Source organism: Streptomyces noursei, assembly GCF_001646665.1.
Classification (GTDB): domain Bacteria; phylum Actinomycetota; class Actinomycetes; order Streptomycetales; family Streptomycetaceae; genus Streptomyces; species Streptomyces lavendulocolor.
In genome coordinates this window covers 1-54,865 of sequence record NZ_LWBU01000364.1, presented here as the reverse complement: position 1 = coordinate 54,865, position 54,865 = coordinate 1, and the positions used below count along the sequence as shown (strand labels likewise).

The following is a 54,865-nucleotide window of genomic DNA, read 5'->3' as shown; positions in this document are numbered from 1 at the left end:
TCCATGGTCGAGGACGGCTTCATGGCGCGGCACGCCATCGAGCTGCACCTGGACGACCCGGCCGAGACCATCGACCGCGAGGCCCGGACGGTCACCTCGCGCGCCGGCCGCGTGATCGCGTACGACACCCTCGTGCTGGCGACCGGTTCGTACCCCTTCGTACCGCCGGTCCCGGGCAAGGACGCGACGGGCTGCTTCGTCTACCGGACGATCGAGGACCTGCTCGCCATCGAGGAGTACGCCAAGACGGCGAGGATCGGCGCGGTGGTCGGCGGCGGGCTGCTCGGCCTGGAGGCGGCGGGCGCGCTCAAGGGCCTGGGCCTGGAGACGCACGTGGTGGAGTTCGCCCCGCGGCTGATGCCGGTGCAGGTGGACGAGGGCGGCGGCGCGGCCCTGCTACGCACCATCGAGAACATGGGCCTCGTCGTCCACACCGGTACCGGAACGCAGGAAGTGCTCACCGAGGACGGCTCGGTGACCGGCATGGCCCTGTCGGACGGCACCACCGTCACGACCGACATGGTGGTCTTCTCCGCGGGTGTCCGCCCCCGCGACCAGCTGGCGCGCGACTGCGGCCTGACGGTCGGCGAGCGCGGCGGCATCGCGGTCGACGAGCGGTGCCGCACGTCGGACCCGGCGGTGTACGCGATCGGCGAGTGCGCGATGGCGGTGGACGGCCGGGTGTACGGCCTGGTGGCGCCCGGCTACGAGATGGCGCTCACGGCCGCCGCGACGATCGCCGAGGAGGAGGCCGGCGGGTTCACCGGTGCCGACATGTCGACCAAGCTGAAGCTGCTGGGTGTGGACGTGGCGTCCTTCGGCGACGCACACGGCACCGCCGAGGGCTGCCTGGACGTCGTCTACTCCGACTCCCGCTCCGGCATCTACAAGAAGCTGGTGGTCGACCCGGACGGCGTGCTGCTGGGCGGTGTCCTGGTCGGTGACGCCGAGGCGTACGGCATGCTGCGCCCGATGACCGGGACCAAGCCGCCGGTGGCGCCGGAGCAGCTGGTGCTGCCGGCCGGTGCCGGGGCGCCGGTGTCGCTCGGTCCGCAGTCGCTCCCCGACGACGCCATCATCTGCTCCTGCCACAACGTCACCAAGGGCGCCATCTGTGCCTGCTCCTCGCTGCCCGAGGTGAAGAAGTGCACCAAGGCGGGCACGGGCTGCGGCAGCTGCGTGAAGGTGATCCAGCAGCTCCTGCCGAAGCCGGCCGACAGCGGGATGTGCGGCTGCTTCACCTACACCCGCAGCGAGCTGTACGAGATCGTCCGCACGATGCGCTTCACCTCGTACGCGGAGCTGCTGGACTCGCACGGGCGGGAGGAGGCGCGCGGCGGCGAGGGCTGCGAGATCTGCAAGCCCGCCGTGGCGTCGATCCTGGCGAGCCTGACGAACGAGTACATCCTCGACGGCGAGCGGGCGGCCCTCCAGGACACCAACGACCACTTCCTCGCCAACATGCAGCGCAACGGCTCGTACTCGATCGTGCCGCGCATCCCGGGCGGGGAGATCACGCCGGAGAAGCTCATCGTGATCGGCGAGGTGGCCCGGGACTTCGGGCTCTACACCAAGATCACCGGCGGTCAGCGGATCGACCTCTTCGGCGCGCGGGTGGACCAGCTGCCGCAGATCTGGACGCGGCTGGTGGACGCCGGCTTCGAGTCGGGGCACGCGTACGGCAAGTCGCTGCGGACCGTGAAGTCCTGCGTGGGCCAGACCTGGTGCCGCTACGGCGTGCAGGACTCGGTGAAGATGGCGATCGACCTGGAGCTGCGCTACCGGGGCCTGCGCGCCCCGCACAAGCTCAAGTCGGCGGTCTCGGGCTGCGCCCGGGAGTGCGCGGAGGCCCAGTCGAAGGACTTCGGCGTGATCGCCACGGCCAACGGCTGGAACCTGTACGTCGGCGGCAACGGCGGCGCGACACCGCGCCACGCGGACCTGCTGGCGCAGGACCTGTCGGACGCGGAGCTGATCCGGCTGATCGACCGGTTCCTGATGTTCTACATCCGCACCGCCGACCGGCTGGAGCGTACGGCGGCCTGGCTGGAGCGGCTGGAAGGCGGCCTCGACCACCTCCGTGACGTGGTCGTGCACGACAAGCTCGGGCTGTGCGACGAGCTGGAGGCGCTGATGGCCGCGCACGTGGCGAGCTACCACGACGAGTGGGCCGAGACGCTGAACGACCCCGAGCGGCTGCGCCGGTTCGTCTCCTTCGTGAACGCCCCCGACGCGCCGGACCCGTCGGTGAAGTTCGTGCCGGAGCGCGGCCAGATCAAGCCGGACCTGACGATCCTCACGCTGGAACCCCTGGAAGGAGCTTCCGCCCGATGATGCTCGAACTCTCCTACCTCGACGAGTGGTTGCCGATCTGTGACGACTCCGTGCTCACGCCGGGTCGCGGCATGGCGGCCCTGCTGCCCGACGGGCGGCAGGTGGCGCTCTTCCGGGACCGGGCCGGACGGTGGTACGCGATCGACAACCGGGACCCGTTCACGGGCGCCCAGGTCCTGTCGCGTGGCCTGATCGGGTCGGCGGGCGGGCGGCCGTTCGTGGCGTCCCCGCTGCTCAAGCAGCGCTTCGACCTGGAGAGCGGCCGGTGCCTGGACGACGAGGAGACGTCGGTGGCGGTCTACGGGATCCGGGTGCGGGAACTCGCCGCCGTCTCCTGACGGACCACCCCGTGCGCGGGGCTCCTGCCGGGCCCCGCGCACGGGGACGGACGGCCGGGCCGGGGGGCGGGGGGAGCTCCGGCCCGGCCCGGCGCGCCCGGGGCCGGGGGCCCGGCGCGCGGCGGGGGGCGCCGGGGGCGGGGTCCCGGCGGGGACACCCGCCGGCGGGGGCGCCGCGGCGCGACGCGCGGGGGGGGCGCGTCAGCCCTGCACGGCCGAGGGGTCCATCCAGATGACCTCCCAGAGGTGGTGGTCCGGGTCCTGGAACGAGCGGCCGTACATGGTGCCGTAGTCCAGGGGGTCGTTGGCGGCCGAGCCACCGGACGCCAGAGCCGCGTCGCACAGCTGGTCGACCCGCTCCCGGCTGTCGGCGCTCAGCGCGAAGATCGCCTCGGTGGAGCGCGCCGCGTCCGCGATCTCCTTCTTGGTGAAGTCCTTGAAGCGCGGCTCGGTGAGCAGCATCACGAAGATCGTGTCGCTGATGACCAGGCACGCGGTCCGGTCGTCGCTGAACTGCTCGTTGAAGGAGTAGCCCAGCTTGCTCCAGAACGTCTTCGACGTGGCGAGGTCCTTCACCGGCAGGTTCACGAAGATCATCTGGGGCATGTCGTCATCTCTTCTCTCGTCGGTGTGGCGCTTTCGGAGGGGTAGACGGGAGGAGCCGGCGGAACTCATCGCTCCCGGCCGAACCTCCCGAAAAGAATTTCGCCCCATCGCGCCCCGCGCGCCACCGCAGCCTCCTCCGCCGCCACGGATCGCCCCCGGCCCCGTCGGCCCTGTCGGGCCCTGCCGGACCTCTCGGGCCCCCTCCCACCCCCCGCCCCGTCCGCCCCGCCGGGGACACGGGCCCTCCCTGGTCGCACGGCTCCCGCACGCGGGCGCGCGGGAGGCGTACAAGGTGTCCTGCAAGGAGCGCCGCACCGAACTCGAGGAGCTGCTGGAGGGGTGACCGGCACGGACCGGCACAGGACGCTTCCCCTTCACTGCTTGTTGATGCACCGTCAATCCAGGGCTTCTAGGTTCCCGAAGCGCTCGACCCCGCCGCCCCGCCCGGGGCGGCCGGTCCGGTCACGAACCTCCTGGAGTGACAAGTGGAACGTCGCAGTTTCCTGCGTGGAGCGGTCATCGGCGGTACCGCCGCCGCCTTCGGCGGCACCCTCATGCGTGGCGCGGCCTACGCGGCCCCCGCGCAGCCGGGTCCCGGTCCGTACGGGGCGCTCGGCGCGGCGGACGCCAACGGCATCCAGTTGCCCAGCGGCTTCACGAGCCGGGTGATCGCCCGGTCCGGGCAGAAGGTCGGCTCCACCACGTACACCTGGCACAACGCCCCGGACGGCGGCGCCTGCTTCGTGAACGGCACGGGGTGGATCTACGTCTCGAACTCGGAGATCAATCCCGGGGGCGGCGCGAGCGCCGTCACGTTCTCCTCGACGGGCGCGATCACCGGCGCGTACCGCATCCTGTCGAACACCCGCACCAACTGCGCGGGCGGCAAGACCCCGTGGAACACCTGGCTGTCCTGCGAGGAGGTCAGCCTGGGGTACGTCTACGAGACCGACCCGTACGGGGTGAACCCCGCCGTGCGGCGGGACGCCATGGGGCGCTTCAAGCACGAGGCCGCCGCCGCCGACCCGGTGCGCAAGGTGGTCTACCTGACCGAGGACGAGTCCAACGGCTGCCTGTACCGCTTCGTCCCCACCACCTGGGGCGACCTGTCCTCCGGCACCCTCCAGGTGCTGAGGGCCGGCACCGCCACCTCCGGCAGCTTCACCTGGGCGACCGTGCCGGACCCGGACGGCTCGCCCACCTACACCCGTGACCAGGTCTCGGGCGCCAAGCGGTTCAACGGCGGCGAGGGCTGCCACTACGCCAACGACACCGTCTGGTTCACCACCAAGGGCGACAACCGCCTGTGGCAGCTGAACCTGGCGAGCAACACCTACGAGCTGGCCTACGACGACTCCCTGGTGACCGGCGGCACCGCCCCGCTGACCGGGGTGGACAACGTCACCGGCTCGTCCTCCGGGGACCTGTTCGTCGCGGAGGACGGCGGCAACATGGAGATCTGCGTCATCACGCCGGACGACGTCGTGGCCCCCTTCCTGCGGATCAACGGCCAGTCCGGTTCCGAGATCTGCGGCCCGGCCTTCTCGCCGGACGGCAGGCGGCTGTACTTCTCCAGCCAGCGCGGCACCACCGGCAGTTCGTCGGGCGGCATCACCTACGAGGTGACGGGGCCGTTCCGCGCGTAGCGCCGCCGCTGCGGCTGCTGCCGCCCGGGCTGGGCGCCGCCCCCGTGGAGGAGGGCGGCGCCCAGTGGCGTCAGGGTGTGGAGCACGGAACTGCCCTGGCGGAGGGTGACCACGAGGCCCGCGTCCCGCAGCACGCCCGCGTGCTGGCTGGCGGAGGCGAGGGAGACGCCCGCGCGGCGGGCCAGCTCGCTGGTCGTCCCGCCCTGGCCGATGGCCCGCAGGACCGCGCAGCGGGTGTGCCCGACGAGCCGGCCCAGCGGGGACGCCCCAGGTTCGGCCGGCCCCGACACGGGCGCGTCGGTGTGGGTGACGGGGTAGACGAGGACGGGCGGCAGGTCCGGGTCGCGCAGCACCACCGGGTTGCCCCGGCAGAAGTAGGAGGGCTGGAGCAGCAGGCCGCGCCCGTTCAGCCGCAGGTCGCGGTCGACCGGGTAGTCGGCCTCCAGCACCGGCGCGCGCCAGCGCAGCACCGGCGGCAGGGAGGCGAGCAGTTCGTCGGCGCCGCCGTCCAGCAGGGCGCGGCCGCGTACCGCCCGGTCGGCCTCCACGCGGGCCTCGATGTGCGACCAGTACGGCTCGATGGCGGCCCGGTGGTAGCCGCGGAGCGCCCCGACGAGCCGCCCGAACGGCTCCTGGCGGCCCTCCGCGAGGTCGCGCGCCCAACCGGGCAGCGGGGCGCCGCCGGGCCGTGAGGCGGCCAGCAGGGCCAGCTCCGTGTGGACCCGGGCGGGTGGGGTGGCCCGCACCGCCTGGAGGCCCGTGTCGAGGCCGTCCAGGCCCTGCGGCGGGGTCAGGAAATCCGGGAAATAGCCCCGCGTCGGCACGAGCGCGCCGAGCAGTCGCGTTTCACCGTTCAACCGCGCCCGCGATTCCGAACGCCATGCGCCGTAGACGAGCGCGCCGCGCCGGTCCCGCAACCGGTGAAAGCTGAGAATCGTTTCCCACAACGCATCCGGCCGGGCCGCCATCCGGACCCCGGCAAGGTCGTCCCCGGTGAAATGAATACGCAGCACTGAACCCACCCCTGTTGCATCCGCAATCACCCCCCGCCAATGAGTATGCATGCCATCACACGCCGTCACCATGGCATTTCAGCCACACTTGAAACGCATCGCGGAGACCGGGGGTGAACCGAAAAGCTGTACGGCGTCGGGCAGGAAACCTTCAGGACCGAGGTGACGTGGTGAAGACCGTGGGGGGCTTCGCGCGTCCGGCGGCGGACCTGAAAGGTTGCGGCTCTCCAGCCCGGCAGGGGTAATGGGGCGCGGTCGGCGGGTGGGGATCCGGTGGCCGCGCTCCGCCCGTTCTTTGCGGGATGAATCACCTGATTCGACCGGACATTGGCCGGTACATTGACCTGACATAAAGGTCCGGTGTTCAACAGCCCGGAATTCAACCGGCCGCAATGCAACAGGAACCCCCAATTCCTCTCCCGGTGGCCCGAGCGCCGCGCCCCGGGCAGCCCCGCACCCGCCCGCGCCCCGGCGCTCCCGGCGCCCTCTCCTGGGCCGGCACCCCGTGCCGGAACCCGCGCCCGGCGCCCGGCGCAGCCCCTCCCGCCCCGGCCCAGGGCCCCGGCCCGGGGCTCCGGCACCCCTCCTCGGCCCCGCCCCCCGCCCCGCACGCGTACGGCCCCCGGAGCGGGGCTCCGGGGGCCGTACGGGGCGACGACGGGGCGGACACCTCCGCACAAGGTGTCCGCCCCGTCTCTCTTGGTGACCGGAGCCGCCGCCGATCGGTGAGGGTCGGGGACCAACGGCGGCTCCGGTGTCTCGGTGCCGGACCGTCCGGGCGACGGACGGTCCGGCCACGGTTCAGCGGCTGTCGCTCCCGCTCGACTGCGCGGCCGCGCGGCCCGCCTCCAGGCGCGCGACCGGGATCCGGAACGGCGAGCAGGAGACGTAGTCCAGGCCCACCTCGTGGAAGAAGTGCACCGACTCGGGGTCACCGCCGTGCTCGCCGCACACGCCGAGCTTGATGTCCGGGCGGGTGGCACGGCCGGCCTCGACCGCGCTGCGCACCAGCGCGCCGACGCCGTCCTTGTCGATCGTCTCGAACGGGCTGACGCCGAAGATGCCCTTCTCCAGGTACGCGGTGAAGAAGCTGGCCTCCACGTCGTCCCGGGAGAAGCCCCACACCGTCTGGGTGAGGTCGTTGGTGCCGAAGGAGAAGAACTCGGCGCACTCGGCGATCTGACCGGCGGTCACCGCGGCGCGCGGCAGCTCGATCATCGTGCCGAGCGCCAGCTTCAGCTCGACGCCGGTCTCCGCCTGGACCTCGGCGATGACCTGCTCGGCCTCGTCGCGGACCAGCTCCAGCTCCTGGACGGTGCCCACCAGCGGGATCATGATCTCGGCGCGCGGGTCGCCCTTCGCCTCGATGCGCTGGGCGGCGGCCTCGGCGATGGCGCGGACCTGCATGGTGAACAGGCCGGGGATGACCAGGCCGAGGCGTACGCCGCGCAGGCCCAGCATCGGGTTCTGCTCGTGCAGCCGGTGGACGGCCTGGAGGAGGCGCAGCTCGTTCTCGTGCGGCTCCTTGCGGGCCTCGGCGAGGGCGACGCGCACCGACAGCTCGGTGATGTCGGGCAGGAACTCGTGCAGCGGCGGGTCCAGCAGGCGGACCGTGACCGGCAGGCCGTCCATCGCCTCGAACAGCTCGACGAAGTCGTCCTTCTGGAGCGGCAGCAGCGCCTTGAGGGCCTCGTCGCGCTCCGCGTCCGTGTCGGCGAGGATCAGCCGCTCGACGTACTGGCGGCGGTCGCCGAGGAACATGTGCTCGGTGCGGCACAGGCCGATGCCCTGGGCGCCGAAGCGCCGCGCCCGCGAGGCGTCCTCGGCGTTGTCGGCGTTGGCCCGTACGCGCAGCCGGCGTACCCGGTCCGCGTACGCCATGATCCGGTGCACGGCCTGGACCAGCTCGTCGGCGTCGTCGGCGCCGGCGTGCATGCGGCCCTCGAAGTACTCGACGACCGGCGACGGCACGACGGGGACCTCGCCGAGGTACACCTTGCCGGTGGAGCCGTCGATGGAGACGACGTCGCCCTCCTCGACGACGTGCCCGCCGGGCACGGTCATCCGGCGGCGCTTGGTGTCGACCTCCAGCTCCTCGGCGCCGCAGACACAGGTCTTGCCCATGCCGCGCGCGACGACGGCCGCGTGGGAGGTCTTGCCGCCGCGCGAGGTGAGGATGCCCTCGGCGGCGATCATGCCGTCCAGGTCGTCCGGGTTGGTCTCGCGGCGGATCAGGATGACCTTCTCGCCGGACCGGGACCACTTGACGGCGGTGTACGAGTCGAAGACGGCCTTGCCGACGGCGGCGCCCGGCGAGGCGGCGATGCCGCGCCCGACCTGCTCGACCGCGGCCTTCTCGTCGAAGCGCGGGAACATCAGCTGGGCGAGCTGGGCGCCGTTGACGCGCTGGAGGGCCTCGGCCTCGTCGATCAGGCCCTGGTCGACGAGCTGGGTGGCGATCCGGAAGGCGGCACCGGCGGTGCGCTTGCCGACGCGGGTCTGGAGCATCCACAGCTGGCCGCGCTCGATGGTGAACTCGATGTCGCAGAGATCCTTGTAGTGGTTCTCCAGCGTCTCCATGATCTGCATCAGCTGGTCGTACGACTTCTTGTCGATCGACTCGAGGTCGGCCAGCGGCACGGTGTTGCGGATACCGGCGACGACGTCCTCGCCCTGCGCGTTCTGAAGGTAGTCGCCGTACACGCCCTGGTGGCCGGAGGCGGGGTCGCGGGTGAAGGCGACGCCGGTGCCGGAGTCGGGGCCGAGGTTGCCGAAGACCATGGAGCAGACGTTGACGGCCGTGCCGAGGTCGTGCGGGATGCGCTCCTGGCGGCGGTACAGCTTGGCGCGCTCGCCGTTCCAGGAGTCGAAGACGGCCTTGATGGCCAGGTCCATCTGCTCGCGCGGGTCCTGCGGGAAGTCGCGGCCCGCCTCGGCCTTGACGATCTTCTTGAAGTGCTTGACGAGCTTCTTCAGGTCGCCGGCGTCGAGGTCGGTGTCGACGGTGACCTTCTTGGCGGCCTTCGCCTCTTCGAGGGCCTCCTCGAAGAGCTCGCCGTCGACGCCGAGGACGGTCTTGCCGAACATCTGGATGAGGCGGCGGTACGAGTCCCAGGCGAACCGCTCGTCCCCGGCCTGCTGGGCCAGGCCCTCGACGGACTTGTCGGAGAGTCCGATGTTGAGGACGGTGTCCATCATGCCGGGCATGGAGAACTTGGCGCCGGAACGGACGGAGACCAGAAGCGGGTTGTCGGCCTGACCGAGCTTCTTGCCCATCTTCTTCTCGAGGGCGTCGAGGTGCGCGGTGACCTCGTCGCGCAGCTCGACGGGCTCGTCACCGCTGTCGAGGTAGACCTTGCAGGCCTCGGTGGTGATGGTGAAGCCGGGAGGCACCGGGAGACCCAGGTTGGTCATCTCGGCGAGGTTGGCACCTTTACCGCCGAGCAGGTCCTTCAGGTCCTTGTTGCCCTCGGTGAAGTCGTACACGAACTTCTGATCTTTGTTTTCCGACACGGGTCTCGACTCCTCGAGGACTCGGTGGCTGCCCTGACGGCGAGGAACATACCCAGATCGAAGGCTTCTGGGTACGTACGCCTACCCGTCATACGGCCTTAACCACCCGTCCGCCAGCAGATCGAAAGTGACTCAGCGGTAGATCGTCGGGCCCGACTCCTTCAGCCTCCGAATGACCTTTGACCCAAAGCTGGGGATACTCGCTCACTTGAGCGCCACACGAGCCACGTGAGTTCAAGTCTTGAACACAAAAAGGGTGGCACTCAGTGCCACCCTTTGAGAAGTGCATCCGCTCAGTTCGCGCTCATCTGAGCGCAACCCCTATCAGGGGTGGCGAGAATCACGCCCCGCCGGAGCCTCGGATTCCACGATCCGGACGCTCCCCGCACCGTGTGCGGACACCTCCGACACGCCTGGCGGACACCCGCCCGCGTCACCCGCCCGAGGTGTCCAGTTCCGCGTCGGCGCTGACGGCGGCGCAGTCGTAGGGGTCCTTCAGCCATCCGTCCGGCAGCACGACCCGGTTGTTCCCGGACGTCCGGCCGCGCGGCCCGTCGGCCCCGGCCGGCCACGCCTGGTCCAGATCGAGCTCGCTCAGCTGAGCGCGCAGCTCGTCCAGGGACGAGGTGACCGCCAGCCTCTTGCGCATCTCCGAACCGACCGCGAACCCCTTCAGGTACCACGCCACGTGCTTACGGAAGTCGATGACGCCCCGGGTCTCGTCACCGATCCACTCCCCCAGCAGCCGCGCGTGCCGGACCATCACGTCGGCGACCTCGCGCAGGCTCGGCGCCGCCGCCCCGCCGGTGCCCTCGAAGGCGGCCACCAGGTCCCCGAACAGCCACGGCCGCCCCAGGCAGCCGCGCCCGACGACCACCCCGTCGCAGCCGGTCTCGCGCATCATGCGCAGCGCGTCGTCCGCCGACCAGATGTCGCCGTTGCCGAGCACCGGGATCTCCGGGACGTGCTCCTTCAGGCGTGCGATGGCGTCCCAGTCCGCCGTGCCGCCGTAGTGCTGGGCGGCCGTCCGGCCGTGCAGGGCGATGGCCGTCACGCCCTCCTCGACCGCGATGCGCCCGGCGTCCAGGAAGGTGATGTGGTCGTCGTCGATGCCCTTGCGCATCTTCATGGTGACCGGCAGGTCCCCGGCGTTGGAGACCGCCTCGTTCAGGATCGCCCGCAGCAGCGGCCGCTTGTAGGGCAGCGCGGAGCCGCCGCCCTTGCGGGTCACCTTGGGGACCGGGCAGCCGAAGTTCAGGTCGATGTGGTCGGCGAGGTCCTCGTCGACGATCATCCGGACCGCCTTGCCGACCGTCACGGGGTCCACCCCGTACAGCTGGATCGACCGCGGCGTCTCCGTCTCGTCGAAATGGATCAGCTGCATCGTCTTCTCGTTGCGCTCGACCAGCGCCCGTGTCGTGATCATCTCGCTCACGAACAGCCCCTTCCCGCCGCTGAACTCGCGGCAGAGGGTGCGGAACGGGGCGTTGGTGATGCCGGCCATCGGCGCGAGCACCACCGGCGGCTGCACGGTGTGCGGCCCGATGGCAAGGGGACTGAACGCGGTCATGCCCCCCATTGTCACCCACGTCCCGAGGGGATCGTTAGTTAGGCGTACTTTGAATACATGCCGGAGCTCACCCCCCGCCGACAGCGGCTGGTCCTGGCGATCTGCTGCATGAGCCTGCTGATCGTCAGCCTGGACAACACGGTCCTCAACGTCGCCCTGCCCTCCATGCGCCGGGAGCTGGGAGCGGACGTCGCGGGGATGCAGTGGACCATCGACGCGTACACGCTCGTCCTGGCGTCCCTGCTGATGCTCGCCGGCTCCACCGCCGACCGGATCGGCCGGCGCAAGGTGTTCATGGCGGGGCTGGTCCTCTTCACGCTCGGCTCGGCGCTCTGCTCCCTCGCTCCGAACCTGCCCTCCCTCGTCGCCTTCCGCATGGTCCAGGCGGTGGGCGGTTCGATGCTCAACCCCGTGGCGATGTCGATCATCACCAACACCTTCACCGAGCCACGCGCGCGTGCCCGCGCCATCGGCGTCTGGGGCGGGGTCGTGGGCATCTCCATGGCGGCCGGGCCGCTGGTCGGCGGGGTGCTGACCGACACCGTCGGCTGGCGCTCCATCTTCTGGATCAACCTGCCGGTCGGACTGCTGGCCCTCCTGCTCACCTTCCGGTACGTCCCCGAGTCCCGCGCCCCCCGGCCGCGCCGGGCGGACCCGGTCGGCCAGCTGCTGGTCATGGCGCTCCTGGGCTGCCTGACGTACGCCATCATCGAGGCGCCCGCCGCCGGGTGGACCTCCCCGCTGATCCTGGGCTTCGCGTCGGCCGCCGCGCTCGCCCTGGCCGCGCTGCTGGTGTACGAGCCCCGGCGCGCGGAGCCGCTGATCGATCTGCGCTTCTTCCGCAGCGCCCCGTTCAGCGGGGCGACGGTGGTCGCCGTGTGCGCCTTCGCGGCCCTGGGCGGTTTCCTCTTCCTCAACACGCTGTACCTCCAGGACGTGCGGGGGCTCACCGCGCTGCACGCCGGGCTGTACATGCTGCCGATGGCGGCGCTCACCCTCGTCTGCGCGCCGCTGTCCGGGCGGCTGGTCGGCAGCCGGGGCCCGCGTCTGCCGCTGCTGGTGGCGGGGGTGACGATGACCGCGAGCGGGGTGCTGTTCGCCGCGTTCGAGGCGGAGACGTCCACGCCGCTGCTGTTCACCGGGTACGTCCTGTTCGGCCTCGGCTTCGGCATGGTGAACGCCCCCATCACCGACACGGCCGTCTCCGGGATGCCCCGCGCCCAAGCGGGCGTCGCCGCGGCGGTCGCCTCCACGAGCCGGCAGATCGGCCAGACGCTGGGCGTCGCGGTGATCGGCGCCGTCCTGGCCGCCGGCCTCGCGCCCGGCGCCCACACCGACGGCTTCGTCGCCGCCAGCCGCCCGGCCTGGTGGGTCGTCACCGGCTGCGGCCTGCTCGTCCTCCTGGTCGGCGCGGCCACCAGCGGCCCCTGGGCCCGCGCCACCGCCGCCCGGACGGCCCGGCGCCTGGAGGAGCCGGAGCCCGTCCCCGCCCGGGGCTGAGGAGCGGCGAGCACGAGGGCCGCTCCCCCACGGCCCGCAGCCGGGCCACCGGACACGAGGGCCGCGCAGGGTCGCCCCGCAGGGGCCGGCGGCGCGGTCACGGCACCCCTCACGACCGGCACCCGCCCACGCACCCGACCCGCACCCGACCATCCCCGGCGATGCAGAAGCACCCATGCAAAAGCCCGGGCCACCCGTCGAAGGGTGACCCGGGCCCTGCTTCGCGCCGTGCGACATATCGCCGTGCGCGGTCCGGGGGGAGGCGACCGCCGGCGGTCAGCTCTCCTGCGGCTCGCCGCCCACGGGCTGCTCGTCGCCCACAGGCTGCTCGTCGCCGAGGGCGCGCTCGCGCATCTTGCGCAGCAGCTCCTGCTTCTGGTCGGCGGCGGCCCTGCGGTCGGCGGCGCGGGCGGGGGCGGAGCCCTGCTGGTCGGCGCGGGACAGCTTCTTCCGCTGTCCGCCTACGCCGAGAAGGTTGTTACGGCTCTTGGCCACGGATTCTCCATCGTGGTGAGAAGTGATTCGACAGGCGCGTGGGGGGCGGGGGGTCTGGCCCGCCGCACTCTCACTCGTAGATCGGAAGGAATGGCATGCCGTGACGGTACCCCGCCCGGGAGGGCGCGGCATCCACTTTTTCGATGGAGTAACGAGTGACAGATATTGAAATCTGTCACTCGTCATGTCACGGTGGAGGGGTCACCCCACCGCCCACCCCGCTCCCGAGGAGCCCCCATGACCTCCGCGACCACGCTCCCCACCCGCACCCTGGGAACCACCGGCCCCCGGGTCTCCGCCCTGGGCCTGGGCTGCATGGGCATGTCCGCGCTGTACGGCGCCGCCGACCGCGCCGAGTCGATCGCCACCATCCACGCCGCCCTGGACGCGGGCGTCACGCTGCTCGACACCGGCGACTTCTACGGCATGGGCCACAACGAGCTGCTCATCGCCGAGGCCCTCCGCACCGCGCCCGCCGCCGTCCGGGAACAGGCCCTCCTCAGCGTCAAGTTCGGCGCCCTGCGCACCGTCGAAGGCCGCTTCACCGGCTACGACGGCCGCCCGGAGGCGGTGAAGAACTTCGCCGCGTACTCGCTCCAGCGCCTCAGCACCGACCACATCGACGTGTACCGGATCGCCCGCCTCGACCCGGACGTGCCGATCGAGGAGACCGTCGGGGCGATCGCCGAGCTGGTGGAGGCCGGCCACGTACGCCACATCGGCCTGTCCGAGGTCGGCGCCGAGACCCTGCGCCGGGCTGCCGCCGTCGCGCCGATCGCCGACCTCCAGATCGAGTACTCGCTGCTCTCGCGCGGGATGGAGGACGAGATCCTGCCCACCGCACGCGCCCTGGGCATCGGCATCACGGCGTACGGGGTGCTGTCCCGCGGCCTGATCAGCGGCCACTTCCCCCGCGACCGCGCCCTCGCGCCCGGAGACTTCCGGAGCAACAGCCCGCGCTTCCAGGGCGACAATCTGCGCCACAACCTCGACCTGGCCGACCGGCTGGGCAAGGTCGCCGAGCAGAAGGGCGTCACGGTCGCACAGACGGCCATCGCCTGGGTGCTCGCCCAGGGCGAGGACATCGTCCCCCTCGTCGGAGCCCGCCGCCGCGACCGGCTCGCCGAGGCACTCGGCGCCCTCGACGTCACGCTCGACGCGGGCGACCTCGCCGCCGTCGAGGCGGCCGTCCCGGCGGGCGCGGCCGCCGGGGAGCGGTACTCGCCGGCGGCCATGGCGGACCTGGACAGCGAGCGCTGACCCTCCCGCCCGGCCGGGTACCTTCGGTTCCATGAGCACCGAAGCGCTGACACCCGACCGCATCCTCGAAGCCACCGAGGAAGTGCTGCGCCGCTACGGTCCCGGCAAGGCGACGGTGGTGGACGTGGCCCGCGCCCTCGGCGTCAGCCACGGCAGCGTCTACCGCCACTTCCGCACCAAGGCGGCGCTCCGTGAGGCCGTCACCGAGCGCTGGCTGGAGCAGGCGGTGACCGAGCTCGCCCCGCTCGCCGAGGGGCCGGGCCCCGCCGCCGAGCGGCTCACGACCTGGCTCTCCGCCCTCTTCGCGGCCAAGCGCCGCAAGGCGGGCGGCGACCCGGAGCTGTTCGCGACGTACGAGGTGCTGATCGGCGAGAGCAGCGCTGTGGTGGCCGAGCACGTTGACCACCTGGTGGGGCAGCTCGCCCGGATCATCGAGGACGGGCACCGGCAGGGCGAGTTCGCCGCACCGGAGAGCGGCTTCACCATGACCGCCCGCGCGGTGTTCGACGCCACCGACCGCTTCCACGACCCGGTGCACGCCGCCGAGTGGAGCGCCCCGGACATCGACGACGCCTTCGCGGCGGTCCTCGCCCTGGTGCTGCGCGGCCTGCGGGCCTAGGGCGTGTTTCGAAAGTAGCGTCGTTCGCCCGGAGGGCGGGGCTGGGGGCGCCTGGTGCGTGCAATCGCCAGGCGGAGGGTGGGGGCACCTCCCGCGCCGCCAGGCGCAGGGGGCGAGAGCGCAGCGGGCTGCGCCGACGACCGACAACGCAGCGAGTGTGCGTGCCAGGTGTTCCCAGCCAGACGGGACTTTCGAAACACGCCCTAAGGGCGGCCCCGCACGCCGAAGCCCCCGGCTCCCACAGGGAACCGGGGGCTTCGCGCGTCCGCGGAAGGCGTCAGCAGCCGAGCAGGCGGCTGCCCAGGTAGCCCTGGATCTGGTCCAGGGAGACGCGCTCCTGCTTCATGGTGTCGCGCTCGCGCACGGTCACCGCGTTGTCGTCGAGCGTGTCGAAGTCGACCGTGACGCAGAACGGCGTGCCGATCTCGTCCTGGCGGCGGTAGCGGCGGCCGATGGCGCCGGCGTCGTCGAACTCGATGTTCCAGTTCTTGCGCAGGTCGGCCGCCAGGCCCTTGGCCTTCGGCGACAGCTGCGGGTTGCGGGACAGCGGCAGCACCGCGACCTTGACCGGCGCGAGGCGCGGGTCGAGGCGCATCACGGTGCGCTTCTCCATGACGCCCTTGGCGTTCGGGGCCTCGTCCTCGTTGTACGCGTCGAGGAGGAACGCCAGCATCGCGCGGCCGACACCGGCGGCGGGCTCGATGACGTACGGCGTCCAGCGCTCGCCCGCCTCCTGGTCGAAGAACGACAGGTCGGTGCCCGACGCCTTGGAGTGGGCCGACAGGTCGTAGTCGGTGCGGTTGGCGACGCCCTCCAGCTCGCCCCACTCGCTGCCGCCGAACTGGAAGCGGTACTCGATGTCGGCGGTGCGCTTGGAGTAGTGGGAGAGCTTCTCCTGCGGGTGCTCGTACCAACGCATGTTCTCCTCACGGAGACCGAGGTCGCGGTACCAGTTCCAGCGCTGCTCCATCCAGTATTCCTGCCACTGCTCGTCCTCGCCCGGCTTGACGAAGAACTCCATCTCCATCTGCTCGAACTCGCGGGTGCGGAAGATGAAGTTGCCCGGAGTGATCTCGTTCCGGAAGGACTTGCCCATCTGCGCGATGCCGAACGGCGGCTTCTTGCGCGAAGTCTGCTGCACCTGGGCGAAGTTGGTGAAGATGCCCTGGGCGGTCTCGGGGCGCAGGTAGGCGACCGAGCCGGAGTCCTGGGTCGGGCCGAGGTGCGTGGAGAGCAGGCCGGAGAACTGCTTGGGCTCGGTGAAGGTGCCCTTGTTGCCGCAGTTGGGGCAGCCGAGGTCCTTCAGGCCGTTCTCGGGCAGGCGGCCGTGCTTCTCCTCGTACGCCTCCTCCAGGTGGTCCGCGCGGAAGCGCTTGTGGCAGGAGGTGCACTCGGTGAGCGGGTCGGTGAACGTGGCGACGTGGCCGGAGGCCTCCCAGACCTCGGGGGCCAGGATCACCGACGAGTCGATACCGACGACGTCCTCGCGCGAGGTGACCATGTAGCGCCACCACTGGCGCTTGAGGTTCTCCTTGAGCTCGACACCCAGCGGTCCGTAGTCCCAGGCGGCCCGCTGACCGCCGTAGATCTCGCTGCACGGGTAGACGAAGCCACGGCGCTTGCTCAGGTTGACGATCGAATCGATCTTGTCGGCGGCCACTGTGCTCTCTTCATAACGACGATGGCGAACGGCGAATGCCTCAGGTTACCGGCGCGCGCACCCCTGGGATCAAATCGGTGGGTGGCCTGGGCCACGTACCCCCTTTGTTGACAATCGTTTCCAACATTGTTGAAAATGAATCCCATGAACGTACGACGTCTGATACCCACCACCGCCCTCGCCGGAGCCGTGACCCTCGGCCTGGTCACGCTCTCCGCCTGCGGCGGTACCTCCGCCTCGGGGAACGAGGACGGCAAGCTGGACGTCGTGGCGTCGTTCTACCCGATGCAGTACCTGGCCGAGGAGATCGGCGGCGACCACGTCTCCGTCACCACCCTCACCAAGCCGGGCGTCGAGCCGCACGACCTGGAGCTGAAGCCGAGGCAGATCGGCGAGCTCGGCGAGGCCGACTACATCCTCTACCTCAAGGGCATCCAGCCCGCCGTCGACGACGCCGTGAAGCAGGCCGGCGTGAAGAGCACCGTGGACGCCGGCACGCTCACCGAGCTGGAGAAGCACGGCACGGCGACCGGGGGCCACTCCCACGAGGGCGAGTCCCCCGAGGAGCACGAGGCACACGGCGCCGAGGAAGCCCACGACGCCCACGGCGAGGAGGAGGCGGGCGCCGACCCGCACATCTGGCTGGACCCGGTGAAGTACGCCGAGGTCGCCAAGGGCGTCGGCGCCTCGCTGGAGAAGGCCGACCCGGACAACGCGGCGGCGTACCAGAAGAACACCGACGCGCTGGTGAAGAAGCTCGAGGCCCTCGACGCGAAGTTCGGCCAGGGCCTGAGGAACACCAGCACCAAGACCTTCATCACCACCCACTCCGCCTTCGGCTACCTCGCCGAGCGGTACGGCCTGGACCAGGAAGGCATCTCCGGCGTGGACCCCGAGTCCGAGCCGAGCCCCGCGCGGATCAAGCAGCTGCAGGACACCGCGAAGAAGGACGACGTCACCACCGTCTTCTTCGAGACCCTGGCCAGCGACAGGACCGCCAAGACCCTCGCCCGGGACACCGGCCTCAAGACCGACGTCCTGGACCCGCTGGAGGGAATCACCGAGCGGTCCAGGGGCACTGACTACATCGAGGTCATGGAAGCCAACCTCACCGCCCTCCAGAAGGCCCTCGGCGCCAAGTGACACGCATGGGAGGCAGCACCGTGAGCAGCGAACCCGCCAGGACCGAGCCCGTCATATCCGTCCGCTCGGCCACCGCCTCGCTCGGCTCGCGCCCCGTGCTGCGCGGCGTCGACCTCACCGTCCACCGCGGTGAGGTCGTCGCCCTGCTCGGCGCCAACGGCTCGGGCAAGTCCACCGCCGTGCGCTCCGTGATCGGCCAGGTCCCGCTCACCGGCGGGTCCATCGGCCTGTTCGGCACGGAGCTGAGGCGGTTCCGCGACTGGGCGCGCGTCGGGTACGTGCCGCAGCGCACCACCGCCGCCAGCGGCGTCCCGGCGACGATCCGCGAGGTCGTCTCGTCCGGGCGCCTGTCGCGCACGAAGCTGAGGTGGCCCTCCAGGGCGGACAGGGCGGCCGTGGAGCGGGCCATCGAGCTCGTGGGGCTCGCCGACCGCGCCAAGGACTCGGTGAGCGCCCTGTCCGGCGGCCAGCACCAGCGGGTGCTGATCGCCCGGGCCCTCGCCGCCGAACCCGAACTGCTGATCATGGACGAGCCGATGGCGGGCGTCGACCTGGCCAGCCAGGAGATCCTCGCCTCGACGCTGCGCGAGCAGGTGGCGGGCGGGGCGACCGTCCTGCTGGTGCTGCACGAGCTGGGCCCGCTGGAGCCGCTGATCGACCGCGCGGTGGTGCTGCGCGACGGCTGCGTCGTCCACGACGGGCCGCCGCCCAGAGCCGTCGGCCAGCACGCGCTGCCCGGCCACGACCACGTACATCCGCACGCGGCGGACGAGCCGCTCCGCACGGGACTGCTGACCTGACATGGAAATCCTCCAGCTCGCCTTCATGCAGCGGGCGCTGCTCGCGGCCGTCCTGGTCGGCATCACCGCCCCGGCCGTCGGGATCTACCTGGTGCAGCGCCGGCAGGCCCTGATGGGCGACGGCATCGGCCATGTCGCCATGACCGGCGTCGGCCTCGGCTTCCTGCTCTCCACCAACCCGGTGTGGATGGCCGCGGCCGTCTCCATCGCCGGCGCGATCACCATGGAGCTGATCCGGGCGTACGGACGCACCCGCGGCGACATCGCCCTGGCGCTGCTGTTCTACGGCGGCATGGCCGGCGGCGTGATGCTGATCAACCTCTCGCCGACCGGCTCGAACGCCAACCTGAACTCGTACCTCTTCGGCTCGCTGTCCACGGTGTCCGAGGAGGACGTCACCGCCATCTGCGTGCTGGCGGCGTTCGTGATCCTCGTCACGGTGGGGCTGCGCCGGCAGCTGTTCGCCGTCAGCCAGGACGAGGAGTTCGCGCGGGTCACCGGCCTGCCCGTGCGGGCGCTGAACCTGCTGATCGCCGTGACCGCCGCGGTGACCGTCACGGTCGCCATGCGGGTGGTGGGGCTGCTGCTGGTCAGCGCCCTGATGGTGGTGCCGGTGGCGGCGGCGCAGCAGCTGACGCGCAGTTTCCGGACGACGTTCACGCTGGCGGTGCTGATCGGTACGGGAGTGACGCTGGCGGGTACGGCGACCTCCTACTACCAGGACGTGCCGCCCGGCGCGACGATCGTCCTGCTGGCCATCGCGGTCTTCGTCGTGCTGACCGCCCTGGCCGCGCCCCTGGCCAGGCGCCGTGCCCGGGCCGCCGAACCGGCCGCGGCGGAGGCGTGCGACGTGGCGGTCACCGGTACCCCCGGCCCGGCGGACGACGACGTCACGGTCGGGAAGGTCTGACGCGCGACTGCCGGACCCCTCCGCGGGGCCTGGCAGAATGGCCCGACGTACCTGTGAGCGGGCCGAGTGTTGAGGAGGCACCTGTGGCGATGGCTGGAACCCCCGGCGTGCGCGGCCGGTCGACCCGGCAGCGAGCTGCCGTGTCGGCGGCGCTGAACGAGGTGGACGAGTTCCGCAGCGCTCAGGAGCTGCACGACATGCTCAAGCACCGCGGCGACTCGGTGGGCCTGACGACGGTCTACCGCACCCTGCAGTCCCTCGCCGACGCCGGCGAGGTCGACGTGCTGCGCACCAGTGACGGCGAGGCGGTCTACCGCCGCTGCTCGACGGGCGAGCACCACCACCACCTGGTGTGCCGCATGTGCGGCAAGGCGGTCGAGGTGGAGGGCCCGGCGGTGGAGCAGTGGGCCGAGACGATCGCGGCGGAGCACGCGTTCGTGAACGTGGCGCACACCGTGGAGATCTTCGGTACGTGCGCGGAGTGCGCCGCCAAGTGACACGTGCGTGAGGGGCCCGCACCGGCAGTGTCCGGTGCGGGCCCCTCACGCGTGCCGCGGCGGTGTCACAGGCGGGTGATGTGCTGGTCCAGGAGAGCCCGCAGCCGGTCGGCGTCCGCCGGGTCGGCCAGGCCCCGCTTGGGCAGGATGGCGATGCCCACGCCGTGCTTGTCGCCGGAGAGCAGCACGAACAGCTCGTCGGTCTCGGTGTACCGGGGCAGCATCGGCCAGCGGAACGTCATGCCCCAGTCGCGGGAGGACTGCCGCAGCCCGTCGGCGTCGACGACCGCCCGGAACTCGCCCTGCGTGGCGAACATCCGGTGCACCTGCTGTCCCTGGAGACCGGGCACCAGGAAGTACACGCCGGCGGTCAGCACCAGGGCCGCGACGCAGAACGCCGTCCCGCCGGCGCTGACCCCCTTGGCGCTGGTGAGGTTCAGGGCGAGTGCGCCGACCATGAGCAGGGCGCACGCCAGCAGCACCCCGTTCTGCAGCCGCCCCGAGGGGGTGGCCTTCGCGCGGGCGCGGATCGCGCCCACCGCGTCGGCGAGAACGGGCACGTAGGTCAGTTCCACGGCGTCCCGCGCCGTCTCGGGTACTGCTTCGGTCACGACCCCTCCTTGTCATGGACAAGCCGTGATCGTAGCGTCCGGGTCAGACGGCCGCTTCCGGGGCCTGCTCGCCCTCCGGGCGGCCCTGCATGGCCAGCAGCTCCTCGTTGGGGATCGCCCCGCCGAAGCGACGGTCGCGCTGGGCGAACTCCAGGCACGCGCGCCACAGGTCCCGGCGGTCGAAGTCGGGCCACAGCACGTCCTGGAACACCATCTCGGCGTACGCGCTCTGCCAGATCAGGTAGTTGGAGGTGCGCTGCTCGCCGCTGGGCCGCAGGAACAGGTCGACGTCCGGCATGTCCGGGTAGTAGAGGTACTTCTGGATCGTCTTCTCGCCGACCTTCGACGGGTCGAGCTTGCCGGCCTTCACGTCCCGGGCGATGGCCTGCATGGCGTCCGCCAGCTCCGCGCGCCCGCCGTAGTTCATGCAGAAGTACAGGGTCAGCCGGTCGTTGTCCTTGGTCTGCTCCTGGGCGATCTGGAGCTCCTTGGCCACCGACTTCCACAGCTTGGGCATCCGGCCCACCCAGCGCACGCGGATGCCCAGCTCGTCGAGCTGGTCGCGGGTCTTGCGGATGAAGTCGCGGTTGAAGTTCATCAGGAAGCGCACCTCGTCCGGCGAGCGCTTCCAGTTCTCGGTGGAGAAGGCGTACAGGGAGATGGACCCGACGCCCATCTCGATCGCGCCCTGGAGGACGTCCAGGACGCGCTCCGCGCCGACCTTGTGCCCCTCCGTGCGCGGCAGGCCGCGGTCCTTCGCCCAGCGGCCGTTGCCGTCCATGACGATCGCCACGTGGTGCGGCACCAGCTCGCCCGGGATCCTCGGCGGCCGCGCGCCCGAGGGGTGCTGCTCGGGGTCCTTGTAGTCGCGGCGGGACCGGCCCAGGAATCCGCGTCGTGCCATGCGGCTCACACTCTCCTCAATCTGCTTCTACTTCTCGACGTACCGGAGGGAGCGCAGCCCTCGCTCCAGGTGCCAGTGCAGGTACGCGGAGACCAGCCCGCTCCCCTCCCTGACGTGACGCGGCTCGCACGCGTCGGCCGTCGCCCAGTCACCGGTCAGCAGCGCGCTGAGCAGACCGACGGCCTCCGCAGAGGGTACGACGCTGCCGGGCACCCGGCAGTCGCCGCATATCACCCCGCCCGCCGCGACCGAGAAGAACCGGTTCGGGCCGGGCATCCCGCACCGGGCGCAGTCGTCGAACGACGGCGCGTAGCCGTTCACGGCCAGCGACCGCAGCAGGAAGGCGTCCAGGATCAGGTGCGGGGCGTGCTCCCCGCGCGAGAGGGTCCGCAGTCCCCCGATGAGCAGCAGGTACTGCTGCACGGCCGGCTCGCCCTCGTGGTCGGTGAACCGCTCGGCGGTCTCCAGCATCGCGGTACCGGCCGTGTACCGCGCGTAGTCGGTGACGATGCCGCTGCCGTACGCCGCGATCGTCTCGCTCTGGGTGCACAGCGGCAGACCGCGGCCGACCAGCTCGCTGCCCCGCGCGAAGAACTGCACGTCGACGTGGCTGAACGGCTCCAGCCGCGCCCCGAACTTCGACTTCGTCCGCCGCACGCCCCGCGCGACGGCCCGCACGCGCCCGTGCCCGCGCGTCAGGAGCGTGATGATGCGGTCGGCCTCGCCCAGCTTCTGGGTGCGCAGCACGACGCCGTCGTCGCGGAACAGGGTCATGGGGCCATTGTCCCGTACGGGGAGGACGCCCTGGGACCGGTAGCGTACGAACCCACGGACACACCCGCACCGGAGGTCCCTGTGACTGCCCAGCCCGACGGCCCCCACGGCCCGCTGATCCCCATGCCCGAACTGACCCCCGACGGCCTGCGGGCGGCAGTCGCCCGAATCGCCCCCAGCCGGATTCCCGCGCTCACCCAGCACCTCTTCGAGGCGACCACCAACGCACAGCAGGCGGCGAGCCTCGCACCTCTGCGGGCATTCGTACATTCGTGGGCGGTTTTCGTCGCCATCGAGCGCCACCCGGAGCGGGCCGCGCGCCTGCGTGAGCTGGAACGGATCATCGACGCGGGCGATCAAGATCCCGCCGAAGCCATCTCCGAGATCCGCAGCATTCACGAGGCAGCGGCCGCGGAGGCCGGACTTTGAGCGACTGGGCATGGGACTACAACCCGAGCGAGGAGTACCTCACCGCCGGACTGCCGCCCGGCGTGGTGGCGGAGGTGGAGCGCCTGGCCACCGAGCTCGCCGCGCTCGGGCCCGAGGCGGTCCGGGTCGGTCGCCCGATTGACCGCGAGGGAGGCCTCAGGGAGTTCGACATCCTTGGTGGACGCGGTTTCATCAGCTTCCTGGCCGTCCCCCGCCACGCGTGCGTGTACATCTGCAACATCACTTGGTACGGGTGACGACCTCAGGGCACCTCGCCCCGGCTCCGCGCGTTCACGTACGACGTCGCCGCGCTGATCCGCTCCGCGTCCGTCGCGGCCCGCACCCCCTCGGGCGGGCAGTCCCACTCCCGTCCGCCCCCGATGGGCCGCAGCTGGAGGTAGGGCCCCACATGCCCCATGACGCGGCCCACGCGTCCGTTGCGGACATCGACGACGTACGACCCGACGGGCAGACTCATGACCGGCCACCTTCCTCCGGCAGAGCGGCGGCCAGCCTGCGCGCCGTCTCCACCGTGCAACGTCCCAATTCCACGAGCGGCCGGGGCACCTCGGCGGCGCACGTGACGGGGTCCAACCCCAGCGAGGGCAACCTGATTCCCGCCCTTTCCAGCGCCGCGCGCAATTCCGTCACCGCCTCCTCCGCGTCCTGAACGGTCCCCGACGACTGCCGCTCGGTTTCTTCCTTCACCAACGCCGTCCTTTCCGAATCCATTTCCCGCTTACTGCCCCCAGGATGGACCCGACCGCCTAGCATTGGCGGTTGCGCACGCGCTACAACTGCGCGGCAGGACTGGGGTGTTAAGCCATGGCCAACGCAGGCTCGTCCAGGCAGGCCGCCTGGGAGTTCTACGGCGCGGAGCTGAAGAACCGGCGCGAAGCCGCGAAAATGACGCAGCAGGAACTGGGGCGGAAGGTCTTCGTTTCGGGCGGGTACATCGGCCAATTCGAACAGGCCATCCGGAAACCGCAGTTGGACGTGGCGGCGAGGATCGACGAGGTCCTACAAACCGATGGTTTTTTCGAGCGGATGTGTCGTCAACTCATCAACAAGTCGCCGTATGCGGAGTATTTCGCGGCTGCGGCGGAGCTGGAGTCCTTGGCGACGACGATCTGCGACTTCGCCCCGACGATCGTGCCGGGTCTGCTGCAAACGGCACCGTACGCCCGCGCCGTCATCCTGGCGAGCAACCCGTTCGCCTCTGACGACCAGATCGAGGAGAAGGTCGTCGCTCGCATGGAGCGGGCTCGCCTCCTGAAGGACCCGGCCAAGCCGGAGTACTGGGTGATCTTGCACGAGCACGTGTTGCGGCCGCCCACGGGTGGCCCGTCGGTCATGGCCGAGCAACTCGAACACATCGCGGCGCTGGCCCGCAGCCGGAGGGTTCTTGCCCAGGTGCTCCCCGCCGCAGCAGGGGCGCACGCGCTCATGGGGCGCATGCTGACGCTCATGCAGTTCGAGGACGCACCCCCAACCGCCTATACGGAAGCCGTGTATTCGGGGAATCTGCTGGACGATCCAGCCCTGGTGAAGCGCGTACAGGCCGCCTACGATCTGCTCAGGGCCAGCGCACTGGCGCCAGAGGCGTCCCTGACCCTGATCGAATCAGCGGCGGAGGACCACAGACGATGCGCGAGTACGACCTGAGCGGCGCTCAGTGGCGCAAGAGCAGCTACAGCGACGACAACGGTGGAAGCTGCGTCGAAGTCCTCGACGACCTCCCCGGCGTCGTCCCCGTCCGGGACAGCAAGAACCCCGCCGGACCCGTCCTCGTGGTCACCGCCCCCGCGTGGCGGGCGTTCGTCGAGGGTGTCAGTGCCGGTGGCTAACGTGATCACATGAGTTCTTCGCTGAGCGTGTACCTGCTCGACCCCACGGCCGCCCGCGCCCTCGTCGGTTCCGGCGACGACCAGTTGCTGGAAGTCATACGCGACCGCTTCGCCGACGACCTGGCGTCGTCCGACGACTGGTTCTCGTCCGAGATCGAGAAGGGCGCCCCCACGGCGTACGAGGCGCTGCGAGCGGTGGTGCACGGCGGGCCGTACGACGCGGAGAAGCAGTACAGCTTCCAGTACGGCTACGCCTACAAGCGGCTGTGCTCCCTGACGGGGTCCTTCCTCGACAATTCCTCGTTCTCCCCGTTCCGGGGCGACTGGCTGGAGGTCGTGGACGAGGGGCTGCGGGCGCTGCGGATCACCGCGGTGTCGGTGGCGGAGCTGGGGTACTACGACGGTCTGCCCAAGGGGCTGCCGACGTACGACCTGCCGCGTTGCGGCGAGTGGACGCACGAGGAGTGCGTGGAGGCGCTGGAGCAGTTCGAGGGCACCAAGCGGGACGGGCACGCGCCGCCGCTGGAGCCCGCGGTGGTCGACGCGGTGATGGACGTCATCGGGTGGCTGCGGCACGCGCAGGCGCGGCCGGGGTTCGGGGTCGTGGGCTTCGTGTCGTAGGCACTACCGCTCCCGGCCCTCCTGCTGGGCGACGGCGACCTCTTTGCGGAGCGCCCGCGCCAGGACGACGCCCACGACGATGAGGCCCACGGCGAACCACCGGGGTGCGGCGTCGAAGACGAGGACCAGCACCCCCATGGGGATCAGCAGGCCGACGAAGGGCATCAGCAGGCTCCGCACCGGCGGCCTGGGGACGGCCGGGTACCACTCGGTGAAGCGCACGGCGGTGATCAGCGCCGATGCCTGGATCAGCCAGGCCGTCCAGAGGTTGTCCGGGTTGTCCAGCACCAGGTCGCCGATCGCGCCGGCGAGGGCGGCCACCAGGAAGGCCAGCGCCCAGACGTAGGTGACCACCACGTTGGCGCGCCGGAAGTCCGGTTCGCGCCAGAACTCGCGCGGGACCTTCTTGCGGGCGTACGGCACCGTCAGCGGCGCCCGCGCGGCGACGGACGCCACGGCGAGCGCGGCGATCGTGAGGTTCGAGATCTCGTTCGCCCAGGTCTCCAGCCACCGCAGCGTGTCCGGTGGGGCGATCATGCCGACGACGGTGAGGACCGCGAAGAAGACGAGGCCGGCGACCTCCAGGAAGACCGGGCGGTGGCGCACCACCACGAGGAGCACCGCCAGCGCGAGGGAGGTCGCCGCGGCCAGTTCGTAGCGGTCGGGTCCTGCCAGCAGCGAGAACACGATCCACGGGGACATCCCGGTGATCGAGCTGTTCATCAGCCTGGCGCCCCAGCCGGTGGCACCGTTCATACCTCCAGCGTGGCGCGGTTCATGCAAAGAGGCGAGAGAGGCCATAAGTCCCGCTTATGGGGTCATAGGTGGGGGGTGGGTACCGAGGTGAGGCGAGCCTTACTTAGGGTGCGTATGAGCATTCACGCAACCGCTCACTCCTCGCTCGAAGGGAATTCGTCATGCCCCGCCCCCTGCGGGTCGCGATCGTCGGTGCCGGCCCCGCCGGAATCTACGCCGCCGACGCGCTGCTGAAGTCCGAGGCCGCCGCCGACCCCGGCGTTTCGATCGACCTCTTCGAGCGGATGCCGGCGCCGTTCGGCCTGATCCGGTACGGCGTGGCCCCCGACCACCCGCGCATCAAGGGCATCATCACCGCGCTGCACCAGGTGCTGGACAAGCCGCAGATCCGGCTGTTCGGCAACGTCGACTACGGCACCGACGTCGTTCTGGACGACCTGCGGGCGTTCTACGACGCGGTGATCTTCTCGACCGGCGCGACGGCGGACCGGGCCCTGGACATCCCCGGCATCGACCTGGACGGCTCGTACGGCGCCGCCGACTTCGTCTCCTGGTACGACGGACACCCGGACGTGCCGCGCACCTGGCCGCTGGAGGCGGAGAAGGTCGCCGTTCTGGGCGTGGGCAACGTGGCGCTGGACGTGGCACGCATCCTCGCCAAGACGGCGGACGAGCTGCTGCCGACGGAGATCCCGCCGAACGTCTACGAGGGCCTGAAGGCCAACAAGGCGCTGGAGATCCACGTCTTCGGACGGCGCGGTCCCGCCCAGGCGAAGTTCAGCCCGATGGAGCTGCGCGAGCTGGACCACTCGCCGAACATCGAGGTCATCGTCAACCCCGAGGACATCGACTACGACGCCGGGTCCATCGAGCAGCGGCGCTCCAACAAGCAGGTCGACATGGTCGCCAAGACCCTGGAGAACTGGGCGATCCGCGACGTCGGCAACCGGCCGCACAAGCTCTTCCTGCACTTCTTCGAGTCGCCCACCGAGATCGTCGGCGAGGACGGCAAGGTCGTGGGGCTGCGCACCGAGCGCACGGAGCTGGACGGCTCGGGCAACGTGAAGGGCACGGGCGCGTTCACGACCTGGGACGTCCAGGCCGTGTACCGCGCGGTGGGCTACCTCTCCGACGAGCTGCCGAAGCTGCCGTTCGACCTCGCGAGCGGCACGGTGCCGGACGAGGGCGGCCGGGTCGTCGAGGGCGGCGAGCACATGGCGTCCACGTACGTCACTGGCTGGATCCGGCGCGGTCCGGTCGGCCTGATCGGCCACACCAAGGGCGACGCCAACGAGACGGTCGCCAACCTGCTGGAGGACCACCGCGAGGGCCGTCTGCTCACCCCGGCCTCCCCGGAGGAGGACGCCGTCGTGGCGTTCCTGCGGGGCAAGGGCGTGGAGTACACGACGTGGGAGGGCTGGTACCGCCTGGACGCCGCCGAGCGCGCCCTGGGCGAGGCCGAGGGCCGTGAGCGCGTCAAGATCGTGGAGCGCGAGGGCATGCTGCGGGCGAGCGCCGAGCCGCAGGGCTGACACCCGGGCCGCCGGACACCCGGCCCGGCGGGCCGCCGTGATGGCGGCCCGCCGGGTCGTGGCGCGTCGGCCCCGCGATGTTCGACGGTGACGCCGTGGCCCCTACTCGCCCGGTGCCGCGCCGGCCACCCCGTCGAGCAGGGGCAGCAGGTGCTCCTCCTCGTACACGAGGTGCGCCTCGAGCTCGCTCGTGAGCCGTTCGACCTCCGCCAGGACGTGCCTGGCGTCAGCCTGGTCGTCGGACACCACCTTCTGGAGGTCGGCCAGGAGGGCGGCGATCTGCACGTGCTCCTGCTTGAGCCGGTCCATCACGGGGACCAGGCCGGGGTGGCGGTCGGCGAGCATCGGGAAGAGCATCGTGTCCTCCCCCGTGTGGTGGTTGTGCAGGCCCTGGCAGACGGTCAGGCAGTTGACGCGCAGCTGCGTGCCGAGGCCGGTGGCGGTGCCCGACTCGGCTATCTCCTTGGCGATGAGTCCCAGTTCGCGCCGGAACATGTCGTGGACGACCCTGATGGATTCGCCGAGGGAGGAGGCGTTGATGCGGGGCGGGCCGGGCACCTCGGTGAGGGCCACCACGGGGATCACGCGGCTGGTCTTCGCCTGGTAGTCGGCCCATGCCGGGTCGGACTCGACGGCGCGGGCGAACGCGCGGTCGCGCTCCGCGCCCCGCAGCACGGTGGCGTCCGCCTCGTAGGTGAAGACGCCGGTCTCGACGGTCACCCGCGGGTGGGCCAGCAGGTTGTGGTACCAGGCCGGGTGCCGGGGCGCGCCGGCGGCCGAGGCGATGACGAGGATGCGTCCGTCGCCGTCGGCGAAGTAGCCGGCGGGGGTGGTGTGGGGTGCGCCGGACCGGGCGCCGGTGGTGGTCAGGAGGACGAGGCGGGCCCCCTCGAACCATCCGCCGACGCGGCCGTGGTTGGCGCGGAACTCCTCGATGACCTGCTGATTGAAATCGTTGGGCAAGTGTCTGCTTTCTGCTCCTGGGTGAAGACCTGCGGTGTGCGGATGCACGCGGAGAGAAAGCAGAGAAGGCGGGGCTCTGGCCCGCCCCGGCGTCACGCCGAGGCCGGGTGCCCTACTCGTGTGTGGCCCATGGCCGACCCGGCAGTCACGGCGTCAACGTATCGATGACGTGCCGCGTGGTGCAACGGAGATTTCCGGCCACGCGTCGACCGGAACGGTGTCCCTCACCGACCGGGTGCCCGTCGGGGCGATGCGCCCGTACGCGGCCCTAGAACGGCGTCCGTGCCGACTCCATGAGGCGGACCGTGTCGTCGGCGGGGAGGTGCAGGGCGGTGCCGACGGTGGTGAGGACGTCCCGCTCGGCGTCGGTGTACGCGCCGTCGGCGAGGGCGATGCGGGCGCCCTGGAGCAGGATCGACTCGCGGCCCGCGGGTGCGAGGTGCGGGGCGAGCGGCTCCAGCGCCTCGTGGAGCTCGATGGCGAGGGCGGCGCCGCAGGGGGTGGAGGGGCCGGCGTCGGCGAGGAAGCGGCCGGTGTCGGCCTCCAGGGCCTCGATCAGCGCGGTGAGGCTGTCGGCGGTGCAGTCCTCGTACCCGGCGGCGCGGACGGCGGACACGGCGGTGCGGAGCACCGGGCGGGAGGAGACGCCGCCGGCGGCGAGGACGGCGAGGGCGACGGTGTGCACGGCGTCGCGGAGCATCGCGGAGAAGCGGGCGGTGGTGGGGTGGTCCAGGACCTCGGTGCCGAAGTGCCCGTGGCAGGCGGCACATTCGACGACGGGCCCGGCCAGGCCGCGGGGCAGCAGGGGCACGCCGAGGAGGGCGAGGCGGCGACGGCCGGTGCGGCGGCGGTAGTTGCGGTCCCCGCCGCATCCCGGGCAGAAGAACTGGCCGTCGCCGACGGTGTTCCACGAGGTGGAAATGGAGCAGATGCGCACTTTTCGCTCGCGTGATCCTCGTGCTGGCAGCACGTCGCACCTCCGAAACGCCTCGGCCACCTTGCCGCGTTGGCGTGATGTTAGCCACATCGGTGATGCCGCGTCAGCACCTCGGCGTGAGAACGCCACGGACATGGCTGAACCCCGCCCTCCGGAAATCCGCCGGGGATCGTCCGGGAAGGGCGGGGTTCGTGGCGCCGGGGTCAGCGCGCGGCGCGGTTCACCGCGGAGACGACGGCCTTCAGCGAGGCGCGGGTGGTGTTGGCGTCGATGCCGATGCCCCACAGGACCTTGCCGTCGATGGCGCACTCGATGTACGAGGCGGCCTGCGCGGACGCGCCCTCGCTCATCGTGTGCTCCTGGTAGTCCAGCAGCCGGACGTCGATGCCGATGGCCTGGAGCGCGGCGAAGAACGCCGAGATCGGGCCGTTGCCGACACCGGTCAGGACCGTCTCGGCGCCGTCGACGACCGCCTCGACGGTCAGCGTGTCCGTGCCGTCCTTGTCGGTCGTGGTCTGGCCGGAACGCAGCTGGATGCGGCCCCACGGGTTGTCGGGGTTGGGCAGGTACTCGTCCTGGAAGACGGACCAGATGTCCTTGGGCGTGACCTCGCCGCCCTCGGCGTCGGTCTTCGCCTGGATGATCTTCGAGAACTCGATCTGCATCCGGCGCGGCAGGTCCAGCTTGTGGTCGTTCTTCAGGACGTACGCGATGCCGCCCTTGCCGGACTGCGAGTTGACGCGGATGACCGCCTCGTAGGACCGGCCGACGTCCTTGGGGTCGATCGGCAGGTACGGCACGGCCCACTCGATGTCGTCGACCGTCTTGCCGGCGGCCGCGGCGGCGGCCTCCATGGCGTCGAAGCCCTTCTTGATGGCGTCCTGGTGGGAGCCGGAGAAGGCGGTGTAGACCAGGTCGCCCGCGTACGGGTGGCGCGGGTGGACCTCCATCTGGTTGCAGTACTCGGAGGTGCGGCGGATCTCGTCGATCTGGGAGAAGTCGATCTGCGGGTCGACGCCCTGCGAGAACAGGTTCATGCCCAGGGTGACCAGGTCCACGTTGCCGGTGCGCTCGCCCTGGCCGAACAGGCAGCCTTCGATGCGGTCGGCGCCGGCCATGATCGCCAGCTCGGCCGCCGCCACCGCCGTACCGCGGTCGTTGTGGGGGTGGACGGACAGGCAGACGTGCTCGCGGCGGGACAGGTTGCGCGACATCCACTCGAACCGGTCCGCGTGGGTGGAGGGCGTCGAGCGCTCCACGGTGGCGGGCAGGTTCAGGATGATCTCGCGGCCGTCCTCGGGCTGCCAGACGTCCATGACGCCCTCGCAGACCTCCAGGGCGAAGTCCAGCTCGGTGTCGGTGAAGATCTCCGGGCTGTACTGGTAGCCGAAGACCGTCTCGTCGCCCAGGATCTTGTCGGCGTACTCCATCACCAGGCGGGTGCCGTCGACGGCGATCTGCTTGACCTGCTCCCGGGAGCCGCGGAACACCACCCGGCGGAAGACCGGCGCGGTCGCGTTGTACAGGTGCACGGTGGCGCGGTGGGCGCCGCGCAGCGACTCGACGGTGCGCTCGATCAGCTCCTCGCGCGCCTGGGTCAGGACGGAGATCGTCACGTCCTCGGGTACGGCGCCCTCTTCGATGATGGAGCGGACGAAGTTGAAGTCGGTCTCGCCGGAGGACGGGAAGCCGACCTCGATCTCCTTGTAGCCCATGCGCACCAGCAGGTCGAACATCTCGCGCTTGCGCGCGGGGCTCATGGGGTCGATCAGTGCCTGGTTGCCGTCGCGCAGGTCGGTGGAGAGCCAGCGCGGCGCCTTGGTGATGCGCTTCTCCGGCCAGGTGCGGTCGGGGATGTCGACGGCCTCGTACCGGCCGTACTTGTGGACCGGCATCCCGGACGGCTTCTGGGTGTGGGTGGCGTTGGTGACCGGCGTGGGGCGGCCGACGGGCTGGGACATTGCGTAGGGCTCCTCGGTTGTCCTTCACAGGGACGGCCGACTGGGTCGAAGCAGCACCAGACTCCGCGGGGAGGGGGTCGGCCTACGACTACAGGCCCTCGCCGCGGCAGCTAAGAAGAAGCAGCCCGAAACGCATGATGCGGAGAAGCCTAGCCGAGCGGCACCGTGAGCGGCGGTGCTGTTTCAGTATGCGGGATTCGGTACGCCAACCGTCGAAGAGTGAGGTATCACTCTTTTTCGGTAATCGCCGTCGCAGCCAGTGACAGCCGCGTGACGCACTGCCACATTGCGGAGCATGACTGGCACCGCTCCCCCGTACTGCACGATCGTCCCACCGCACCTCCTCGACCACCTGTCCCGTGCCGCGGACCCCGTCATCGCCGCCGCGGCCCGCCGCACCCTGGTCACCGACGCCGCCAACCGCACCGCCCGCCGCCTGACCACGGTCGCCGGCGCCGCCCCTGTCGCCCGGGACGCGGGCGCGGCCGCCGACAGGCCCCGCCGTACCGTCTACGACGCCGGCCACCGCACCGCCCTGCCGGGCCGCAAGGTGCGCGCGGAGGGGGCGGATCCGACCGGCGACGCGACCGTCAACCGCGCGTACGCCGGTCTCGGCGCCACCTTCGAACTGTTCCGCGACGCGTACGGCCGGAACTCGATCGACGGGTCGGGGCTGCCGCTGGACGCGACCGTCCACTACGACCGGGAATACAACAACGCCTTCTGGAACGGCGACCGGATGGTCTTCGGCGACGGCGACGGCAGGGTCTTCCTGGACTTCACGATCGCGGTCGACGTCATCGGCCACGAGCTGGCCCACGGGGTCACGCAGTACACCGCGAACCTGGCGTACTTCGGCCAGCCCGGAGCGCTCAACGAGTCGATGTCGGACGTCTTCGGCTCGCTGGTCAAGCAGAAGGCGCTGGGCCAGACCGCCGAGCAGGCCGACTGGCTGATCGGCGCCGGGCTGCTGGCGCCGGAGGTGCAGGGCGTGGCGCTGCGCTCGATGAAGGCCCCGGGAACGGCGTACGACGACGACGTCCTCGGCAAGGACCCGCAGCCCGCGACGATGGCGGACTACGTGCACACGGGCGCCGACAACGGCGGCGTGCACATCAACTCCGGCATCCCGAACCACGCCTTCTACCTGTTCGCCAAGGAGCTGGGCGGCAACGCCTGGGAGCGGGCCGGGCGGGTCTGGTACGACGTGCTGACCGGTGGCCGGCTGGCGGTGGACGCGGAGTTCGCCGACTTCTCCCGGCTGACGGTGGCCGCGGCCCGTGAGCGGTTCGGCGCGGGCGGCCCGGAGGCCGACGCGGTGGTGAAGGCCTGGTCGACGGTGGGCCTGCCGACGGAGTAGACAGGGCCCATGCGTATTCGGGTCATCCGTACGGGCGGGTTCGCGGGCATCGAGCGGCGGGCCGAGGTGGACACCTCGGGGCTGCCCGACGCCCGCGACTGGCACGCCCTGGCCGAGGCGGCACTGAAGGACGGGCACGGACGGCGGCCGGAGGGCGTGCCGGACGGGTTCGGCTACGAGATCACGGTCGACGGCCGGACGGTCCACTGCGCCGACCCCGGGCTGACCGACGAGCAGCGGGAGCTGGTCGCCCGGGTGCTCCGGGAAGGGGCGTAGCCGCCGTCCGACGGGCGCCGCGGCCCCGGTGGGACCGGCAGGGGCCCTAGAAGCCGAGCTTGCGCAGCTGCTTGGGGTCGCGCTGCCAGTCCTTGGCTACCTTCACGTGCAGGTCGAGGAAGACCGGCGTACCGAGCAGCGCCTCGATGTGCTTGCGCGACTTGGTGCCGACCTCCTTCAGGCGCTGCCCCTTGGGGCCGATGATGATGCCCTTCTGGCTGGGGCGCTCGATGTAGACGTTGGCGTGGATGTCGAGCAGCGGCTTGTCCGCCGGGCGGTTCTCGCGCGGGATCATCTCCTCGACGACCACCGCGATCGAGTGCGGCAGCTCGTCCCGTACGCCTTCGAGCGCGGCCTCGCGGATCAGCTCGGCGACCATGACCTGCTCCGGCTCGTCCGTGAGGTCGCCCTCCGGGTAGAGCGGGGGGCTCTCGGGGAGCAGCGGGATCAGCAGGTCGGCCACGAGCCGGACCTGCTTGTCGCCGACCGCCGAGACCGGGATGATCTCCTGCCACTCCATGCCCAGCTCCCTGCCGAGCTGGTCGATGGCGATGAGCTGCTCGGCGAGGGTCTTGGAGTCCACCAGGTCGGTCTTGGTGACGATCGCGACCTTCGGGGTCTTCTTGATCTCCGCCAGTTCCTTGGCGATGAACCGGTCGCCGGGGCCGAGCTTCTCGTCGGCGGGCAGGCAGAAGCCGATCACGTCGACCTCGGCCCAGGTGGTGCGGACGACGTCGTTGAGCCGCTCGCCGAGCAGGGTGCGCGGCTTGTGCAGACCCGGGGTGTCGACCAGGATCAGCTGCGCCTCCGGGCGGTGCACGATGCCGCGCACGGTGTGCCGGGTGGTCTGCGGCCGGTTGGAGGTGATCGCCACCTTCTGACCGACCAGAGCGTTCGTGAGGGTGGACTTGCCCGCGTTGGGGCGGCCGACGAAGCAGGCGAAGCCGGCCCGGTGGGCGGCTTCGGTTTCAGGGTTACGAGCGCTCATGTCGGCCATTCTCCCCGATGCGGGCCCCCTGACCTACCGCAGGCTCCTTCGCGGGCCCCCGGTTCCGCCGCCGCGCCACCAAGGCGGCGAGCGCCGAGGCGACGTAGAGGACCACCACGACGCCCACCACCAGGTCCAGCCAGTCGACCCGGTCGCCCCGTACGAGCGCGGCGGCGGCGGGGACGCCGACGGCGAGCCCCGTCGCGACCATCAGCACGCCGGCGGCCACCCGCACCCGCCGCGCCGCGTCCGGCCGGGCCGCCTGCATGAGGTCGGCCGCCCCCCACAGCACCAGCAGCAGCGGGAAGGCGTGGTAGGGCCGCGGGTGGCCCCCGACGAACCAGTCGACGACGTTGATGACGACACCGACCGCGCCGACGCCCAGCACGAGCCGGGCGTGGGTCGCCCCGCGGGCCGCCCCCGTGGAACCCATCAGCCGGCGCTCACGGTGGCGCGCAGCTCACCGTCGGGGCCTGCCAGGAGAACGGGGGTGTCCGGACCGCCCAGGTCGCGGACTGCGGCGCGGTCCTCGTCCGGGAGGGCTTCGGCGCCGGTGACGACGGCCGCGGCCTCCAGCGACTTCGCGCCGCTGGCCACGGCCATCGCCACCGCGGTGCGGAGGGCGCTGAGCTTCAGCGACTCCAGCGCGACGGTCCCGGCGACGTAGGTGCGTCCCGTCTCGTCCCGTACCGCCGCGCCCTCGGGCACGCCGTTGCGGGCGCGGGCGCTGCGCGCCAGAGTGATGATCTTGCGGTCCTCGGGGCCGAGGTCGGTCGTCTGAGTCATGCCCCGAGGATAAGTCCGCGATCAGGGTCAGCCCTGGGCGGCCTTGACGAACTTCTCGCCCGCGCGCTTGGCGAGGTCGTCCAGGTCCTTGGCGGCGGCGGGGGTGCCGGGGATGTAGACCAGGCGGGAGACGCCCGTGCCCTGGCGGGCGACGACGACGTGGAGGGCGAACTCCATCGCACCGCCGAGGTCCATGCTGACGCGCACGCCGTGGGACTCCTCGCCGGCCTTGGGGGCGGTGAGCTTCTCCACCTTGAGCTCGGCCGGCACGCCCTCCATGGTGACCTTGAAGCCGGTGCACTTGTCCAGGGCGGCGCCGATGGGCGACACGAAGTCGGCGGCACCCGTGCCCGGGAAGGTCATGATCTGGTGCGAGAGCTGGTTCGCGCCGTTGCCGCCGGCGAAGTCCTCGTTGGCACCGATGGTGGCGCCGGCGACCTTGTTCTGGAGCAGCGTCGCGATCGGCTGGCACTCGGGCTTGTCCGCCTTGTAGGCGCTGTCGTCGGCGGGGTTCTTGCTGGCGGTCCAGCCCTTGGGCAGGTCGGCCACCGTCAGGGCGCCGGCCTTCATCTGCTCCGCCGTCAGCGGCGTCGCGGCCGGCTTGTCGGCCGGCGCGGCGGCGTCCTTGTCCTTGCCCTTGGCCGCGCTGTCGCCGCCCTTGTCGGACGAACCACCGCACGCGGCGGTGAAGGTGAGCGCGGAAACGGTGAGCGCGACGGCCACGCCGCGACGAATGCGAGTACGCATGAGGGTGTGTTCTCCCCTTGAAGTGATGTGCATGGGGAGCTGTGGTTCCCCCCTCCCCGCCGTGATCGGCCGCGCCGAGGATATACACAGGGAGATCACAGGACGGGCACGGAAGTGTCCTCGCCCTGTCCTCGGTACGCCGTTCCCCGCCGCCCCTCCGGGCTCGTCAGCCACTCCAGCTTGGCCGCCGTGTCCGCCTCCGGGAGCGGGGTGTGCAGCACGATCATCAGGTCCGGCCGTGCGGGGACGCGCAGTTGGGTGGACTCCACGTGGAGCGTGCCGACCACCGGGTGCTCCAGTTCCTTGTGCACCAGGCCGGCCGGGGCGATGTCACGGCGCTCCCACAGTTCGGCGAACTCCGCGCTGGCGGCCTTCGCCTCCGCGACCACCGCGCGGAAGCCCTCGTCCTCCGGGCACTCCGAGCACGCCGCCCGGAACTGGGCGACGAGTTGGGGGGCGTTGCGCGCCCAGCTCTTGGAACGGGACCGGTAGAGCGGGTCGGTGAAGAAGGCGATGAGCCCGTTGGTCGGCATGCCGGGGCGCATGCCGAGCACCGCCGACGCCGAGTCGTTGTACATGACCGTGTTGGAGTACCGGTCCATGATGTGCGCGGGGTACGGCATCCACGCGTCGATCAGCCGGCGCAGCCCGGCGCACATGTCCCGCTGCTCCGGATCCACCTCGGGGGGCGGCGGGTTGAGGCCGGCCAGCACGTAGAGGTGGCGCCGCTCGGCGGGGCTCAGCCGGAGCACCCGGGCCACCGAGTCGAGCACGTGCGGGGACACGGTGATGTCGCGGCCCTGTTCCAGCCACTGGTACCAGGACACGCCGACGCCCGCGAGGACGGCGACCTCCTCCCGGCGCAGGCCGGGCGTACGGCGCCGGGCTCCGCCGGGGAGACCCGCCTCGGCGGGGCTGACGCGGGCGCGGCGGCTCATCAGGAACGCGCGCAGCTCGGCGAGCCGGTGGACCTTGTGACTCGTGCTGTCGGTCGCTGTCACCCGGTCGTCTCCCCCCTGCCTGGTGGTGCGGCCAACAGGATAAGCGGCCGCTCCCCGCCGCCGCCCGGGGCGGCGGAGGGTCGGGGCATGACGATCGACACTCCCCCGCGGGGCCGTGCCGCGGCGCCCGCTCCCGAGCGGCTGTCCCGCCGCGCCAAGGTGGTCCTTTTCGTGCTGTGCGCCGCCCAGTTCATGGTGGCGCTCGACTTCTCCGTACTGAACGTGGCGCTGCCCGTGCTGGGCAGGGACCTGGGGCTCGGCCCGTCCGCGCTCCAGTGGGCGGTCACCGCGTTCGCGCTGCCGTCGGGCGGGTTCCTGCTGCTGTTCGGGCGGATCGCCGACCTGTACGGGCGGCGCAGGCTGTTCCTGACCGGCCTGGTGGTGTTCGGTGCCGCGTCGCTGCTGGCGACGTGCGCGTGGAACCCGGCGTCGTTCCTGACGGGACGGGCGCTCCAGGGGCTGGGAGCGGCGATGATCGTCCCGACCGGGATGTCGCTGCTGACGACGACGTTCCCGGAGGGGCCGTTGCGCGACCGGGCACTGGGCATCAGCGGCACGCTGATGTCGCTGGGCTTCACCGTCGGCATGGTGCTGGGCGGTGTCATGACCGACACGCTGGGCTGGCGCTCGACGATGGGGCTGCTGGCCGTGTTCACGCTCGTCGTGCTGCCGCCGGCGCTGGCGCCGGGCGTGCTGTCCGAGTCCCGTACGCCGGACCGGCCGCGCCTCGACGTCCCGGGTGCCGTCACCGTCACCGGCGGCCTGCTGGCGCTGATCCACGCCCTGTCGACGGCGGCCGAGCACGGTTTCGGCGGCGCGGGCGTCCGGGTGAGCCTGGTCGCCGGGGTGGTGCTGCTCGTGGCGTTCGTGGTGGTGGAGTCGCGGCACGACGCCCCGCTGGTGTCTCTGCCGATGCTGCGGCGGCGGACGGTGGCCTTCGGCAACCTGGGCGGGCTGGTCACCTTCTCGATGATGAGCGTCGTGGTCTTCGTGCTGACCCTGTACCTCCAGGAGACCCTGGGGCTGTCGGCCTTCATGACGGGGCTGGTCTTCGGTGTGCAGGGCGCGCTGTCGGTGCTCGCCGGGTCGCTGGCGCCGAAGGTCATCGGCCGGTTCGGTGCCCGCCGGACGCTGGTCGGCTCGCTGCTGGGCCAGGGGGCCTTCGTGGCCCTGCTGCTGGGCGTCGGCGAGGAGTCGGGGGCGCTGCTGGCGACCGTCGGCGTCTCGCTGGCGAGCGTGTTCCACCTGGGCGCGATCATCTCGTACGGGCTGACGGTGACGTCCGGTGTGCCGGACGAGGATCAGGGGCTCGCGACCGGGCTGGTGACGACCACGCAGCAGGTCGCCCTCACGGTCGGCATCCCGCTGCTGGGGGTTCTGGCCACGACGGGCCGGGACCTCTTCGACGGCGTCCGCACGGTCCTGGCGGCCGACGCGGTCATCGTCCTCGCCTCCGCGCTGCTGGTGGCGCTCGGCCTGTCCGGCAGGGCCCGCCGGCCGTGACGCCGCCCCCGGCCGGGCCCGTCACGGGGGTGCGGGCCCGGCGAACCGCCACGGGACCGCTGCGGGCATCTGCCGGGGGCGGTGGCCACCGGGTCGCCCCGGGCGGTAGGGACACGGCGCCTAGGGGCGGTCCAGGCGCAGCCGGGTGGCCTTCGGCAGGCCGGCGACGACCAGGTCGTAGGAGTCCTCGACCAGTTCGCGGACCAGGCGGTCGGGGAGCTCCGAGACGGTGACCGTGTTCCAGTGGCGCTTGTTCATGTGCCAGCCGGGGACGATCGCCGGGTGCTGGGCCCGCAGCCGGAGCGCGATCTCGGGGTCGCATTTGAGGTTGACGGTGAGCGGCCGGGCGTCCAGGGCGGACAGGGCGAACATCTTGCCCGCGACCTTGAAGACGGACGTCTCCGGGCCGAACGGGAAGTCCTCCACCGCGTCGTTGAACCCGAGGCAGAACGCCCGGAGCCGGTCGGGGGTCATGCCACCGGCTCCGCGACCACGGTGACGATCTTGTTGCGGCGGCCGGCCGGGGACTCGGCCGTCAGGCGCAGGGCCCGCCCGTCCGGCAGGTCGACGACCGCCGACGCGCCGGCGATGGGGACCCTGCCGAGGGCCTTGGCGAGCAGCCCGCCGACCGTCTCGACATCCTCGTCGTCGTACTCGTCGAGGCCGAACAGCTCGCCCAGGTCGCCGATGTCGAGCCGTGCGGTGACCCGGAAACGGCCCTCGCCCAGCTCCTCCACCGGCGGCAGCTCCCGGTCGTACTCGTCGGTGATCTCGCCGACGATCTCCTCCAGGATGTCCTCGATGGTGACGATGCCGGCGGTGCCGCCGTACTCGTCGATGACGACGGCGCAGTGGTTGCGGTCCTGCTGCATCTCCCGCAGCAGGTCGCCGGCGTTCTTCGTGTCGGGGACGAAGGCCGCCGCCCGCATGGCCGTGGACACGAGGTCGGACTCGGAGTCGCGGTTGATGTGGGTCTTGCGGACGAGGTCCTTCAGATAGACGATCCCGACGACGTCGTCCTCGTTCTCCCCGGTCACCGGGATGCGGGAGAAACCGGAGCGCAGCGCCAGCGTGAGGGCCTGCCGGATGGTCTTGTACCGCTCGATGGAGACGAGGTCGGTGCGCGGGACCATCACCTCGCGCACGAGCGTGTCGCCCAGCTCGAAGACGGAGTGGACCATGCGCCGCTCGTCGTCCTCGATGAGGGACTCCTGCTCGGCCAGGTCGACCATGGCGCGCAGCTCGGCCTCGGAGGCGAAGGGGCCCTTGCGGAAGCCCTTGCCGGGGGTGAGCGCGTTGCCGATGAGGATCAGCAGCTGCGGCACCGGGCCCATGACGCGGGCCAGCGGCAGCAGGACGTACGCGGCGGCGGTCGCCGTGTTCAGCGGGTGCTGGCGGCCGATGGTGCGGGGCGACACGCCGACGGCGACGTACGACACGAGGACCATCACGCCCACCGCGACCAGCAGGGCCGACCACGTCTCGTCGAACTCGTTCAGGCAGACGTACGTGACCATGACGCCGGCCGCCATCTCGCAGGCCACCCGGACCAGCAGCGCCAGGTTGAGGTAGCGGGTGGGGTCGGAGGCGACCTGGACGAGCTTGTCGGCGCCGCGCCGGCCGACCCGGACCGCCTCGGCGGCGCGGAAGCTGGTGACGCGCGCGAGGCCCGCCTCCGCGCACGCCGCCAGCCAGGCGACCACGACCAGCGCGACCGCGCCGAGGATCAGCTGTGCGGTCATGAGACGGTCGGCGCCGGGGAGGGACCCGTCAGGCCCTTCTCCGCCCGCCAGCCGTCGATGATCGCCGCCTGGAGGCCGAACATCTCGGCCTTCTCGTCGGGCTCCTCGTGGTCGTACCCGAGCAGGTGCAGCACCCCGTGGACGGTGAGGAGCTGGAGCTCCTCGTCCATGGAGTGCTGCGTCGGGGCGTCCTGGCCCTGCTTGGCCGCGACCTCCGGGCAGAGCACGATGTCACCGAGGAGGCCCTGCGGGGGCTCCTCGTCGTCCTTGCTCGGCGGGCGCAGCTCGTCCATCGGGAAGGACATGACGTCCGTGGGGCCCGGCAGGTCCATCCACTGGATGTGGAGCTGCTCCATCGCTTCCTCGTCCACCACGATCACCGAGAGCTCGGAGAGGGGGTGGATGCGCATCCGCGTGAGCGCGTACCGGGCGACGTCGAGGATCGCCTGCTCGTCGACCTCGGTGCCGGACTCGTTGTTGACGTCGATCGACATGGTGCTCGTGCGCTCTACTTCCCGTTTTGGTTGTCGTACTTCTCGTACGCGTCGACGATACGGCCGACGAGCTTGTGCCGTACGACGTCCTGCGACGTGAGCATCGAGAAGTGGACGTCCTCGACGCCGTCCAGGATGTCCCTGACCTGGCGCAGGCCGCTCTTGGTGCCGCCGGGCAGGTCGACCTGGGTGACGTCACCGGTGATGACGATCTTGGAGTCGAAGCCGAGCCGGGTGAGGAACATCTTCATCTGCTCGGGGTTCGTGTTCTGCGCCTCGTCGAGGATGATGAACGCGTCGTTGAGCGTCCGGCCGCGCATGTACGCCAGCGGCGCGACCTCGATCGTGCCCGCCGCCATCAGGCGCGGGATCGAGTCGGGGTCGAGCATGTCGTGCAGCGCGTCGTACAGCGGCCGAAGGTACGGGTCGATCTTCTCGTAGAGCGTGCCGGGCAGGAAGCCGAGCCGCTCGCCCGCCTCGACGGCCGGCCGGGTCAGGATGATCCGGGTGACCTGCTTGGACTGCAGGGCCTGGACCGCCTTGGCCATGGCCAGGTACGTCTTGCCGGTGCCGGCGGGGCCGATGCCGAACACGACCGTGTGCTTGTCGATGGCGTCGACGTACCGCTTCTGGTTGAGCGTCTTGGGACGGATGGTGCGGCCGCGGCTGGAGAGGATGTTCTGGGTGAGCACCTCGGCGGGGCTCTCCTGCCCCGGCTCGGCCGTGCCGTTCTCGCTCGCCCTGAGCATGGCGATCGAGCGTTCCACTGCGTCCTCCGTCATCGGCTGCCCGGTGCGGAGCACCAGCATCATCTCGTCGAACAGGCGCTGGATCAGGGCGACTTCCCCCGCCGGTCCGACCGCACTGACCTCATTGCCCCGGACATGGATGTCGGCGGCCGGGAACGCCTCTTCGATCACGCGCAGCAGAGCGTCACCCGAGCCGAGGACCGTCACCATCGGATGCTTGGCGGGGACGGTGAAGTGGGCTCGCGCCTGCTGGTTCTGGGCTGTGGGTGTCTGCGTCATGGGCCGGCTCTCAGGCCTGCACATACCTCCCGCTGCAGGGTTCTCGCTGCTCGACAACCTCTGGACATCCAGCGTACGTCGTGGCACCGACAACCCCGAAGGCTTTTCTCCGCACCGGCCCGCCGGGCACGCGACCGGAACCCCTTACGCCGAACGGCCGAAGCCGATCGTGGGCACGGCCCGCCGCAGCGGCCAGGGCCTGACGGGGGCGGGCAGCAGCGACTCCAGGAAGGCGTACCGCCGCAGGGCCTCCGGGTCCTGGCCCGCGCAGCCCTGCACGTGGTTCCACCAGGCGGCGACCTCGGACCACCCCGGCGCGGACAGCGACCCGCCGAACTCCTGCACCGACAGGGCGGCGGTCAGCCCGGCGAACGCGAGCCGGTCGGCGAGGGGCCATCCGGCGAGGGTGCCGGTGACGAACCCGGCGACGAAGACGTCCCCGGCGCCGGTCGGGTCGAGGGCGGTGACCTCGATGGCCGGAACCTCGGCGGTCTCGCCGGTCGATCCGTCGACGGCGTAGGCGCCCTCGGAGCCCAGGGTGACGACGGCGAGCGGCACCTTGTCGGCGAGCGCGCGGGCCGCCGCGCGGGGGCAGGAGGTGCGGGTGTAGCGCATCGCCTCCCCGGCGTTGGGCAGGAACGCCTCGCAGTGCTCCAGGTCCGGCAGGGCGGCCAGGTCCCAGCGCCCGGTGTCGTCCCAGCCGACGTCGGCGAAGATCCGGGTGGAGCGGCGGGCCGCGTCGGCGACCCACTCCTGGGTGCGGCCGGGCGCCAGGGAGGCGACGGCGGCACGCGCGCGTGGCGGTGCGGCGGGCAGCGAGCCGTCCGGTGGCGGGGCCTCGTGGCCGTGCGACACCATCGTGCGCTCGCCCTCGTAGGCCATGGACACGGTCACCGGCGAGTGCCAGCCGGGCACCGTGCGCGACCGGGCCAGGTCGATGCCCTCGCCCTGCTCCAGGGCGTCCCAGCAGTACTCGCCGTAGTGGTCGTCGCCGAAGGCGGCCGCCAGGGAGGTGCGCAGCCCCAGCCGGGCCAGGGCGGTGGCCATGTTGGCGACGCCGCCGGGGCTGGAGCCCATGCCGCGCGCCCAGGTCTCGGTGCCGCGCACGGGGGCGCTGTCCAGGCCGGTGAAGATGATGTCGAGGAAGACGGTACCGGTGAGGAAGACGTCGCACTCCGGGTCCGCGGGGGTGCGCAGCGCGTCCAAGGGGTCGACGCCGGCCGTGTGTTGCCGCTGCTGGTGGTCTCCTCGGGATGTGGTCACGGCGGGCTCCCCGGTCGCGGTACGGATCAGGACAGTGTGCCCGATTCTCGCCCTCCACGACGGACGCAGACCCCGCGGAAACGTGTGTCACTACCCGGCTCGACGAGCCGCAAACCGCTTGTGACCCGGATCACACCCGGTCGCCTTCTCGTGCGGCCGGGCGGCTTGATACAAATTGGCCCGCGTTCCCGTGCACGTTCCCGTACGACACCGGGCGCTCCACCCCTCCCCCCTCTCCCTGTTCGGGAACGCCCATGCCCTCGCGCCCGCGCGCCCCGTGGCCGCTCGTCGCCCTCTTCACGGCCGGTTACCTGGCCGCCTACCTGCTCCCGACCGTCGTCGGCCGCCTCTCCGCCGGGCTCGGACTGACCCCGGCGCAGGCCGGGCTCGTCGGCTCCGGCCTGCTCCTCGGTTCCGCCGCCGCCGGCTTCACGCTCGCGTCGCGCGTGGACCGGTACGGCCCGCGCCGACTGGCCCGCACGGGCCTGCTGCTGGCCCTCACGGGCTACGGCTGCGCCGCCCTCGTCTCCGCCGTACCGCTCGTCGTCACCGGCGCGGTCGTCGGCGGCTTCGGCTCCGGTACGGCGACGGCGGTCGCCGCGGCCGGGATCGCGGGGCGGCGCGACCCGCACCGCGCCTCCACCCTGGGCCTGCTGTCGGTGTCCGCCACGGCCGGCGCCCTGTACCTGACGCTGCCGCACCTGGGCGGCGGGCACGCGCTGCCGTTCGCGTCGCTCGCGCTGGTCGCGGCGGCCGTGTGGCCGGCCACGGGCCGGCTGGGAGACGGCCACGACACGGGCACCGCCCCGGAGGCGGGGACGCCGCTGCCCCGGCCGCGGGCGGGCCTGGTGCTGGCGGGCGCGATGGTGTGCTGGTCGATGGCGCAGAACGCCCTGTGGGGCGTCAGCGGGCGCATCGGGGTCACCCAGGCGGGCCTGAGCGAGGTGACGGTCGGCGCGGTGTTCGCGGCCGCGCTCGGGGCCGGGCTGCTGGGCGTCACGGCGGCCGGCGCGCTGGGCTCCCGGCTCGGCCGGGCGGTGCCGATCGGCGGCGGCACGGTGGTGATCGCGGGGTGCATCGGCCTCAGCTCCGCCGCCGAGGGCCTGGCGTCCTTCGCGGCCGGCGAGATCCTGTGGAACGCCTGCTACCCGGTCGTCCTGTCGTACCTGATCGGCCTGGCCGCCTCCCTGGACCCGCGCGGCCGCTGGGCGGTCCTCGCCGGCTCGGCGTCCTCCCTGGGCGTGGCGTGCGGCCCCGTCGCCGGCAGCGTGCTGTCGGAACGGGCCGGCTACCCCGGCATGGGCCTGGTGCTGGGCGGCCTGCTCCTGCTGCTCGCCGTCCCGCTGACCGCGGTGGCCCTGCACACCTCGGGCCGTCCGCTGGTGCCGGGCGCGGTCCGCCGCCGGGGCGGTGCCCCCGCCGCGGTCGTCGCGGGCACCACCGGCGCGGCGACCGGTCTCGCGGCGCCGCAGATGGGAGCGCCGGAGCAGCCGGTCACCGAGTTCCCCGTCCGTTCCGTCGTCCCGCTCCTGGTCCGCCGCCGCGCCTTCCGGCAGGCCGGCCCGTCCGGCCCGCAAGGGTGACGGGCGCGGGGCGCCCCCGGACGCGTACGCCCTAGTCGAACTCGTACGCGTCCACCTCGGCGAGGTACCGCGCCCGGCGGTCCTCGTCGTGGTCGAGGAACGACGCCAGGAACGAGTTGCGGGCCAGCTCCCGCAGCTGCTCCTGCCCGATGTCCAGCGCCTCGTGCACGGCGTGGAAGGTGTCGCCGACGTACCCGCCGAAGTAGGCGGGGTCGTCGGAGTTCACCGTCACCAGCAGCCCCGCCGCCATCATCGACGGCAGCGGGTGGTCCTCCAGCACGCCGACGGCGCGCAGCCGCACGTTGGACAGCGGGCAGAGGGTCAGCGGCACCCGCTCCCGCACCAGCCGCTCCACCAGCTCCGGGTCCTCCATGGCGCGCAGCCCGTGGTCGATCCGCTCGACGCCGAGGACGTCCAGGGCCTCGCGGACGTACGCGGGCGGGCCCTCCTCGCCCGCGTGCGCGACCTTCCGCAGACCGAGCGCGCCGGCCGCCTCGTACACCTCGGCGAACTTCGACGGCGGGTGGTCCACCTCCGCCGAGTCCAGGCCCACGCCCACGATGCGGTCCAGGTACGGCTCCGCCTCCCGCAGCGTCTCCATCGCCGACTCGGCCGACCGGTCGCGCAGGAAGCACATGATCAGCTGCGTGGAGACGCCGTGCCGCTCCTCGCTGCGGTCCAGGGCGCGGCCCAGCCCCTCGACGACCGTGCCGAACGGCACACCGCGCTCGGTGTGCGCCTGCGGGTCGAAGAAGATCTCGGCGTGCCGGACGCCCTGCCGGGCGGCCCGGGCGAGGTAGGCGTCGGCCAGTTCGGTGAAGTCGTCGGCGGTGCGCAGGACGGCCATCAGCCCGTAGTACAGGTCCAGGAAGGACTGGAGGTCGCTGAAGAGGTAGGCCTCGCGCAGTTCCTCGGTGCCGGCGTACGGCAGGTCGACACCGTTGCGCGCGGCGAGCGCGAAGGCGAGTTCGGGTTCGAGGGTGCCCTCGATGTGGAGGTGCAGTTCCGCTTTGGGGAGTGCTTCGGGGAGGTGCATGGCGCGTTGAGCCTTACTGGCGTTTGGGGAGGGGGACGCGGGCGAGGTCGTGGGCGACGGTCAGTTCACCGTCGAAGCCCGCCGCCCGCGCCTGCTGTGCGAAGAGGCCGGGGTCGCTGTAGCGCTGCGAGAAGTGGGTGAGCACGAGGTGGCGCACGCCCGCCTCGCGGGCGACCGCGGCCGCCTGGCCGGCCGTCAGGTGGCCGTGGTCCTCGGCGAGCACGGCGTCCTCGTCGAGGAACGTCGACTCGATGACCAGCATGTCGCAGCCCTCGGCCAGCACGTGGACACCGTCGCACAGCCGGGTGTCCATCACGAAGGCGAACCGCTGGCCGCGCCGCACCTCGCTGACGTCCTCCAGCCGCACCCCGCCCAGGGCGCCCTCGCGCTGGATGCGGCCCACGTCGGGGCCCTTGATGCCGTGCGCGGCGAGCCTCCCGGGCAGCATCCGCACCCCGTCGGGCTCGGTGAGCCGGTAGCCGAACGACTCGACCGGGTGGGAGAGGCGGCGGGCCTCCAGGGTGTACGCGGGGGTCGCGGCGAGCACGCCGTCGGCGGCGACCGGCGCCTCGGTGAGCTTCACCGTCTCGCGGTAGGCGGTCGCGTACCGCAAGCGGTCGAAGAAGCGCTGCCCGCTCGCCGGGTAGTGCGCGGTGACGGGGTGCGGCACCTGGTCCAGGTTGATGCGCTGGATCACCCCGGCGAGGCCCAGCGAGTGGTCGCCGTGGAAGTGGGTGACGCAGATGCGGTCGATGTCGTGCGCGGCGACCCCGGCGCGCAGCATCTGGCGCTGGGTGCCCTCGCCCGGGTCGAAGAGGACGCCCTCGCCGTCCCAGCGCAGGAGGTAGCCGTTGTGGTTGCGGTGTCGGGTGGGCACCTGGCTGGCGGTGCCCAGCACGACGAACTCTCGTACGGACATGGTCCCGTGACTATCCGGGGGGCCAGTTCAGGCCGCGGCCGCCCAGCACGTGGGCGTGCGCGTGCCAGACGGTCTGCCCGGCGCCGGATCCGGTGTTGAGGACGACGCGGTAGCCGCTGCCGTCGACCTTCTCGTCCGCGGCGACCTGCCCGGCCTCCCGCAGCACGTCCGCGGCGATCTCCGGCGCCCCGGCGGCGAGGGACGCGGCGTCGGGGTAGTGCGCCTTGGGGATGACCAGGACGTGCGTGGGCGCCTGCGGGTTGATGTCGCGGAAGGCGACGGTCGTCTCCGACTCGCGCACGATGGTGGCCGGGACCTCCCCCGCCACGATCTTGCAGAACAGGCAGTCGCTCTGCGCCTCTCCGGCCATGTCCTGGTCCTTTCTGTCACCGTCTGCGTACGGAGGCACTCTATCGGCGGCCGGGCGCGCGTCTCTTGAGGGCGGACCTGCTGACCCAGTAGGTGATGACCACGGCCCAGAACAGCGGGCCGCCGAGACCGGCGACGACGCCCGCGCCGGCCGTGGGCAGCGCCAGGACGGCCGCCGACTCCAGACCCAGCAGCGCCACGGCGCCGGCCATCCACAGCACCGGCGGGCAGCCGCGGGATATCAGCAGCAGCGGGCGCCTCAGCCGCGGCGGGACGCGCCGCAGCATCCACAGGGCCCAGCCGCCCCACAGCGCCAGGAACACGGCGACGCCGACGGCCTCGGCCACCACCGCGCCCGTCCCGGTGCCGCCCGTGCGCAGCTGCGCCGAGCCGACGCTCGCGGCCAGGAACCCGGCGAGCGCCACCCAGCGCGCACCGGCGGCGGTGCCCCACGCCATGGTCTCCAGGTTGAACCGCGCCTCGCGGTCGTCCAGGTCGAGCGCGGCCGAGTCGACGAACCCCTCGGCGGCTCTGGTCCACGCGCCGCGCCGGCGGAAGCGGCGGCGCAGGTGCAGCAGGGACAGGTTGTTGTGGGCCTCGCTGCTCGCGGGGTTGAGGCGCAGCGCGTTCTCGTAGGCCCTCTCGGCGGTGGCATGGTCGCCGAGGTGGTACGCGGCCAGGCCGAGGAGGAAGTGGGTGGCGTCCTCCTCGGGGCCCAGCTCGACCGAGCGGAGGGCGAGCGCGTACGCCTCGTGGCGCCGTGCCGGGTTCTCCGAGCGCATCAGGATGGTGCCGAGGACGTGGTACCCGGTCCAGTGGTTCGGTACGAGGGCGAGGCCGCGCCGCGCGGAGTCCTCGGCCGCCGCCCACTGGGGCCCGCCGGCCGGGCCGTGGGCCAGCAGATCGGCGCGCAGGAACCAGGCGGACGGCAGCTGGGGGTCGGCGCGCAGCGCCTCGTCGGCCAGCCGCAGCGCCTCCGTCCGGTCGCCGAGGTGGCGGCGGCAGCGGGCCAGCAGGCCGAGCGCCCGGGCGTCGTCCGGGTGGTGCGCGAGGTGCTGCGCGGTGAGGGCCGCGGCCTGGTCGTAGCGCTCCAGGTCGTACAGCGCCTCGGCCCGGTCCAGGGACCGCGGCTGCGGGGTGGTCACAGTTTGCGCTTCCTCTTCAGGTACGCGAGGAGGTCGTCGTACATGCCGCCGTCGTTGGCGAACGTCGCCACGTTGCGGGCGGCGGAGAACCAGGGGTCGGTGGACGGCCGGATCTGCCCGGCCGCGCCCAGCAGGTCCTTCATGTTGATCATGCGTACGGTGCCGGTGCGGGCCGAGTCGAGCAGGGCGGCCTCGGCGGCTGTCTCGCAGACGTGGGCGAGGTCGGCGCCGGAGAAGTCCTCGGTCGCCTTGACGAGCTTGCCCAGGTCGACCGCCTCGATGGGGCGGTCGCGCAGGTGGTAGCGGAGGATCGCGTCGCGCGCGGCGGCGTCCGGGGGGAGCACCAGCAGCGTGCGGTCGAGGCGGCCGGGGCGGCGCAGCGCGATGTCCACGTCCCAGGGGACGTTGGTGGCGGCGAGGACGAACACGCCGTCGTTGCTGTCGGCGGCGATGCCGTCCAGCTCGGTCAGCAGCTGGTTGACGACGTTGCGCAGCCCGCTGTGGTGGCTGCGGCTGCGCTTGGCGCCGAGTGCGTCCAGCTCGTCGAGGAAGACGACGCACGGCGCCTGGGCGCGGGCGGTCTCGAAGATGTCGTGGACGTTCTTCTCGGAGGCGCCGATGTACATGTCGAGGATGTCGCTCAGCGAGATCGACAGGAAGCCCGCGCCCAGCTCGCCGGCGACCGCGCGGGCGATGAACGTCTTGCCGCAGCCGGGCGGCCCGTAGAGCAGGAGGCCGCCGCGCAGGCTCTTGCCGTACAGCTTGCGCAGTTCGGGGTTGCGCATCGGCGCCAGGAACGCGGCCTCCAGGCGGTCCTTGACCTCCTGCATCCCGCCGACGTCCGCGAGCCGTACGGCGCCGGGCGCGTCGACGTCCCAGGCGTCCGCGTCGCCCGGGTCGTCGCCGAGACCGTCGGCGGTGAGGGGCGCCTCGGTGCCGTCGACGAACCGGGGCGGCACGATGTCGCCGACCTCCTGCTCGGCGGCGGCCCAGTCGAAGTCCGTCCGGGTCCGCGGGTCCTGGGCGGGCGGCGGCGGGCCGGGGAGCCCCGGGTCGCCGGAGGCCGGGGCCGGGGGTGCGGCGGGCGCCGGGGGCGCCGGCGGCAGGCCCATGGCGCGGCCCATCAGCGCGCGGGCGTCCGCGTCACCGGGCGCGTGCTGGAGGGCGACGGCCGCCTCGGTGACGGCTTCGTCGTTGCGCCCCGCCTGGAGGAGGAGTTCGGCGAGGTGCAGCCGCAGGGGGACGTCGTCGGGTGCGGCGGCGACGGCGGCGCGCAGGCTGCGGATGAGGGGAGACTCGTCGGACATGCCGCAACCTTACGGATCCGGTACGACAACCGGTTCGCTGCCCCCGCCACTTGGGCGCCGGACGGTGCCCTGCACCGCGGCGGCCGGCGAGGAACGCGGCACGCGTGCGTGGCGGGCGGGGGCGGCGGGCGGCTGGGTGGCGGGCGACGGGTGGCGGGCGCTTGTGCGGCTTCCGGTCAGGACCAGCGGCCGGTGCGCCCCAGCAGCAGGGCGGTGGCGGCCGTCCCGGCGGTGGAGGTGCGCAGCACGCTGCGGCCGAGCCGGCAGGGCGTGGCGCCCGCCTCGGCGAAGGCCGCCAACTCGTCGGGCGACACGCCGCCTTCGGGGCCCACGACGAGCACGATCTCGCCGGTGGCGGGCAGTTCGGCGGTGGCCAGCGGTGCGGCGCCCTCCTCGTGGAGGACGGCGGCGAAGTCGGCGGCGGCGAGCAGCTGGGCGACCTGCTTGGTCGTCGCCGCGTCCGCGACGTCGGGGAAACGCAGCCGGCGCGACTGCTTGCCCGCCTCCCGCGCGGTGGCCCGCCACTTGGCCAGCGCCTTCAGGCCGCGGTCGCCCTTCCACTGGGTGATGCAGCGGGACGCCGCCCACGGCACGATCGCGTCGACGCCCGTCTCGGTCATGGTCTCCACCGCCAGCTCGCCCCGGTCGCCCTTGGGGAGGGCCTGGACGACGGTGATGCGGGGGGCGGGCGCGGGTTCGGTACGGACCTCGGAGACGGCCACCTCCAGGCGGTCCTTGCCCTCGACGGCCGCGACCGTGCCGTACGCGCCGGTGCCGGCGCCGTCCGTCAGGACGATCTCCTCGCCGACACGCAGCCGCCGGACCGACACCGCGTGCCGCCCCTCGGGCCCGTCCAGGGTGATGGTCCCGCCGGCGGCGTCAGCGACGCGGTCGACCAGGAAGACGGGGGCGGTCATGAGGCCACGCCCCGCAGCGCGAGGGACGCCGCCGAGGCGTCCAGCTCGGCGGCCAGGACCTCCACCAGCCGGGCGGCGGGCAGCTCGCGCGCCATCCGGTGGCCCTGCCCCGCCCACAGCGCCATGCCCTGCGGGTCGCCCGCCGCGGCGGCGGCCTTGCGCAGCCCGCTCGTCAGGTGGTGCACCTCGGGGTAGGCGGCCGGGGCGTACGGGCCGTGCTCGTGCATGAACCGGTTGACCAGCCCCCGGGCCGGGCGCCCGGAGAACGCCCGGGTCAGCTCGGTGCGGGTGAACAGCGGGTCGGTCATGGCCCGCTTGTGCAGGGCGTGCGCGCCGGACTCGGGGCACACCAGGAACGCGGTGCCGAGCTGGGCGGCCCAGGCGCCCGCCGCGAGGACCGCGGCGATCTGGCTGCCGCGCATCAGGCCGCCCGCGGCGACGATCGGCAGCGGTACGGCCTCCCTCACCAGCGCGACCAGCGACAGCAGGCCCGTACCGGACCCGCCGCTCTCCGGGTCGTCGCGGTGGGTGCCCTGGTGGCCGCCCGCCTCGACGCCCTGGACGCACACGGCGTCGGCGCCCGCGCGCTGCGCGGCCTCGGCCTCCTCGGGCGACGTGACCGTCACGACGGTGACCGTCCCGGCGCGCGCGAACGCGGCGACCGTCTCGGGGGTGGGGCACCCGAACGTGAAGGACACCACCGGCACCGGCTCGTCCAGCAGGATGGCCAGCTTGGCGTCGTACCCGTCGTCGCGCCCGGCGTCGGGGTCGCCGAGGGGCGTGTCGTACCAGGTGGCCTCACCGGCGAGTTGGTGCCGGTACACGTCGACGGCCGCGGGGTCCGCGTGGCCGGGCTGCGGCATGAACAGATTGACGCCGAAGGGCCGCGAGGTCAGCCCGCGGACCTGCTTGATCTCCTGGTACATGCCGTCGGCGGTCTTGTACCCGGCGGCCAGGAAGCCCAGCCCGCCGGCGTCGGACACGGCCGCGGCGAGCTGCGGACAGGAGGCGCCGCCCGCCATGGGGGCCTGCACGATCGGGTACCGGCAGAGATCGGTCAGTGCGGAGGACATGCACGCATGGTGTCACGCCCCCGCCCCGGGACCGCACGGGGCCGCCCGGCGGACCCGGGTGCCCGCGGGCCGCCGGGGACCGCACCGGAATCGCTGCCTCCGCGCGGGCCGGGTCACCGGCGCCCGTGGCCGCCCCGCAGGGGGCACCGGGCGCCGGACCACCGGTCAGCGACCGTTGAACGCGTCCTTCAGGCGGGAGAACAGCCCCTGCTGCCCCGGCTGGAACTGGCCGGTCGGCCGCTCCTCGCCCCGCAGCTTCGCCAGCTCCCGCAGCAGCCGCTCCTGCTCCGGGTCCAGCTTCGACGGCGTCTGGACCTCGACGTGCACGATGAGGTCACCGCGTCCGCCGCCCCGCAGGTGGGTGACGCCGCGGCCGTGCAGCGGGATCGACTGGCCCGACTGCGTGCCCGGCCGGACGTCGACCTCCTCCAGCCCGTCCAGCGTCTCCAGCGGGCACTTGGTGCCCAGCGCGGCCGCCGTCATCGGGATGGTCACCGTGCAGTGCAGGTCGTCGCCGCGCCGCTGGAACACCGCGTGCGGCAGCTCGTGGATCTCCACGTACAGGTCGCCGGCCGGGCCGCCGCCGGGACCGACCTCGCCCTCGCCGGCCAGCTGGATGCGGGTGCCGTTGTCGACACCGGCCGGGATCTTCACCGTGAGCGTGCGGCGGGACCGGACCCGGCCGTCGCCCGCGCACTCGGGGCACGGGGTCGGCACGACCGTGCCGAAGCCCTGGCACTGCGGGCAGGGGCGGGAGGTCATGACCTGGCCCAGGAAGGACCGGGTGACCTGGGAGACCTCACCGCGGCCGCGGCACATGTCGCACGTCTGGGCCGACGTACCGGGCGCGGCGCCCTCACCGGAGCAGGTGGTGCAGACGACGGCCGTGTCGACCTGGATGTCCTTGGTGGTGCCGAAGGCCGCCTCGTTGAGGTCGATCTCCAGGCGGATCATCGCGTCCTGGCCGCGCCGGGTGCGCGACCGGGGCCCGCGCTGGGACGCCGTACCGAAGAAGGCGTCCATGATGTCGGAGAAGTTGCCGAAGCCGCCCGCACCGAAGCCGCCCGCGCCCGCGCCGCCGCCGGAGGCGGACAGCGGGTCGCCGCCGAGGTCGTAGACCTGCTTCTTCTGCGGGTCCGACAGCACCTCGTAGGCGGCGTTGATCTCCTTGAACCGCTCCTGCGTCTTCGGATCGGGATTGACGTCCGGGTGCAGCTCGCGGGCGAGCCTGCGGAACGCCTTCTTGATCTCGTCCTGGGAGGCGTCGCGGCGTACGCCGAGTACGGCGTAGTAGTCCGTGGCCACTTACGACTCCGCCAGGATCTGTCCGACGTAACGTGCCACTGCGCGTACCGCTCCCATCGTTCCGGGGTAGTCCATGCGGGTCGGTCCGACCACGCCGAGTTTGGCGACTGCCTCGTCGCCCGAACCGTAGCCGACCGCGACGACGGACGTGGAGTTGAGGCCCTCGTGGGCGTTCTCGTGCCCGATACGTACGGTCATGGCCGAGTCCTTGGCCTCGCCGAGCAGCTTGAGGAGCACCACCTGCTCCTCCAGCGCTTCCAGCACCGGCCGGATCGTCAGGGGGAAGTCGTGCCCGAAGCGGGTGAGATTGGCGGTGCCGCCGATCATCAGCCGCTCCTCGGTCTCCTCCACCAGCGTCTCCAGCAGGGTGGCCAGCACCGTGGAGACGGTCCCCCGGTCCTCCGCCTCGAAGGACTCGGGGAGGTCCTGCACCAGCTGGGGCACGTCCGTGAAGCGGCGCCCCACGACACGGCTGTTCAGCCGGGCCCGCAGGTCCGCCACGGACGTCTCGCCGAACGGCGCGGGGCAGTCGACCATGCGCTGCTCCACCCGGCCCGTGTCGGTGATCAGGACCAGCATCAGCCGCGCCGGGGCCAGCGACAGCAGTTCCACGTGCCGCACGGTGGAGCGCGTCAGGGACGGGTACTGCACCACCGCGACCTGCCGGGTCAGCTGCGCGAGCAGCCGCACCGTGCGCCCGACGACGTCGTCGAGGTCGACCGCGCCGTCCAGGAAGTTCTGGATGGCGCGCCGCTCCGGCGACGACAGCGGCTTGACGCCGGCGAGCCGGTCGACGAAGAGGCGGTAGCCCTTGTCCGTGGGGATGCGGCCGGCGCTGGTGTGGGGCTGGGCGATGAAGCCCTCCTCCTCCAGCACCGCCATGTCGTTGCGCACGGTGGCGGGCGAGACGCCGAGGTTGTGGCGCTCCGTGAGCGCCTTGGAGCCGACCGGCTCCTCGGTGCCCACGTAGTCCTGGACGATGGCGCGCAACACCTCGAGTCTGCGTTCGCTGAGCATCGCGCGCACCTCCAGCTGGCTGTGGTTCCTTCTGCTTCGCTGGCACTCGCCCTGCCCGAGTGCCAACCTTCCCCCGGCAAGTGTACGGCGCCGGGGTACGCCCCTAGCAAGGGCGGCCGACCACGCTACCGCGCGACGAGCCTGGTGGATGCCGATAGCGTCGCGGTATGGACGTCGCTTGGGAAGACTTCGGATGGGAGCGTCTCGCCGACGGCGTGGGCCGCAGGAGGCTGCCCGTGTGGGACGCGACCACGGCTCTGGTGGTCGGCGAGGACCGCGCCCTCCTGTACGACACGGGCGCGACGCTCCGTGAGGGCGCCGCGATCCGGGCGCAGGCGCAGGCGCTGATGGGCGGCCGGAGAGTGACACATATCGCACTGAGCCATCCCCACTTCGACCACGTGCTCGGCACGGCGGCGTTCTCCGGCACCGAGGTGTACGGCGCGGTCGGCGTGGACACCGTGCTCACCGGCGGCCGGGACGCGCTGCGGGGCGACGCCGTGCGGCACGGGGTGGCGGAGGCGGACGCCGTGGAGGCGACGGACGTCCTGGTGGTCCCGCACCACCTGGTGTGCGGCGAGTGGACGCTGGAGCTGGGCGGGCGGCAGGTGCTGCTGGCCAACGTGGGGCCGGGGCACAGCGGACACGACCTGGCGGTGCTGGTGCCGGGCTCCCGGGAGGTCGTCCTGTGCGGGGACCTGGTGGAGGAGTCGGGCGACCCCCAGGCCGGGTCCGACGCCGTCCCGTCACAGTGGCCGGCCGCGCTGGACCGGCTGCTGGAACTGGGCGGCGAGGACGCGCTGTACGTCCCCGGGCACGGGGCCGTCGTCGGCGCCGGCTTCGTACGCGCCCAACGCGATGAGCTGGCCCGCCGGTTCGGCGTGTCGTAGCGTCTGGCGGATGCGCGCTTACGACCCTGACCTGACGCCCTCCTGGAAGCGTTCGGCCCCGGTGCCGGAGGTACCCGCCGACCCGGACCTGGTCGTCGAGGAGGTGAGCACCGGCTTCTGCGGGGCGGTGATCGGCTGCGAGGCGGGCACGGTGACCCTGGAGGACCGGTTCGGCAAGCACCGGGTGTTCCCGCTGGAGCCGCGCGGCTTCCTGCTGGAGGGGCGCCCGGTGACGCTGGTGCGTCCGCCGGCCGGTCCGGCCCGCCCGTCGCGGACCGCGTCGGGCTCGATCGCCGTGCCCGGCGCACGCGCGCGTGTCGCCCGCGCGGGACGCATGTACGTGGAGGGCCGCCACGACGCGGAGCTGGTCGAGCGGGTGTGGGGCGACGACCTGCGCATCGAGGGCGTCGTCGTCGAGTACCTGGAGGGCGTCGACGACCTCCCCGCCGTCGTGCGGGACTTCGGACCCGGTCCGGACGCCCGCCTCGGGGTGCTCGTCGACCACCTGGTGCCGGGCTCCAAGGAGTCCCGCATCGCGGCGTCCGTCACCGACGAGCACACCCTGGTCGTGGGGCACCCGTACATCGACATCTGGGAGGCCGTGAAGCCCGCGTCGGTGGGCATCCCGGCGTGGCCGTCGGTCCCGCGCGGCCAGGACTGGAAGACGGGCGTGTGCCGGGCCCTGGGGTGGCCGGAGAACACGGGCGCCGCCTGGCAGCACATCCTGTCCCGGGTACGCAGCTACAAGGACCTGGAGCCGGAGCTGCTGGGGCGGGTGGAGGAGCTGATCGACTTCGTGACGGCGCCCTAGGTCGTGTCCGCAAAGTCTCGCCTGGCCCGCGGCGCCCTGCACGCACGCTCGCGGCGTTGTCGTCGG

General features: G+C 72.1%; 56 protein-coding genes (1 of these 56 cut by a window edge). 22 read left to right on the top strand and 34 right to left on the bottom strand.

The window, feature by feature from the left end; translation table 11 throughout:
• Positions 1–2,334, top strand: partial view of a nitrite reductase large subunit NirB gene (gene nirB / locus A4V12_RS26550; protein ID WP_064071964.1) — the 3' portion only. 186 nt of this gene lie to the left of the window's left edge; 2,334 of the gene's 2,520 nt are visible here — the last part of the coding sequence; the start codon falls outside the window, past its left edge; its stop codon occupies positions 2,332–2,334.
• Positions 2,331–2,672: a nitrite reductase small subunit NirD gene (nirD, locus tag A4V12_RS26545; protein WP_064071963.1), complete on the top strand. Its 342-nt coding sequence runs from the start codon at positions 2,331–2,333 to the stop codon at positions 2,670–2,672. The genes nirB and nirD overlap by 4 nt, the downstream gene beginning before the upstream one ends.
• Positions 2,673–2,873: 201 nt before the next feature.
• Here the strand turns inward: nirD and A4V12_RS26540 are convergent, their stop codons facing one another.
• Positions 2,874–3,278 carry a VOC family protein gene (locus A4V12_RS26540; RefSeq protein ID WP_064071962.1) on the bottom strand — a complete coding sequence of 135 codons (405 nt, stop codon included), beginning with the start codon at positions 3,276–3,278 and terminating at the stop codon, positions 2,874–2,876.
• Positions 3,279–3,763: 485 nt separating this feature from the next.
• Here A4V12_RS26540 and A4V12_RS26535 point away from each other — a divergent pair, with 485 nt between their 5' ends.
• Positions 3,764–4,924: a PhoX family protein gene (locus A4V12_RS26535; protein WP_064071961.1), complete on the top strand. Its 1,161-nt coding sequence runs from the start codon at positions 3,764–3,766 to the stop codon at positions 4,922–4,924.
• Here A4V12_RS26535 and A4V12_RS26530 read toward each other — a convergent pair.
• The 3 genes from A4V12_RS26530 to dusB form a co-directional block, all read right to left on the bottom strand.
• Entirely contained in the window at positions 4,894–5,937 is a 1,044-nt protein-coding gene (locus A4V12_RS26530; protein ID WP_107415522.1) for a helix-turn-helix domain-containing protein, read from the bottom strand. The genes A4V12_RS26535 and A4V12_RS26530 overlap by 31 nt on opposite strands.
• A gap of 801 nt (positions 5,938–6,738) precedes the next feature.
• Entirely contained in the window at positions 6,739–9,450 is a 2,712-nt protein-coding gene (gene ppdK, locus A4V12_RS26525; protein WP_064071960.1) for a pyruvate, phosphate dikinase, read from the bottom strand.
• A 433-nt stretch (positions 9,451–9,883) separates the two neighbouring features.
• Positions 9,884–11,020: a tRNA dihydrouridine synthase DusB gene (gene dusB, locus A4V12_RS26520; RefSeq protein ID WP_064071959.1), complete on the bottom strand. Its 1,137-nt coding sequence runs from the start codon at positions 11,018–11,020 to the stop codon at positions 9,884–9,886.
• 57 nt (positions 11,021–11,077) lie between these two features.
• Here dusB and A4V12_RS26515 point away from each other — a divergent pair, with 57 nt between their 5' ends.
• Positions 11,078–12,520, top strand: a complete 1,443-nt coding sequence (locus A4V12_RS26515; protein ID WP_064071958.1) for an MFS transporter — start codon at positions 11,078–11,080, stop codon at positions 12,518–12,520.
• Between the two features lie 276 nt (positions 12,521–12,796).
• Here A4V12_RS26515 and A4V12_RS26510 read toward each other — a convergent pair whose 3' ends face one another.
• A complete protein-coding gene (locus A4V12_RS26510; protein WP_064071957.1) occupies positions 12,797–13,015 on the bottom strand; it encodes a DUF6243 family protein in 219 nt (72 codons plus the stop codon).
• A gap of 237 nt (positions 13,016–13,252) precedes the next feature.
• On the opposite strand from A4V12_RS26510, the gene A4V12_RS26505 reads away from it, so the two are divergent.
• Both A4V12_RS26505 and A4V12_RS26500 read left to right on the top strand, forming a co-directional pair.
• Positions 13,253–14,275: an aldo/keto reductase gene (locus tag A4V12_RS26505; protein ID WP_064071956.1), complete on the top strand. Its 1,023-nt coding sequence runs from the start codon at positions 13,253–13,255 to the stop codon at positions 14,273–14,275.
• Between the two features lie 31 nt (positions 14,276–14,306).
• A complete protein-coding gene (locus tag A4V12_RS26500) occupies positions 14,307–14,894 on the top strand; it encodes a TetR family transcriptional regulator (RefSeq protein WP_064071955.1) in 588 nt (195 codons plus the stop codon).
• A gap of 277 nt (positions 14,895–15,171) precedes the next feature.
• Here A4V12_RS26500 and A4V12_RS26495 read toward each other — a convergent pair whose 3' ends face one another.
• Positions 15,172–16,554, bottom strand: coding sequence for a glycine--tRNA ligase (locus tag A4V12_RS26495; RefSeq protein ID WP_064071954.1), 1,383 nt, complete (start codon positions 16,552–16,554; stop codon positions 15,172–15,174).
• Between the two features lie 144 nt (positions 16,555–16,698).
• Between A4V12_RS26495 and A4V12_RS26490 the strand changes: the two genes are divergently transcribed.
• The 4 genes from A4V12_RS26490 (at position 16,699) to A4V12_RS26475 (ending at position 19,904) form a co-directional block, all read left to right on the top strand.
• Positions 16,699–17,697, top strand: a complete 999-nt coding sequence (locus tag A4V12_RS26490) for a metal ABC transporter substrate-binding protein (RefSeq protein ID WP_064071953.1) — start codon at positions 16,699–16,701, stop codon at positions 17,695–17,697.
• Positions 17,698–17,702: 5 nt separating this feature from the next.
• Entirely contained in the window at positions 17,703–18,497 is a 795-nt protein-coding gene (locus A4V12_RS26485; RefSeq protein WP_064071952.1) for a metal ABC transporter ATP-binding protein, read from the top strand.
• A 1-nt stretch (position 18,498) separates the two neighbouring features.
• The gene (locus tag A4V12_RS26480; RefSeq protein WP_064071951.1) at positions 18,499–19,407 is read left to right on the top strand and encodes a metal ABC transporter permease; all 909 of its coding nucleotides are present in this window, start codon (positions 18,499–18,501) and stop codon (positions 19,405–19,407) included.
• An 89-nt stretch (positions 19,408–19,496) separates the two neighbouring features.
• On the top strand, positions 19,497–19,904 hold the full coding sequence (locus tag A4V12_RS26475) for a Fur family transcriptional regulator (RefSeq protein WP_064071974.1): 408 nt from the start codon (positions 19,497–19,499) through the stop codon (positions 19,902–19,904).
• A 65-nt stretch (positions 19,905–19,969) separates the two neighbouring features.
• Here A4V12_RS26475 and A4V12_RS26470 read toward each other — a convergent pair whose 3' ends face one another.
• The 3 genes from A4V12_RS26470 to recO are packed head-to-tail and all read right to left on the bottom strand — an operon-like array spanning position 19,970 to position 22,193.
• Positions 19,970–20,515, bottom strand: a complete 546-nt coding sequence (locus A4V12_RS26470) for a YcxB family protein (RefSeq protein WP_064071950.1) — start codon at positions 20,513–20,515, stop codon at positions 19,970–19,972.
• Between the two features lie 43 nt (positions 20,516–20,558).
• Complete coding sequence (locus A4V12_RS26465) at positions 20,559–21,419, bottom strand: isoprenyl transferase (RefSeq protein WP_064071949.1); 861 nt, start codon at positions 21,417–21,419, stop codon at positions 20,559–20,561.
• A gap of 27 nt (positions 21,420–21,446) precedes the next feature.
• Complete coding sequence (recO, locus tag A4V12_RS26460; RefSeq protein ID WP_064071948.1) at positions 21,447–22,193, bottom strand: DNA repair protein RecO; 747 nt, start codon at positions 22,191–22,193, stop codon at positions 21,447–21,449.
• An 81-nt stretch (positions 22,194–22,274) separates the two neighbouring features.
• Here recO and A4V12_RS26455 point away from each other — a divergent pair, with 81 nt between their 5' ends.
• The gene (locus A4V12_RS26455) at positions 22,275–22,622 is read left to right on the top strand and encodes a hypothetical protein (RefSeq protein ID WP_064071947.1); all 348 of its coding nucleotides are present in this window, start codon (positions 22,275–22,277) and stop codon (positions 22,620–22,622) included.
• Positions 22,619–22,879 (top strand): hypothetical protein, encoded by a 261-nt coding sequence (locus tag A4V12_RS26450; RefSeq protein ID WP_064071946.1) that lies wholly within the window; start codon positions 22,619–22,621, stop codon positions 22,877–22,879. The genes A4V12_RS26455 and A4V12_RS26450 overlap by 4 nt, the downstream gene beginning before the upstream one ends.
• A gap of 5 nt (positions 22,880–22,884) precedes the next feature.
• On the opposite strand, the gene A4V12_RS26445 is transcribed toward A4V12_RS26450, so the two are convergent.
• Positions 22,885–23,100 carry a hypothetical protein gene (locus A4V12_RS26445; RefSeq protein ID WP_064071945.1) on the bottom strand — a complete coding sequence of 72 codons (216 nt, stop codon included), beginning with the start codon at positions 23,098–23,100 and terminating at the stop codon, positions 22,885–22,887.
• Complete coding sequence (locus A4V12_RS26440) at positions 23,097–23,330, bottom strand: hypothetical protein (RefSeq protein ID WP_234372343.1); 234 nt, start codon at positions 23,328–23,330, stop codon at positions 23,097–23,099. The genes A4V12_RS26445 and A4V12_RS26440 overlap by 4 nt, the downstream gene beginning before the upstream one ends.
• A 117-nt stretch (positions 23,331–23,447) precedes the next feature.
• Here A4V12_RS26440 and A4V12_RS26435 point away from each other — a divergent pair, with 117 nt between their 5' ends.
• The 3 genes from A4V12_RS26435 to A4V12_RS26425 are packed head-to-tail and all read left to right on the top strand — an operon-like array spanning position 23,448 to position 25,090.
• A complete protein-coding gene (locus A4V12_RS26435; protein WP_064071943.1) occupies positions 23,448–24,287 on the top strand; it encodes a helix-turn-helix domain-containing protein in 840 nt (279 codons plus the stop codon).
• Positions 24,269–24,469, top strand: a complete 201-nt coding sequence (locus tag A4V12_RS26430; protein WP_064071942.1) for a DUF397 domain-containing protein — start codon at positions 24,269–24,271, stop codon at positions 24,467–24,469. The genes A4V12_RS26435 and A4V12_RS26430 overlap by 19 nt, the downstream gene beginning before the upstream one ends.
• A gap of 9 nt (positions 24,470–24,478) precedes the next feature.
• A complete protein-coding gene (locus A4V12_RS26425) occupies positions 24,479–25,090 on the top strand; it encodes a DUF7691 family protein (RefSeq protein ID WP_064071941.1) in 612 nt (203 codons plus the stop codon).
• Positions 25,091–25,093: 3 nt separating this feature from the next.
• Here A4V12_RS26425 and A4V12_RS26420 read toward each other — a convergent pair whose 3' ends face one another.
• Positions 25,094–25,846: a hypothetical protein gene (locus A4V12_RS26420; RefSeq protein WP_064071940.1), complete on the bottom strand. Its 753-nt coding sequence runs from the start codon at positions 25,844–25,846 to the stop codon at positions 25,094–25,096.
• Between the two features lie 161 nt (positions 25,847–26,007).
• On the opposite strand from A4V12_RS26420, the gene A4V12_RS26415 reads away from it, so the two are divergent.
• Positions 26,008–27,378: an FAD-dependent oxidoreductase gene (locus A4V12_RS26415; protein ID WP_064071939.1), complete on the top strand. Its 1,371-nt coding sequence runs from the start codon at positions 26,008–26,010 to the stop codon at positions 27,376–27,378.
• 102 nt (positions 27,379–27,480) lie between these two features.
• On the opposite strand, the gene A4V12_RS26410 is transcribed toward A4V12_RS26415, so the two are convergent.
• The 3 genes from A4V12_RS26410 to leuA form a co-directional block, all read right to left on the bottom strand.
• Positions 27,481–28,341: a nitroreductase/quinone reductase family protein gene (locus A4V12_RS26410; RefSeq protein ID WP_064071938.1), complete on the bottom strand. Its 861-nt coding sequence runs from the start codon at positions 28,339–28,341 to the stop codon at positions 27,481–27,483.
• A gap of 268 nt (positions 28,342–28,609) precedes the next feature.
• Positions 28,610–29,311: a TerB family tellurite resistance protein gene (locus A4V12_RS26405; RefSeq protein WP_064071937.1), complete on the bottom strand. Its 702-nt coding sequence runs from the start codon at positions 29,309–29,311 to the stop codon at positions 28,610–28,612.
• 170 nt (positions 29,312–29,481) lie between these two features.
• Positions 29,482–31,239 (bottom strand): 2-isopropylmalate synthase, encoded by a 1,758-nt coding sequence (leuA, locus tag A4V12_RS26400; RefSeq protein ID WP_064071936.1) that lies wholly within the window; start codon positions 31,237–31,239, stop codon positions 29,482–29,484.
• Between the two features lie 295 nt (positions 31,240–31,534).
• On the opposite strand from leuA, the gene A4V12_RS26395 reads away from it, so the two are divergent.
• Positions 31,535–32,599, top strand: coding sequence for a M4 family metallopeptidase (locus tag A4V12_RS26395; protein WP_064071935.1), 1,065 nt, complete (start codon positions 31,535–31,537; stop codon positions 32,597–32,599).
• A 9-nt stretch (positions 32,600–32,608) separates the two neighbouring features.
• Positions 32,609–32,875, top strand: coding sequence for a protealysin inhibitor emfourin (locus tag A4V12_RS26390; protein ID WP_064071934.1), 267 nt, complete (start codon positions 32,609–32,611; stop codon positions 32,873–32,875).
• 46 nt (positions 32,876–32,921) lie between these two features.
• Here A4V12_RS26390 and era read toward each other — a convergent pair whose 3' ends face one another.
• The 5 genes from era to A4V12_RS26370 form a co-directional block, all read right to left on the bottom strand.
• On the bottom strand, positions 32,922–33,872 hold the full coding sequence (era, locus tag A4V12_RS26385) for a GTPase Era (protein ID WP_064071933.1): 951 nt from the start codon (positions 33,870–33,872) through the stop codon (positions 32,922–32,924).
• Entirely contained in the window at positions 33,850–34,296 is a 447-nt protein-coding gene (locus A4V12_RS37715; RefSeq protein WP_079137359.1) for a hypothetical protein, read from the bottom strand. Before A4V12_RS37715 ends, era begins: the two co-directional genes overlap by 23 nt.
• Positions 34,296–34,649, bottom strand: coding sequence for a hypothetical protein (locus tag A4V12_RS26380; protein ID WP_064071932.1), 354 nt, complete (start codon positions 34,647–34,649; stop codon positions 34,296–34,298). The genes A4V12_RS37715 and A4V12_RS26380 overlap by 1 nt, the downstream gene beginning before the upstream one ends.
• 27 nt (positions 34,650–34,676) lie before the next feature.
• Positions 34,677–35,396: a hypothetical protein gene (locus tag A4V12_RS26375; protein WP_064071931.1), complete on the bottom strand. Its 720-nt coding sequence runs from the start codon at positions 35,394–35,396 to the stop codon at positions 34,677–34,679.
• A gap of 95 nt (positions 35,397–35,491) precedes the next feature.
• A complete protein-coding gene (locus tag A4V12_RS26370) occupies positions 35,492–36,334 on the bottom strand; it encodes a helix-turn-helix transcriptional regulator (protein WP_079137364.1) in 843 nt (280 codons plus the stop codon).
• A gap of 150 nt (positions 36,335–36,484) precedes the next feature.
• On the opposite strand from A4V12_RS26370, the gene A4V12_RS26365 reads away from it, so the two are divergent.
• Complete coding sequence (locus tag A4V12_RS26365; protein ID WP_064071929.1) at positions 36,485–37,900, top strand: MFS transporter; 1,416 nt, start codon at positions 36,485–36,487, stop codon at positions 37,898–37,900.
• 120 nt (positions 37,901–38,020) lie between these two features.
• On the opposite strand, the gene A4V12_RS26360 is transcribed toward A4V12_RS26365, so the two are convergent.
• The 5 genes from A4V12_RS26360 to A4V12_RS26340 form a co-directional block, all read right to left on the bottom strand.
• Positions 38,021–38,374 carry an MmcQ/YjbR family DNA-binding protein gene (locus A4V12_RS26360; protein ID WP_064071928.1) on the bottom strand — a complete coding sequence of 118 codons (354 nt, stop codon included), beginning with the start codon at positions 38,372–38,374 and terminating at the stop codon, positions 38,021–38,023.
• Positions 38,371–39,642, bottom strand: a complete 1,272-nt coding sequence (locus tag A4V12_RS26355; RefSeq protein WP_064071927.1) for a hemolysin family protein — start codon at positions 39,640–39,642, stop codon at positions 38,371–38,373. Before A4V12_RS26355 ends, A4V12_RS26360 begins: the two co-directional genes overlap by 4 nt.
• Complete coding sequence (gene ybeY, locus A4V12_RS26350; protein WP_064071926.1) at positions 39,639–40,136, bottom strand: rRNA maturation RNase YbeY; 498 nt, start codon at positions 40,134–40,136, stop codon at positions 39,639–39,641. The genes A4V12_RS26355 and ybeY overlap by 4 nt, the downstream gene beginning before the upstream one ends.
• A 14-nt stretch (positions 40,137–40,150) precedes the next feature.
• Positions 40,151–41,164 (bottom strand): PhoH family protein, encoded by a 1,014-nt coding sequence (locus tag A4V12_RS26345; RefSeq protein ID WP_064071925.1) that lies wholly within the window; start codon positions 41,162–41,164, stop codon positions 40,151–40,153.
• 144 nt (positions 41,165–41,308) lie between these two features.
• Entirely contained in the window at positions 41,309–42,427 is a 1,119-nt protein-coding gene (locus tag A4V12_RS26340) for a carbohydrate kinase family protein (RefSeq protein WP_064071924.1), read from the bottom strand.
• Between the two features lie 254 nt (positions 42,428–42,681).
• Here A4V12_RS26340 and A4V12_RS26335 point away from each other — a divergent pair, with 254 nt between their 5' ends.
• The gene (locus A4V12_RS26335) at positions 42,682–44,010 is read left to right on the top strand and encodes an MFS transporter (RefSeq protein ID WP_064071923.1); all 1,329 of its coding nucleotides are present in this window, start codon (positions 42,682–42,684) and stop codon (positions 44,008–44,010) included.
• A 31-nt stretch (positions 44,011–44,041) separates the two neighbouring features.
• Here A4V12_RS26335 and A4V12_RS26330 read toward each other — a convergent pair whose 3' ends face one another.
• The 9 genes from A4V12_RS26330 to hrcA form a co-directional block, all read right to left on the bottom strand.
• Positions 44,042–45,046 carry an adenosine deaminase gene (locus tag A4V12_RS26330; RefSeq protein WP_064071922.1) on the bottom strand — a complete coding sequence of 335 codons (1,005 nt, stop codon included), beginning with the start codon at positions 45,044–45,046 and terminating at the stop codon, positions 44,042–44,044.
• A 13-nt stretch (positions 45,047–45,059) separates the two neighbouring features.
• Complete coding sequence (locus tag A4V12_RS26325; RefSeq protein WP_064071921.1) at positions 45,060–45,965, bottom strand: ribonuclease Z; 906 nt, start codon at positions 45,963–45,965, stop codon at positions 45,060–45,062.
• A 10-nt stretch (positions 45,966–45,975) separates the two neighbouring features.
• Entirely contained in the window at positions 45,976–46,335 is a 360-nt protein-coding gene (locus A4V12_RS26320; protein ID WP_064071920.1) for a histidine triad nucleotide-binding protein, read from the bottom strand.
• Positions 46,336–46,375: 40 nt separating this feature from the next.
• Positions 46,376–47,479 (bottom strand): tetratricopeptide repeat protein, encoded by a 1,104-nt coding sequence (locus tag A4V12_RS26315; RefSeq protein ID WP_064071919.1) that lies wholly within the window; start codon positions 47,477–47,479, stop codon positions 46,376–46,378.
• Entirely contained in the window at positions 47,476–48,786 is a 1,311-nt protein-coding gene (locus A4V12_RS26310) for an ATP-binding protein (RefSeq protein ID WP_064071918.1), read from the bottom strand. Before A4V12_RS26310 ends, A4V12_RS26315 begins: the two co-directional genes overlap by 4 nt.
• Positions 48,787–48,962: 176 nt before the next feature.
• Positions 48,963–49,703, bottom strand: a complete 741-nt coding sequence (locus A4V12_RS26305; protein ID WP_064071917.1) for a 16S rRNA (uracil(1498)-N(3))-methyltransferase — start codon at positions 49,701–49,703, stop codon at positions 48,963–48,965.
• Positions 49,700–50,776, bottom strand: a complete 1,077-nt coding sequence (locus tag A4V12_RS26300; protein ID WP_064071916.1) for a nitronate monooxygenase — start codon at positions 50,774–50,776, stop codon at positions 49,700–49,702. Before A4V12_RS26300 ends, A4V12_RS26305 begins: the two co-directional genes overlap by 4 nt.
• A 165-nt stretch (positions 50,777–50,941) precedes the next feature.
• Positions 50,942–52,081 (bottom strand): molecular chaperone DnaJ, encoded by a 1,140-nt coding sequence (dnaJ, locus tag A4V12_RS26295; RefSeq protein ID WP_064071915.1) that lies wholly within the window; start codon positions 52,079–52,081, stop codon positions 50,942–50,944.
• A complete protein-coding gene (hrcA, locus tag A4V12_RS26290) occupies positions 52,082–53,098 on the bottom strand; it encodes a heat-inducible transcriptional repressor HrcA (protein WP_064071914.1) in 1,017 nt (338 codons plus the stop codon). It abuts the gene before it with no gap.
• A gap of 167 nt (positions 53,099–53,265) precedes the next feature.
• Here hrcA and A4V12_RS26285 point away from each other — a divergent pair, with 167 nt between their 5' ends.
• Positions 53,266–53,988, top strand: coding sequence for an MBL fold metallo-hydrolase (locus A4V12_RS26285; RefSeq protein WP_064071913.1), 723 nt, complete (start codon positions 53,266–53,268; stop codon positions 53,986–53,988).
• 10 nt (positions 53,989–53,998) lie between these two features.
• Positions 53,999–54,799, top strand: a complete 801-nt coding sequence (locus tag A4V12_RS26280; protein WP_064071912.1) for a DUF3097 domain-containing protein — start codon at positions 53,999–54,001, stop codon at positions 54,797–54,799.
• The last annotated feature ends 66 nt before the right edge of the window (positions 54,800–54,865 follow it).

Excerpts from the sequence above, each read along its gene's own strand:
- nirD (WP_064071963.1), top strand. The coding sequence starts at position 2,331 with ATGATGCTCGAACTCTCCTACCTCGACGAGTGGTTGCCGATCTGTGAC.
- A4V12_RS26540 (WP_064071962.1), bottom strand. The coding sequence starts at position 3,278 with ATGCCCCAGATGATCTTCGTGAACCTGCCGGTGAAGGACCTCGCCACG.
- dusB (WP_064071959.1), bottom strand. The coding sequence starts at position 11,020 with ATGACCGCGTTCAGTCCCCTTGCCATCGGGCCGCACACCGTGCAGCCG.
- A4V12_RS26515 (WP_064071958.1), top strand. The coding sequence starts at position 11,078 with ATGCCGGAGCTCACCCCCCGCCGACAGCGGCTGGTCCTGGCGATCTGC.
- A4V12_RS26505 (WP_064071956.1), top strand. The coding sequence starts at position 13,253 with ATGACCTCCGCGACCACGCTCCCCACCCGCACCCTGGGAACCACCGGC.
- A4V12_RS26500 (WP_064071955.1), top strand. The coding sequence starts at position 14,307 with ATGAGCACCGAAGCGCTGACACCCGACCGCATCCTCGAAGCCACCGAG.
- A4V12_RS26490 (WP_064071953.1), top strand. The coding sequence starts at position 16,699 with ATGAACGTACGACGTCTGATACCCACCACCGCCCTCGCCGGAGCCGTG.
- A4V12_RS26485 (WP_064071952.1), top strand. The coding sequence starts at position 17,703 with ATGGGAGGCAGCACCGTGAGCAGCGAACCCGCCAGGACCGAGCCCGTC.
- A4V12_RS26480 (WP_064071951.1), top strand. The coding sequence starts at position 18,499 with ATGGAAATCCTCCAGCTCGCCTTCATGCAGCGGGCGCTGCTCGCGGCC.
- A4V12_RS26475 (WP_064071974.1), top strand. The coding sequence starts at position 19,497 with ATGGCTGGAACCCCCGGCGTGCGCGGCCGGTCGACCCGGCAGCGAGCT.
- A4V12_RS26465 (WP_064071949.1), bottom strand. The coding sequence starts at position 21,419 with ATGGCACGACGCGGATTCCTGGGCCGGTCCCGCCGCGACTACAAGGAC.
- recO (WP_064071948.1), bottom strand. The coding sequence starts at position 22,193 with ATGACCCTGTTCCGCGACGACGGCGTCGTGCTGCGCACCCAGAAGCTG.
- A4V12_RS26445 (WP_064071945.1), bottom strand. The coding sequence starts at position 23,100 with ATGAGTCTGCCCGTCGGGTCGTACGTCGTCGATGTCCGCAACGGACGC.
- A4V12_RS26435 (WP_064071943.1), top strand. The coding sequence starts at position 23,448 with ATGGCCAACGCAGGCTCGTCCAGGCAGGCCGCCTGGGAGTTCTACGGC.
- A4V12_RS26430 (WP_064071942.1), top strand. The coding sequence starts at position 24,269 with ATGCGCGAGTACGACCTGAGCGGCGCTCAGTGGCGCAAGAGCAGCTAC.
- A4V12_RS26425 (WP_064071941.1), top strand. The coding sequence starts at position 24,479 with ATGAGTTCTTCGCTGAGCGTGTACCTGCTCGACCCCACGGCCGCCCGC.
- A4V12_RS26420 (WP_064071940.1), bottom strand. The coding sequence starts at position 25,846 with ATGAACGGTGCCACCGGCTGGGGCGCCAGGCTGATGAACAGCTCGATC.
- A4V12_RS26415 (WP_064071939.1), top strand. The coding sequence starts at position 26,008 with ATGCCCCGCCCCCTGCGGGTCGCGATCGTCGGTGCCGGCCCCGCCGGA.
- leuA (WP_064071936.1), bottom strand. The coding sequence starts at position 31,239 with ATGTCCCAGCCCGTCGGCCGCCCCACGCCGGTCACCAACGCCACCCAC.
- A4V12_RS26395 (WP_064071935.1), top strand. The coding sequence starts at position 31,535 with ATGACTGGCACCGCTCCCCCGTACTGCACGATCGTCCCACCGCACCTC.
- A4V12_RS26390 (WP_064071934.1), top strand. The coding sequence starts at position 32,609 with ATGCGTATTCGGGTCATCCGTACGGGCGGGTTCGCGGGCATCGAGCGG.
- era (WP_064071933.1), bottom strand. The coding sequence starts at position 33,872 with ATGGCCGACATGAGCGCTCGTAACCCTGAAACCGAAGCCGCCCACCGG.
- A4V12_RS37715 (WP_079137359.1), bottom strand. The coding sequence starts at position 34,296 with ATGGGTTCCACGGGGGCGGCCCGCGGGGCGACCCACGCCCGGCTCGTG.
- A4V12_RS26380 (WP_064071932.1), bottom strand. The coding sequence starts at position 34,649 with ATGACTCAGACGACCGACCTCGGCCCCGAGGACCGCAAGATCATCACT.
- A4V12_RS26375 (WP_064071931.1), bottom strand. The coding sequence starts at position 35,396 with ATGCGTACTCGCATTCGTCGCGGCGTGGCCGTCGCGCTCACCGTTTCC.
- A4V12_RS26370 (WP_079137364.1), bottom strand. The coding sequence starts at position 36,334 with ATGAGCCGCCGCGCCCGCGTCAGCCCCGCCGAGGCGGGTCTCCCCGGC.
- A4V12_RS26365 (WP_064071929.1), top strand. The coding sequence starts at position 36,485 with ATGACGATCGACACTCCCCCGCGGGGCCGTGCCGCGGCGCCCGCTCCC.
- A4V12_RS26360 (WP_064071928.1), bottom strand. The coding sequence starts at position 38,374 with ATGACCCCCGACCGGCTCCGGGCGTTCTGCCTCGGGTTCAACGACGCG.
- A4V12_RS26355 (WP_064071927.1), bottom strand. The coding sequence starts at position 39,642 with ATGACCGCACAGCTGATCCTCGGCGCGGTCGCGCTGGTCGTGGTCGCC.
- ybeY (WP_064071926.1), bottom strand. The coding sequence starts at position 40,136 with ATGTCGATCGACGTCAACAACGAGTCCGGCACCGAGGTCGACGAGCAG.
- A4V12_RS26345 (WP_064071925.1), bottom strand. The coding sequence starts at position 41,164 with ATGACGCAGACACCCACAGCCCAGAACCAGCAGGCGCGAGCCCACTTC.
- A4V12_RS26335 (WP_064071923.1), top strand. The coding sequence starts at position 42,682 with ATGCCCTCGCGCCCGCGCGCCCCGTGGCCGCTCGTCGCCCTCTTCACG.
- A4V12_RS26330 (WP_064071922.1), bottom strand. The coding sequence starts at position 45,046 with ATGCACCTCCCCGAAGCACTCCCCAAAGCGGAACTGCACCTCCACATC.
- A4V12_RS26325 (WP_064071921.1), bottom strand. The coding sequence starts at position 45,965 with ATGTCCGTACGAGAGTTCGTCGTGCTGGGCACCGCCAGCCAGGTGCCC.
- A4V12_RS26320 (WP_064071920.1), bottom strand. The coding sequence starts at position 46,335 with ATGGCCGGAGAGGCGCAGAGCGACTGCCTGTTCTGCAAGATCGTGGCG.
- A4V12_RS26310 (WP_064071918.1), bottom strand. The coding sequence starts at position 48,786 with ATGTCCGACGAGTCTCCCCTCATCCGCAGCCTGCGCGCCGCCGTCGCC.
- A4V12_RS26305 (WP_064071917.1), bottom strand. The coding sequence starts at position 49,703 with ATGACCGCCCCCGTCTTCCTGGTCGACCGCGTCGCTGACGCCGCCGGC.
- A4V12_RS26300 (WP_064071916.1), bottom strand. The coding sequence starts at position 50,776 with ATGTCCTCCGCACTGACCGATCTCTGCCGGTACCCGATCGTGCAGGCC.
- hrcA (WP_064071914.1), bottom strand. The coding sequence starts at position 53,098 with ATGCTCAGCGAACGCAGACTCGAGGTGTTGCGCGCCATCGTCCAGGAC.
- A4V12_RS26285 (WP_064071913.1), top strand. The coding sequence starts at position 53,266 with ATGGACGTCGCTTGGGAAGACTTCGGATGGGAGCGTCTCGCCGACGGC.
- A4V12_RS26280 (WP_064071912.1), top strand. The coding sequence starts at position 53,999 with ATGCGCGCTTACGACCCTGACCTGACGCCCTCCTGGAAGCGTTCGGCC.